At 44.7% G+C, this 57,671-nt stretch carries 52 protein-coding genes and 1 tRNA gene (2 of these 53 cut by a window edge); 22 read left to right on the top strand and 31 right to left on the bottom strand.

The features are described 5' to 3' along the window. Nucleotides 1-621, bottom strand: partial view of a 16S rRNA (cytidine(1402)-2'-O)-methyltransferase gene (rsmI, locus tag OCT63_RS09840; RefSeq protein WP_161678799.1) — the 5' portion only. Its footprint begins 246 nt before the window's first position; the window shows 621 of its 867 coding nt (coding positions 1-621); the start codon lies at nucleotides 619-621; its stop codon lies beyond the left edge, outside the window. A 61-nt stretch (nucleotides 622-682) separates the two neighbouring features. Here rsmI and OCT63_RS09835 point away from each other — a divergent pair, with 61 nt between their 5' ends. From OCT63_RS09835 to OCT63_RS09820, 4 genes are read left to right on the top strand one after another with little or no spacing between them, the layout of a single operon-like run. Further along, nucleotides 683-2,500 (top strand): penicillin-binding protein activator, encoded by a 1,818-nt coding sequence (locus tag OCT63_RS09835; protein ID WP_269983659.1) that lies wholly within the window; start codon nucleotides 683-685, stop codon nucleotides 2,498-2,500. Beyond that, nucleotides 2,487-2,885 (top strand): YraN family protein, encoded by a 399-nt coding sequence (locus OCT63_RS09830; RefSeq protein ID WP_017056036.1) that lies wholly within the window; start codon nucleotides 2,487-2,489, stop codon nucleotides 2,883-2,885. Before OCT63_RS09835 ends, OCT63_RS09830 begins: the two co-directional genes overlap by 14 nt. A gap of 2 nt (nucleotides 2,886-2,887) precedes the next feature. Then, on the top strand, nucleotides 2,888-3,478 hold the full coding sequence (locus tag OCT63_RS09825; protein ID WP_010434705.1) for a phosphoheptose isomerase: 591 nt from the start codon (nucleotides 2,888-2,890) through the stop codon (nucleotides 3,476-3,478). A gap of 16 nt (nucleotides 3,479-3,494) precedes the next feature. Beyond that, on the top strand, nucleotides 3,495-4,100 hold the full coding sequence (locus tag OCT63_RS09820) for a BON domain-containing protein (protein ID WP_060467156.1): 606 nt from the start codon (nucleotides 3,495-3,497) through the stop codon (nucleotides 4,098-4,100). 151 nt (nucleotides 4,101-4,251) lie between these two features. Here OCT63_RS09820 and sspB read toward each other — a convergent pair whose 3' ends face one another. The 8 genes from sspB to zapE all read right to left on the bottom strand — a co-directional run bounded on the left by sspB (nucleotide 4,252) and on the right by zapE (nucleotide 10,590). Continuing rightward, nucleotides 4,252-4,746 (bottom strand): ClpXP protease specificity-enhancing factor, encoded by a 495-nt coding sequence (gene sspB / locus OCT63_RS09815; RefSeq protein WP_060467155.1) that lies wholly within the window; start codon nucleotides 4,744-4,746, stop codon nucleotides 4,252-4,254. A gap of 4 nt (nucleotides 4,747-4,750) precedes the next feature. Beyond that, entirely contained in the window at nucleotides 4,751-5,386 is a 636-nt protein-coding gene (sspA, locus tag OCT63_RS09810; protein WP_017056033.1) for a stringent starvation protein SspA, read from the bottom strand. A 97-nt stretch (nucleotides 5,387-5,483) separates the two neighbouring features. Next, nucleotides 5,484-6,221, bottom strand: a complete 738-nt coding sequence (locus tag OCT63_RS09805) for a cytochrome c1 (protein ID WP_017056032.1) — start codon at nucleotides 6,219-6,221, stop codon at nucleotides 5,484-5,486. Then, on the bottom strand, nucleotides 6,218-7,483 hold the full coding sequence (locus OCT63_RS09800) for a cytochrome b (RefSeq protein ID WP_017056031.1): 1,266 nt from the start codon (nucleotides 7,481-7,483) through the stop codon (nucleotides 6,218-6,220). The genes OCT63_RS09805 and OCT63_RS09800 overlap by 4 nt, the downstream gene beginning before the upstream one ends. After that, the gene (gene petA / locus OCT63_RS09795) at nucleotides 7,483-8,073 is read right to left on the bottom strand and encodes a ubiquinol-cytochrome c reductase iron-sulfur subunit (RefSeq protein WP_017056030.1); all 591 of its coding nucleotides are present in this window, start codon (nucleotides 8,071-8,073) and stop codon (nucleotides 7,483-7,485) included. The genes OCT63_RS09800 and petA overlap by 1 nt, the downstream gene beginning before the upstream one ends. Before the next feature lie 331 nt (nucleotides 8,074-8,404). Next, nucleotides 8,405-8,797 (bottom strand): 30S ribosomal protein S9, encoded by a 393-nt coding sequence (gene rpsI / locus OCT63_RS09790; protein ID WP_004740758.1) that lies wholly within the window; start codon nucleotides 8,795-8,797, stop codon nucleotides 8,405-8,407. A 13-nt stretch (nucleotides 8,798-8,810) separates the two neighbouring features. Continuing rightward, nucleotides 8,811-9,239 carry a 50S ribosomal protein L13 gene (gene rplM, locus OCT63_RS09785; protein WP_017056029.1) on the bottom strand — a complete coding sequence of 143 codons (429 nt, stop codon included), beginning with the start codon at nucleotides 9,237-9,239 and terminating at the stop codon, nucleotides 8,811-8,813. Nucleotides 9,240-9,486: 247 nt separating this feature from the next. Continuing rightward, nucleotides 9,487-10,590: a cell division protein ZapE gene (gene zapE / locus OCT63_RS09780; protein ID WP_269983658.1), complete on the bottom strand. Its 1,104-nt coding sequence runs from the start codon at nucleotides 10,588-10,590 to the stop codon at nucleotides 9,487-9,489. Between the two features lie 219 nt (nucleotides 10,591-10,809). Here zapE and zapG point away from each other — a divergent pair, with 219 nt between their 5' ends. The 3 genes from zapG (at nucleotide 10,810) to degS (ending at nucleotide 14,023) form a co-directional block, all read left to right on the top strand. Beyond that, nucleotides 10,810-11,265 carry a Z-ring associated protein ZapG gene (gene zapG, locus OCT63_RS09775; RefSeq protein WP_060467154.1) on the top strand — a complete coding sequence of 152 codons (456 nt, stop codon included), beginning with the start codon at nucleotides 10,810-10,812 and terminating at the stop codon, nucleotides 11,263-11,265. A 126-nt stretch (nucleotides 11,266-11,391) separates the two neighbouring features. Then, entirely contained in the window at nucleotides 11,392-12,747 is a 1,356-nt protein-coding gene (locus OCT63_RS09770; RefSeq protein WP_060467153.1) for a DegQ family serine endoprotease, read from the top strand. A gap of 211 nt (nucleotides 12,748-12,958) precedes the next feature. Continuing rightward, nucleotides 12,959-14,023 carry an outer membrane-stress sensor serine endopeptidase DegS gene (degS, locus tag OCT63_RS09765; protein ID WP_060467152.1) on the top strand — a complete coding sequence of 355 codons (1,065 nt, stop codon included), beginning with the start codon at nucleotides 12,959-12,961 and terminating at the stop codon, nucleotides 14,021-14,023. A gap of 130 nt (nucleotides 14,024-14,153) precedes the next feature. Here degS and parC read toward each other — a convergent pair whose 3' ends face one another. The 6 genes from parC to nudF all read right to left on the bottom strand — a co-directional run bounded on the left by parC (nucleotide 14,154) and on the right by nudF (nucleotide 21,155). Further along, on the bottom strand, nucleotides 14,154-16,436 hold the full coding sequence (gene parC, locus OCT63_RS09760; protein WP_269983657.1) for a DNA topoisomerase IV subunit A: 2,283 nt from the start codon (nucleotides 16,434-16,436) through the stop codon (nucleotides 14,154-14,156). A 3-nt stretch (nucleotides 16,437-16,439) separates the two neighbouring features. After that, nucleotides 16,440-18,320, bottom strand: a complete 1,881-nt coding sequence (gene parE / locus OCT63_RS09755; protein ID WP_060467150.1) for a DNA topoisomerase IV subunit B — start codon at nucleotides 18,318-18,320, stop codon at nucleotides 16,440-16,442. Nucleotides 18,321-18,559: 239 nt separating this feature from the next. Next, nucleotides 18,560-19,165, bottom strand: a complete 606-nt coding sequence (gene yqiA / locus OCT63_RS09750; protein ID WP_269983656.1) for an esterase YqiA — start codon at nucleotides 19,163-19,165, stop codon at nucleotides 18,560-18,562. 31 nt (nucleotides 19,166-19,196) lie between these two features. After that, nucleotides 19,197-20,021: a 3',5'-cyclic-AMP phosphodiesterase gene (gene cpdA, locus OCT63_RS09745; RefSeq protein WP_161678793.1), complete on the bottom strand. Its 825-nt coding sequence runs from the start codon at nucleotides 20,019-20,021 to the stop codon at nucleotides 19,197-19,199. Between the two features lie 59 nt (nucleotides 20,022-20,080). Continuing rightward, on the bottom strand, nucleotides 20,081-20,521 hold the full coding sequence (locus OCT63_RS09740; RefSeq protein ID WP_060467147.1) for a DUF1249 family protein: 441 nt from the start codon (nucleotides 20,519-20,521) through the stop codon (nucleotides 20,081-20,083). Between the two features lie 4 nt (nucleotides 20,522-20,525). Further along, nucleotides 20,526-21,155, bottom strand: a complete 630-nt coding sequence (gene nudF, locus OCT63_RS09735; protein ID WP_161678792.1) for an ADP-ribose diphosphatase — start codon at nucleotides 21,153-21,155, stop codon at nucleotides 20,526-20,528. A gap of 226 nt (nucleotides 21,156-21,381) precedes the next feature. Here nudF and tolC point away from each other — a divergent pair, with 226 nt between their 5' ends. Further along, complete coding sequence (gene tolC, locus OCT63_RS09730) at nucleotides 21,382-22,707, top strand: outer membrane channel protein TolC (protein WP_060467145.1); 1,326 nt, start codon at nucleotides 21,382-21,384, stop codon at nucleotides 22,705-22,707. Between the two features lie 94 nt (nucleotides 22,708-22,801). Here tolC and hldE read toward each other — a convergent pair whose 3' ends face one another. The 3 genes from hldE to OCT63_RS09715 form a co-directional block, all read right to left on the bottom strand. Beyond that, the gene (gene hldE, locus OCT63_RS09725) at nucleotides 22,802-24,232 is read right to left on the bottom strand and encodes a bifunctional D-glycero-beta-D-manno-heptose-7-phosphate kinase/D-glycero-beta-D-manno-heptose 1-phosphate adenylyltransferase HldE (protein WP_060467144.1); all 1,431 of its coding nucleotides are present in this window, start codon (nucleotides 24,230-24,232) and stop codon (nucleotides 22,802-22,804) included. Between the two features lie 120 nt (nucleotides 24,233-24,352). Further along, the gene (glnE, locus tag OCT63_RS09720) at nucleotides 24,353-27,202 is read right to left on the bottom strand and encodes a bifunctional [glutamate--ammonia ligase]-adenylyl-L-tyrosine phosphorylase/[glutamate--ammonia-ligase] adenylyltransferase (RefSeq protein WP_269983655.1); all 2,850 of its coding nucleotides are present in this window, start codon (nucleotides 27,200-27,202) and stop codon (nucleotides 24,353-24,355) included. A 203-nt stretch (nucleotides 27,203-27,405) separates the two neighbouring features. Beyond that, complete coding sequence (locus tag OCT63_RS09715) at nucleotides 27,406-28,662, bottom strand: methyl-accepting chemotaxis protein (RefSeq protein ID WP_060467142.1); 1,257 nt, start codon at nucleotides 28,660-28,662, stop codon at nucleotides 27,406-27,408. 97 nt (nucleotides 28,663-28,759) lie between these two features. On the opposite strand from OCT63_RS09715, the gene OCT63_RS09710 reads away from it, so the two are divergent. Further along, on the top strand, nucleotides 28,760-29,509 hold the full coding sequence (locus OCT63_RS09710; RefSeq protein WP_060467141.1) for a potassium channel family protein: 750 nt from the start codon (nucleotides 28,760-28,762) through the stop codon (nucleotides 29,507-29,509). A gap of 39 nt (nucleotides 29,510-29,548) precedes the next feature. On the opposite strand, the gene OCT63_RS09705 is transcribed toward OCT63_RS09710, so the two are convergent. Further along, complete coding sequence (locus OCT63_RS09705) at nucleotides 29,549-31,066, bottom strand: CYTH and CHAD domain-containing protein (RefSeq protein ID WP_161672807.1); 1,518 nt, start codon at nucleotides 31,064-31,066, stop codon at nucleotides 29,549-29,551. 207 nt (nucleotides 31,067-31,273) lie between these two features. Here OCT63_RS09705 and OCT63_RS09700 point away from each other — a divergent pair, with 207 nt between their 5' ends. The 3 genes from OCT63_RS09700 to OCT63_RS09690 all read left to right on the top strand — a co-directional run bounded on the left by OCT63_RS09700 (nucleotide 31,274) and on the right by OCT63_RS09690 (nucleotide 34,163). Beyond that, nucleotides 31,274-31,954, top strand: coding sequence for a TIGR00153 family protein (locus OCT63_RS09700; RefSeq protein WP_017056012.1), 681 nt, complete (start codon nucleotides 31,274-31,276; stop codon nucleotides 31,952-31,954). Nucleotides 31,955-32,083: 129 nt separating this feature from the next. Continuing rightward, nucleotides 32,084-33,346, top strand: a complete 1,263-nt coding sequence (locus OCT63_RS09695) for an inorganic phosphate transporter (protein ID WP_017077661.1) — start codon at nucleotides 32,084-32,086, stop codon at nucleotides 33,344-33,346. 205 nt (nucleotides 33,347-33,551) lie between these two features. Continuing rightward, nucleotides 33,552-34,163 (top strand): TIGR04211 family SH3 domain-containing protein, encoded by a 612-nt coding sequence (locus OCT63_RS09690; protein WP_017056010.1) that lies wholly within the window; start codon nucleotides 33,552-33,554, stop codon nucleotides 34,161-34,163. Nucleotides 34,164-34,283: 120 nt separating this feature from the next. Here OCT63_RS09690 and OCT63_RS09685 read toward each other — a convergent pair whose 3' ends face one another. Together OCT63_RS09685 and OCT63_RS09680 are read right to left on the bottom strand one after the other, a co-directional pair. Then, a complete protein-coding gene (locus OCT63_RS09685; RefSeq protein ID WP_161678788.1) occupies nucleotides 34,284-35,234 on the bottom strand; it encodes a general secretion pathway protein GspB in 951 nt (316 codons plus the stop codon). Continuing rightward, nucleotides 35,234-36,904, bottom strand: a complete 1,671-nt coding sequence (locus OCT63_RS09680) for an ExeA family protein (protein WP_269983654.1) — start codon at nucleotides 36,902-36,904, stop codon at nucleotides 35,234-35,236. Before OCT63_RS09680 ends, OCT63_RS09685 begins: the two co-directional genes overlap by 1 nt. 36 nt (nucleotides 36,905-36,940) lie before the next feature. Here OCT63_RS09680 and OCT63_RS09675 point away from each other — a divergent pair, with 36 nt between their 5' ends. Continuing rightward, nucleotides 36,941-38,257 (top strand): multifunctional CCA addition/repair protein, encoded by a 1,317-nt coding sequence (locus OCT63_RS09675; protein WP_161678787.1) that lies wholly within the window; start codon nucleotides 36,941-36,943, stop codon nucleotides 38,255-38,257. Between the two features lie 100 nt (nucleotides 38,258-38,357). Here the strand turns inward: OCT63_RS09675 and OCT63_RS09670 are convergent, their stop codons facing one another. Genes OCT63_RS09670 through folB form a run of 3 tightly spaced genes read right to left on the bottom strand, consistent with a single transcriptional unit; the run spans nucleotide 38,358 to nucleotide 40,014 of the window. Further along, on the bottom strand, nucleotides 38,358-39,161 hold the full coding sequence (locus tag OCT63_RS09670) for an undecaprenyl-diphosphate phosphatase (RefSeq protein ID WP_017056006.1): 804 nt from the start codon (nucleotides 39,159-39,161) through the stop codon (nucleotides 38,358-38,360). A 14-nt stretch (nucleotides 39,162-39,175) separates the two neighbouring features. Then, the gene (gene folK / locus OCT63_RS09665) at nucleotides 39,176-39,658 is read right to left on the bottom strand and encodes a 2-amino-4-hydroxy-6-hydroxymethyldihydropteridine diphosphokinase (protein WP_161678786.1); all 483 of its coding nucleotides are present in this window, start codon (nucleotides 39,656-39,658) and stop codon (nucleotides 39,176-39,178) included. After that, a complete protein-coding gene (gene folB, locus OCT63_RS09660; RefSeq protein ID WP_060467133.1) occupies nucleotides 39,655-40,014 on the bottom strand; it encodes a dihydroneopterin aldolase in 360 nt (119 codons plus the stop codon). The genes folK and folB overlap by 4 nt, the downstream gene beginning before the upstream one ends. A gap of 138 nt (nucleotides 40,015-40,152) precedes the next feature. Between folB and plsY the strand changes: the two genes are divergently transcribed. After that, nucleotides 40,153-40,749 carry a glycerol-3-phosphate 1-O-acyltransferase PlsY gene (gene plsY / locus OCT63_RS09655; protein WP_060467132.1) on the top strand — a complete coding sequence of 199 codons (597 nt, stop codon included), beginning with the start codon at nucleotides 40,153-40,155 and terminating at the stop codon, nucleotides 40,747-40,749. A 93-nt stretch (nucleotides 40,750-40,842) separates the two neighbouring features. Here the strand turns inward: plsY and OCT63_RS09650 are convergent, their stop codons facing one another. Next, nucleotides 40,843-41,658, bottom strand: a complete 816-nt coding sequence (locus tag OCT63_RS09650; RefSeq protein ID WP_161678785.1) for an alpha/beta fold hydrolase — start codon at nucleotides 41,656-41,658, stop codon at nucleotides 40,843-40,845. Between the two features lie 98 nt (nucleotides 41,659-41,756). Continuing rightward, on the bottom strand, nucleotides 41,757-42,776 hold the full coding sequence (tsaD, locus tag OCT63_RS09645) for a tRNA (adenosine(37)-N6)-threonylcarbamoyltransferase complex transferase subunit TsaD (protein WP_046223858.1): 1,020 nt from the start codon (nucleotides 42,774-42,776) through the stop codon (nucleotides 41,757-41,759). Nucleotides 42,777-43,034: 258 nt separating this feature from the next. On the opposite strand from tsaD, the gene rpsU reads away from it, so the two are divergent. The 5 genes from rpsU to OCT63_RS09620 all read left to right on the top strand — a co-directional run bounded on the left by rpsU (nucleotide 43,035) and on the right by OCT63_RS09620 (nucleotide 47,772). Further along, nucleotides 43,035-43,250, top strand: coding sequence for a 30S ribosomal protein S21 (rpsU, locus tag OCT63_RS09640; RefSeq protein WP_004396009.1), 216 nt, complete (start codon nucleotides 43,035-43,037; stop codon nucleotides 43,248-43,250). Nucleotides 43,251-43,275: 25 nt separating this feature from the next. Continuing rightward, nucleotides 43,276-43,719 (top strand): GatB/YqeY domain-containing protein, encoded by a 444-nt coding sequence (locus OCT63_RS09635; protein WP_017056000.1) that lies wholly within the window; start codon nucleotides 43,276-43,278, stop codon nucleotides 43,717-43,719. Between the two features lie 119 nt (nucleotides 43,720-43,838). Continuing rightward, the gene (gene dnaG / locus OCT63_RS09630) at nucleotides 43,839-45,590 is read left to right on the top strand and encodes a DNA primase (protein WP_269983653.1); all 1,752 of its coding nucleotides are present in this window, start codon (nucleotides 43,839-43,841) and stop codon (nucleotides 45,588-45,590) included. 99 nt (nucleotides 45,591-45,689) lie between these two features. Further along, nucleotides 45,690-47,531 (top strand): RNA polymerase sigma factor RpoD, encoded by a 1,842-nt coding sequence (rpoD, locus tag OCT63_RS09625; protein WP_017055998.1) that lies wholly within the window; start codon nucleotides 45,690-45,692, stop codon nucleotides 47,529-47,531. Between the two features lie 165 nt (nucleotides 47,532-47,696). Further along, nucleotides 47,697-47,772 (top strand) — tRNA-Ile (locus OCT63_RS09620). Nucleotides 47,773-48,636: 864 nt separating this feature from the next. Here OCT63_RS09620 and OCT63_RS09615 read toward each other — a convergent pair. The 3 genes from OCT63_RS09615 to OCT63_RS09605 form a co-directional block, all read right to left on the bottom strand. Continuing rightward, nucleotides 48,637-49,047, bottom strand: coding sequence for a hypothetical protein (locus OCT63_RS09615; protein ID WP_269983652.1), 411 nt, complete (start codon nucleotides 49,045-49,047; stop codon nucleotides 48,637-48,639). 292 nt (nucleotides 49,048-49,339) lie between these two features. After that, on the bottom strand, nucleotides 49,340-50,524 hold the full coding sequence (locus tag OCT63_RS09610) for a tyrosine-type recombinase/integrase (RefSeq protein ID WP_269983651.1): 1,185 nt from the start codon (nucleotides 50,522-50,524) through the stop codon (nucleotides 49,340-49,342). A gap of 9 nt (nucleotides 50,525-50,533) precedes the next feature. Then, the gene (locus OCT63_RS09605; RefSeq protein ID WP_269983650.1) at nucleotides 50,534-50,896 is read right to left on the bottom strand and encodes a hypothetical protein; all 363 of its coding nucleotides are present in this window, start codon (nucleotides 50,894-50,896) and stop codon (nucleotides 50,534-50,536) included. Nucleotides 50,897-50,988: 92 nt separating this feature from the next. Between OCT63_RS09605 and OCT63_RS09600 the strand changes: the two genes are divergently transcribed. Both OCT63_RS09600 and OCT63_RS09595 read left to right on the top strand, forming a co-directional pair. Continuing rightward, the gene (locus OCT63_RS09600; protein ID WP_269983649.1) at nucleotides 50,989-51,513 is read left to right on the top strand and encodes a hypothetical protein; all 525 of its coding nucleotides are present in this window, start codon (nucleotides 50,989-50,991) and stop codon (nucleotides 51,511-51,513) included. 318 nt (nucleotides 51,514-51,831) lie between these two features. Next, complete coding sequence (locus OCT63_RS09595) at nucleotides 51,832-53,100, top strand: O-acetylhomoserine aminocarboxypropyltransferase/cysteine synthase family protein (RefSeq protein WP_102507090.1); 1,269 nt, start codon at nucleotides 51,832-51,834, stop codon at nucleotides 53,098-53,100. A 116-nt stretch (nucleotides 53,101-53,216) separates the two neighbouring features. Here OCT63_RS09595 and glmS read toward each other — a convergent pair whose 3' ends face one another. Both glmS and OCT63_RS09585 read right to left on the bottom strand, forming a co-directional pair. Next, nucleotides 53,217-55,049: a glutamine--fructose-6-phosphate transaminase (isomerizing) gene (gene glmS / locus OCT63_RS09590; protein WP_161672786.1), complete on the bottom strand. Its 1,833-nt coding sequence runs from the start codon at nucleotides 55,047-55,049 to the stop codon at nucleotides 53,217-53,219. Nucleotides 55,050-55,150: 101 nt separating this feature from the next. After that, nucleotides 55,151-55,921, bottom strand: coding sequence for a DeoR/GlpR family DNA-binding transcription regulator (locus OCT63_RS09585; protein WP_060467126.1), 771 nt, complete (start codon nucleotides 55,919-55,921; stop codon nucleotides 55,151-55,153). Between the two features lie 429 nt (nucleotides 55,922-56,350). On the opposite strand from OCT63_RS09585, the gene pykF reads away from it, so the two are divergent. Beyond that, nucleotides 56,351-57,671, top strand: partial view of a pyruvate kinase PykF gene (gene pykF / locus OCT63_RS09580; RefSeq protein ID WP_161672782.1) — the 5' portion only. It continues 92 nt past the right edge of the window; the window shows 1,321 of its 1,413 coding nt (coding positions 1-1,321); the start codon lies at nucleotides 56,351-56,353; its stop codon lies off the right edge, out of view.

Genomic DNA, 57,671 nt, shown 5'->3' with positions numbered 1-57,671 from the left:
ACCTTGAATCGTTTCAAAGGTCTTAGTCAACTCACGCGCCAACACAACCTCACGGTCAGGCCCTAGAATCTCTAGCATGTCTTGCAGAGAGTCGGAAATACGATGCGGTGATTCATAGAAGATACACGTGCGCTCTGCCTTGGCAATTTCTAAGAATTTGTCTTTACGGCCTTTGCTCTTTGGTGGCAAGAAGCCTTCAAAACTGAAACGATCAGACGGCAAACCAGAAGCACTGAGCGCCGTAATCACAGCACAAGCACCAGGAAGTGGCACAACTCTCACACCCGCTTGACGACATTGCGATACAAGATGGTAACCTGGGTCACTGATTAAAGGGGTTCCCGCATCAGAGACTAATGCGATAGACTGACCTTCTAATAACTTTTCAACTAGAACTTGCGCTTTGGTTTGTTCATTATGATCATGTAGAGCAAACGTTCTGGTCGGTATATTGAAGTGAGCGAGAAGCTTACCCGTGTGACGTGTGTCTTCGGCTGCAATAACATCGACACTTGATAAAATTTCAATTGCTCTTTGAGTGATATCTCCCAAATTTCCGATGGGGGTTGGCACAATATAGAGAGTTGGGCTCTCTGTGAGCAAGGTTTTGTTATCTGTCATTTGTTTACCATCACTTCAACGATTAATATAGATACAAATTGATACGGAATTTAAAGAACTCATGGCAACGATGAACCATAAGAGACTCAGTGTACCACGCTTACTCACTCCAATTGCATTAGCAATTACATTGGCGGCTTGTTCTTCAGGTCCTCAAGCACCAACGCGTGTTGATATCACACTCGATCCCGCGCAATCAACTGAAAGTTACATGATCCAGGCGGATAGTAGCAAAGGTAGTCTACAAAACGACTGGTTAATCATGGCGCTTAAAGCTTCTGTGCAAGCAGGAAAAACCGATCAAGCGACTCTGCTTATCAAACGCTTAGCGAGACAAGAGCTGAGTGAAGTCCAGCAAGCCGAATGGCAACTAGCTCGAGCGCAGCTGTTGGTTAATAACTCGCAACCAGGTCAAGCCTATAAACAACTGAACTTTCAGCCTTGGTGGAAGCTTCCCGACGAGCAATGGAAAGATTATCACGAGCTACGCGCGAATCTTTTAGAGATGAAAAGCGAATATTTCGAATCGGCTCGTGAGCTAGTCCTTTACTCTGAATACGCTGACAGCGACGACGAAAGCCAACAGCAAACCGCTGACCGTATTTGGCAAAACCTGAATAGCTACTCTCAATACGAGATTCTTGAACTCAAAACGTCGCCAACAGAAGACGTTCTTGCTGGTTGGTTACAACTGTCTATTTATACTAAAACACTGAATGCTAACCTTCCTGAACTACAGAAAACACTGTCTGATTGGTTGGCAGAGAACCCGCGTCATCCTGCCGCAACCTACACACCCCAAGCAATCAATGACATTGTCGCTTTAGAGATCAGTAAACCAACCAGTACCGCGCTATTACTACCATTAACGGGTAAGTATGGTAAGCAAGCACAACTCGTCCGTGATGGCTTCATTTTCGCTATGATGAATGACAAAGAGCGTGAAAAAGACGCAACGCTAACGGTGTTGGACACCAACGCCCAAAGCATCGCTGAAATAAAAGCAACGTTGGAAGAAAACAACGTAGATTTTATTGTTGGCCCGCTCATTAAGAACAACATTGTCAAGCTTCAAGAAACACAACAAGATCATGAAAATGCAATTCCAGCACTTGCGCTAAACATCCCAACTCAACTAGAACCGCATAGCAATATTTGCTATCTCGCCTTGTCGCCAGAGCAAGAAGTCGCTCAAGCCGCGAAACACCTTTTTTCTCAAGGCTATAAGTACCCGCTAATCCTAGCTCCGAAAGGGCGCCTAGGTGACAGAGTTGAGCAAGCGTTTAAGAAAGAGTGGAAAAAATACAGTAACAACGATGTCGCCATGAGCTTTTTCTCTGACAAACGCCAATTACAACGCAATGTGAATCAGGTATTCGGATTACAAGAAAGCCAGCAGCGTATCGCTCAAATGGATGGACTACTGAACCTAGACCTAGAAACCGAGCCTCGCAGTCGTCGCGATATAGATTCCGTCTACATTGTGGCTAAAAACTCAGAACTCACGCTAATCAAACCTTTCATCGAGGTTGCAATTAATCCTGATGCAGACCAACCCGCATTGTTCTCAAACTCACGTAGTAATAGCGGTGATAGGCAGTATGAAGATCTAACAGGTGTTTTTTACAGCGACATTCCTCTGTTAGTTGACAACAAAAACGAACTGAACAAAGAGCTAAATGACCTATGGCCAGCCAACTCAAACGGCCAAAAGCGTCTACAAGCGCTAGGGATGGATGCTTACTACCTGATGGGTGCACTGCCATTGATGAAAGCCGTTCAGGGGCACAGTATTCCTGGTGAAACCGGTGTATTGACCATCGATAACAACTGCGTTGTACAACGTGAAATCAGTTGGGCAGAACATGGGGCTTTTTAGCCGAAAATGTTTAACTAAACCAACAATCACCCACAAACAAGTGGGTGATAAATACGAGGCTATGGCAAAATCTTATCTGATAAACCACGGTTTATCGTTAGTTCAAGAAAACTTCATAGCAAAATGTGGTGAGATTGATCTTATAATGCGCCATAACAACACGGTTGTGTTTGCTGAGGTAAAATACCGCAAGCAGACCCGCTACGGACATGCCGCTGAAATGGTAACAGCCAAAAAGTCACAGAAGCTGCTCAAAACAGCTAATATCTGGCTGATGAAGCAAGGCCTGTCGGTGCACTCTACAGATTTCAGGTTTGATATCGTTGCCATTGAAGGGCCGAATGACAATATCAACTGGATTCAAAACGCGATTACCCAAGGATAAACATGCTAGACAGCATTAAAGAAAGTTTTACAGAAAGTATTCAAATCCAAATTGCGGCAGCAGAAGCTCTGCCAGACGCAATCACGCATGCCGCTCAAGCCATGGTTGCGACCTTGCTGAACGGGAACAAAATTCTTTGTTGTGGTAATGGTGGTTCGGCGTCGAATGCTCAGCAATTTGTATCGTGCTTGCTCAATCGCTTTGAAACCGAGCGCCCTAGCCTTCCAGCGATGGCACTAATGGCAGACAACACTACGCTAACAGCTGTGGCCAACGACTACCACTATGAAGAGATCTTCTCTAAGCAGGTACGCGCGTTTGGTCAAACCGGTGATATTTTACTGGCAATCTCGACCAGCGGTAACAGCAAGAACATCATTAAGGCAATGGAAGCGGCGGTTACTCGTGACATGACAATCATCGCCTTTACGGGAAAAGATGGTGGCGAGATGGCTGGCCTGCTTGGTGAACACGATGTCGAGATTCGTATCCCTTCACACCGTACCGCGCGCATTCATGAAGTACACATGGTGACACTACACTGCCTATGTGACCTAATCGATCAAGTACTCTTCCCAGCTCACGAAGAGTGATATACGGAGCATCACAATGAAATCATTAACCTCTATGAAGCTATTTAAGCTGATTAGTGTTTCGCTACTTACACTATCCCTATCTGGTTGTGCTGGCCTTTTCATTGCTGGTGCAGCAACCACTGCGAACTTAGTCACTGATACTCGAACAACCAAAGAGATTTGGAACGACAACAATATCGAATTTGAAGTAGCAGCTATTACCAATAAACAACCCTACCGTGGCAATGTTCGCATCACCGCGAGCTCTTACCGAGGTTCAGTGGTATTGATGGGACAAGCGACCACAGACGCTGAGCGTCGTGCTTTTGAAAACCAAGCCAAAGATGTAGCTGGTGTAGAGAGCATCCACAATCAGGTTCGCGTTAAGCAGCCATTGTCTATCAGTGCCATCAGTAACGACAGTTGGATTACCACTAAGGTGAAATCAGCGTTGTTAGCTAAATCAGAGCTAAACGGTATAAAAGTGAAGGTAATTACTGAAGATTCAGAAGTATTTCTGCTTGGATTGGTTTCTCGAGAGCATGCAGATATCGCGACAGAAGTCGCACGCAATATCTCAGGGGTAAAACAGGTAATACGCGCCTTTGAATATGGTGACGAAGAAGCTTCTGTTAATTAACTAGCTCATATGCTCAATATTGGAAGACATTAGTGTTAGAACGTCGCTAAGCTAAAACAGTCAAATTTATTGGCGACAGAATCAGAAAGCAAAAAAAAGAAAAGCAGCGACGAGTCGCTGCTTTTTTATTTGGTCGCTATTTTAACTAACGCTATTTGATAACACGAAGGCTTGGACGGCCTTTCGCTGGGCGAGGTGGCTCAGAATCTGAGTCAGGCTCTTCAGCATCGACGTCTGCCGTTGCTACGCTCAAAGATGGTCCTTTTTCTGCCTCTTCAAAAGGAGCTTCTTCAATCCCTTCTTCAAACGTTTCCATGTAGGCCTCTTCAGGTTCAAACATGGTACCAGCACCATTCTCACGAGCATAAATTGCTTGTACTGCGTAAAGTGGCACAATCACAGAGTGTGGACGACCGCTAAAGCGAGCACTAAATGTCACAGCTTCGTTACCCAGTTCGAGTTGTCCAATCGCACGAGGCGCAATGTTCAGAATGATCTGACCATCTTGAACAAACTCTTCTGGAACTCGTACACCCGGCAAGGTTGCTTCAACAACAAGGTGTGGAGTCAGTTCGTTATCAACCAGCCAGTCGTAAAATGCACGAAGCATATATGGTCGGCGTGGTGTCATATTTGAAATATCCATAACGCTAGCGAACCAGTCGCATCTCACGCTCAGCTTCAGTTAAAGAAGCTAGGAATGAGTCACGTTCAAAGACGCGGTTCATGTACACTTTAAGCTCTTTAGAACCAGGGCCAATCAGTTCGATACCAAGCTCGGGTAAACGCCATAGTAGCGGAGCTAGGTAACAATCAATTAAGCTAAACTCTTCGCTCATGAAATACTCATATTCAGCAAAGATAGGAGCAAGAGTCAGTAAGTCGTTGCGCAGTTTAACGCGAGCTGCTTCAGATTCTTCAGCATTGCCTTTAACTACCTTCTCTGCAACTGAATACCAGTTACGCTCAATTCGGTACATCATTAGACGGCTATTACCACGAGCAACCGGGTATACAGGCATCAATGGCGGATGAGGAAAACGCTCATCAAGATATTCCATAATGATCTTTGAGTCATATAGAGCAAGCTCACGATCAATAAGAGTAGGTACTGATTTGTACGGGTTCAATTCAACAAGCTCTGCTGGGAGATTTTTCTCATCAACCAACTCAACTTCAACACTTACGCCTTTTTCAGCAAGAACAATGCGCACCTGATGGCTATACATATCAGAGGCACTTGAGAAAAGAGTCATCACAGAACGTTTATTGGCAGCTACAGCCATGGAGCCCTCCAGTACACTTTAAATAAAAACAATGGAGGCCTAAAGCCTCCATTGAACATTAACATAATTTGGAAATTAGCGAGGCATTATAGCACAATTAGTGCACATCACGCCAATACTCTTTCTTCAGCAGAATCACGATGATAGTGAAGATTACTAAGAAGGCCATTACCCACCAACCCATAGCGTGACGCTCAAGTTGAACAGGGTCACCCGAGTAAACCAAGAAGTTAACAAGGTCACGAACCGCTTCGTCGTATTCACCAGTACTGAGTTCGCCAGAGCCGTCAGTTTCAGTACCAACAACCACTGTTACCTCTTCGCCATCGACCATATGAGTATCGTAGATTGGCGTTGGAATACCTTGCAGCTCTTCAAGAACATGCGGCATACCAACACTTGGGAAAACAATGTTGTTCACACCAAATGGACGAGACGGATCTTCATAGAAAGTACGAAGGTACGTGTATAGCCAATCAGCACCACGCACACGAGCCACTAAGGTTAGGTCAGGTGGCGGAGCACCAAACCAACTTGCCGCTTGTTCTGATGGCATAGCGTTAATCATTAAGCTACCGACTTTCGCTTCCGGATCGAAAATCAAGTTTTCCTTCATTAGATCGACAGGGATCTCTAAATCATTCGCAACACGCTCATAGCGTTGGTACTGCGTTGAGTGACAAGCGAAACAGTAATTCATAAACAGCTTAGCGCCGTTTTGCAATGAAGCTTTGTCAGTTAAATCATTGTTCGCTTTGTCTAATGGTACGTTTGCACCCGCTGCCATCGCCAGTGACGGCAACATAGCAAATAAAATTACAATCCACTTTTTCATTTGAATGTCACCCTTTCTGGTAATGGTTTCGTCACTTCATTTTTACTGTAGAACCACAGTAGAACGAAGAACATGAAGTAACCTAAGCTAAATATTTGAGCCAGCAGCGTATACGTTGGCGTTGCTGGAAGCGCACCAAGTATACCAAGGGCAATAAAGCTTATTGTGAATTGGATGATATTAATTAAATGCAGTTTGCTACGGTAACGGTAAGAACGCACTTTACAACGGTCAAACCATGGCAGTAGGAATAGCACCACAATAGATGCGCCCATTGCTAAGACACCTATCAGCTTATCAGGAACAGCACGAAGTACAGCATAGAACGGTGTGAAGTACCAAACTGGAGCAATATGCTCTGGTGTTTTCAGTGGGTTTGCAGCTTCAAAGTTAGGCGGCTCAAGGAAGTATCCACCCATCTCTGGGTTAAAGAACAATACATAACAGAACAAGAATAAGAAACCAGCAACACCAACCATATCTTTCACAGTCCCGTATGGGTGGAAAGGAATAGAATCGATGATGTCGTATTTCTTCGTATAATCCTTGTGGAATGGGAACTGAGTTTTATAGTCGTCGCCCATTGTACCTTTAGGAAGCTTAGTTTCGATACCGTCAGGGTTATTCGAACCCACTTCGTGCAGCGCTAATACGTGAAGTACGATAAGCAGCAATAGTACGATTGGTAGAGCGATAACGTGCAGTGCGAAGAAACGGTTCAGCGTTGCACCAGAGATGATGTAGTCACCACGGATCCACAGCGTTAGGTCATCACCAATAACAGGGATTGCACCAAATAGAGATATGATTACCTGAGCACCCCAGTAAGACATTTGACCCCATGGTAGTAAGTAACCCATGAAAGCTTCAGCCATAAGTACTAAGAAGATCAACATACCGAAGATCCAAAGTAACTCACGAGGTTTTTGGTAAGAACCGTAGATTAGACCACGGAACATATGCAGGTAGATAACGACGAAGAATGCCGAAGCGCCCGTCGAGTGCATGTAACGTAGTAACCAACCGTATTCCACATCACGCATGATGTATTCAACAGATGCAAATGCGCCATCGCCAGATGGTACGTAGTTCATTGTTAGCCAAATACCGGTAAGGATTTGGTTAACCAGTACCAACATTGCTAAAGAACCAAAAAGGTACCAAAAGTTAAAGTTCTTAGGCATTGGGTATTCAGATAAGTGCTTTTTATAAGCATTCATCGCGGGTAGACGTTTCTCTACCCAATCAAGAAGTCCTTGCATTATGCGTCTCCCTCGTCCACACCGATCATGATCTTAGTGTCACTCAAATACATATGCTTTGGCACCACAAGGTTCAACGGTGCCGGTACACCTTGGAATACTCGACCTGCCATATCAAACTTTGAACCATGACAAGGACAAAAGAAACCAGACTTAACACCCTGAACTTGCTCTGCGAAAGAATCAGGCAAATAAGTAGGAGAACAACCTAAGTGTGTACAGAAACCAACAGCAACGAAGAATTCCGGCTTAATCGAACGGAACTCGTTCTGTGCGTATTCTGGTTGTTGTTCAGTTTCAGATTGAGGGTCACGAAGTTGACCACCGATCGATTTTAGGTTCTCAAGTACCGATTCAGCTCGGCGTACAACCCATACAGGCTTACCTTGCCACTCGACACGAACCATTTGTCCCGGTTCTAACTTACTGACTTCCACTTCCACCGGTGCACCTGCAGCTTTCGCCTTGGCACTCGGGTTCCATGATTTTATAAAAGGCACGGCTACAGCAGCTGCTCCTAAACCACCAACAACGGCTGTTGTTGCGGTTAAGAAACGCCTGCGACCGTTATTTAAAGGCGCGTTGCTCATCCAAACATTCTCCCATTTGCTCTTTATGGATTGAAATCATTCCGATTAAAGAGCATGGCTAACAAAATATGTATTTAGTTCTATTTATTGACGGCAAATGATAAATAAAACCCTACTTTTTGACAAGATAAAGCTACCTTTTTGTAACAATCATGAGGCAAAGCGCACATTGGGTTACAAAAGCTTTCAAAATATAAGAATTTGGAAATAAAACGAGGGTTGGAAAGCATTTAGAGGAGGGTATAAAAACAAAAAGCTCGGCATATAGCCGAGCTTTGAACCACAATTCCAGTAATAAAACTGAGAGCGTGTACTTTTTCGTAAAGAAAAATTAACGCTTAGAGAATTGAGGTTTACGACGTGCTTTACGTAGACCAACTTTCTTACGTTCAACGCAACGAGCGTCACGCGTAACATAGCCAGCTGCACGTAGAGCAGGACGTAGAGTTTCATCGTACTCCATAAGAGCGCGAGTGATACCGTGGCGGATTGCGCCAGCTTGACCAGAAATACCACCACCAGAAACGGTGATGTAAAGGTCAAGTTTCTCAGTTAGTTCAACTAGCTCAAGAGGTTGTTTAACAACCATACGAGAAGTTGGACGACCGAAGTAAACATCAAGGCTACGCTTGTTGATTACGATCTCACCAGAGCCTGGTTTGATGAAAACACGAGCTGCTGAGCTTTTGCGACGACCAGTGCCGTAGTATTGATTCTCTGCCATTGTCTTAATCCCCTTAGATGTCTAGTACTTGTGGCTGTTGAGCAACATGGTTGTGCTCAGCACCAGCGTATACTTTTAGCTTACGGTACATTGCGCGGCCTAGAGGACCACGTGGTAACATACCTTTAACAGCTAGTTCGATAACCATCTCTGGCTTCTTGTCGATCAGCTTTTCGAAAGTGATAGACTTAAGACCACCTGGGAACTCAGAGTGACGGTAGTAAACCTTACCCTTAGCTTTGTTACCAGTTACAGCAACTTTCTCAGCGTTAACAACGATGATGTAATCACCTGTGTCTACGTGAGGAGTGTATTCTGCTTTATGCTTACCACGAAGGCGAGAAGCGATTTCACTTGCTAGACGGCCAAGAGTTTTGCCTTCAGCGTCTACAACATACCAGTCGCGTTTTACAGTTTCTGGTTTAGCAACGAAAGTTTTCATGCTAATAATTACCTATTTAAAAAATTTACACTTAAGGAATACTCGCGTATTCCCACTGTCTAAGAGTTACCATTCATCACCCCTTCGAGTGTTGGAAAACTCTTGGCATAACGTGATTTTACTCATCGCTAGAGGCCCGCAGTAACGGTAGGTCGCAGGATTATAGAGAAGAGCGAAGAAAAAATCACCTCTTTTTGAACAAAATCACGATTTTTTTAATTCTATTTCTTATTCGAGATAATCAGAGCTAACTTAAGTGTTCTTTTGCCAAATATTCATGGCTCTGCATTTCGATTAAACGAGACTGACAACGTTTAAATTCAAACTCTAGCTGGCCATGGGTATACAATTTTTCTAGCTCAACTTCCGCTGAAATAATCAATTTCACGTTGCGCTCATAGAACTCATCCACTAACGCAATAAAGCGTCTTGCTGCATCATCTGAAGTTGCGCCCATTTGCACAACATCCGCCAACAGAACGGTATGATAAACCCGAGATAGCTCTATATAGTCATTTTGGCTACGCGCCGACTGACAAAGCTGAGCGAAAGTGCCGTGTAAAACGCCATCACTCACTTTAATGACATCCAGCTGACGGTGATTAACCTCAATCTGTGTGAACTTTTCTTTATCGTCACCAACTAACTGGGCGTAATATTTTTCGAGATTGATATTCGCTTGGCTATCCAGCGGGTAATGATAAATCTCAGCCTGCTCTAAAGTACGTAGACGATAATCAATGCCACTATCGACATTAAGGATATGACAGTTGTCTTGAATAAGCTTAATGGCCGGTAAGAAACGCGCTCGCTGTAACCCATTGCGATACAGATCCGCAGGTGGAATATTAGAGGTCGCCACCAAGATAACGTTTCGAGCGAATAACTCTTGGAACAAGGTGCCTAGGATCATCGCATCGGTGATGTCTGAAACGAAGAATTCGTCGAAACAGACAATATCCGCTTCTTGCTTAAACTTATCCGCAACTAAAGGCAATGGATCACTGACATTCCCGAGCGCTTTTAACTCGTCATGTACGCGATACATAAAACGGTGGAAGTGGACTCGCATTTTTTTAGTGGTTGGTAGTGCGTCGTAAAACGTATCCATTAGATAAGTTTTCCCACGCCCGACACCGCCCCAAAAATAGAGACCTTTAGGTGGCTGTGATAATTCTGTTTTTTTGCCCAGTAATTTCTGAAATCGAGTCAGTTGAGGAATGGGCGTATTCATGTAATCTTGGAATTGATGAAAAAGTTCATCTAAAGATTTAACAGCTTGCTCTTGTGCTGGATCTCTTTGAAATCCATGTTCTTTTATATCTTGTTCGTATTTTTTAACGGGATTCATGACGATATTTCCACAATGAAAGCGACATCAGACAGCGAAGAAAAATGCACCTAAACAGTATGAGAGACCATGACATGCGGCGAATAAATCAGCATCAAACTGCTAGGTAGCGCACACGCATTTCTCTTTATACTGCGGCTTTCTCATAGTACCATGGAGCAGTATCACGTGTAACCAAGCAGTAATAAACATGTTAAAAAACAATAATAAGGAGCTGTTATGTCTTGGATGTATGCCGTTGCCGGTTTACTAGTAGGAGTTATTTTAGGAGTCGCTATTTCTCGTTTTATGACACCTGAATACAAAAAACAAAAGAACGTACAGAAAGAATTAGATAGCGCAAAGTTTGCCCTTGAACAGCAACGACAAGAGCTTGCAGATCACTTTGCGAAATCAGCAGAAATGTTAGATACCTTAGGTAAGGACTACACGAAACTGTATCAACACATGGAGAAAACAAGCTCAGAGCTAATCCCAAACATGCCCGAGCAAGACAACCCGTTTGTAAAAACAGCTGCTGCCCATTCAGATAAGCCGCAAGAGAAATCGACATCTAAAAAGGAAACGCTTGAAGAGCAACCTAAAGATTACGCCAATGGTGCAACGGGTTTATTTAAAGAACAAAAGAAAGAAATCATTGATACTCCAGATGTTGTCACAGCAAAAGCATCGTAAACATTTAACAATTCAGTGAACTTTACAAAGGTTTTTGAGTCATAACTTTCACTCAGGTCACTTGAAACTTCTCATACTTATACCAAATATGAGAGATGTAAGACCTTAACTAGAGAGGAGTTTATGATGAAAAAACCTTTGCTTGCTTTATCAGTACTGACCTTAAGCTTAAGTTCAATCATCACCCCAATTCAAGCGACAGCTGCACTTCCCCTAAATGTCGGTAATGAACAGTTACCGAGTTTGGCCCCTATGCTTGAACAAGTTACCCCCGCTGTAGTGAGTATTGCCGTCAAAGGCAAACAGGTACAACGTCAGCGAATTCCTGAACAATTTCAATTCTTTTTTGGTCCAGAACAAACACGAGAGCGGCCGTTCCGTGGGTTAGGTTCTGGTGTCATCATTGATGCCAAGAAAGGCCATATCGTGACCAATTACCATGTAATTAATGGTGCCGACGATATCAAAGTAAAACTTCATGATGGCCGAGAGTACGATGCCGAGCTCATCGGTGGCGACCAGATGTCTGATATCGCATTACTCAAATTGGAAAAAGCCAAGAATCTCACCCAAATAACAGTCGCAGACTCAGACAAGTTGAGAGTCGGTGACTTTAGTGTGGCGATCGGTAACCCATTTGGACTTGGGCAAACGGTGACATCCGGTATTGTTTCTGCACTAGGTCGTAGCGGTCTAAACCTAGAAAACTTTGAAAACTTCATCCAAACGGATGCCGCGATAAACAGTGGTAATTCTGGTGGTGCACTGGTGAATCTTAACGGTGAACTGATTGGTATTAACACCGCCATCCTTGGTCCGAATGGAGGTAATGTCGGTATCGGTTTTGCTATTCCATCCAATATGATGAAAAACCTGACAGAACAGATTCTCAATTTCGGTGAAGTAAAACGCGGCATGCTTGGTGTTCAAGGCGGAGAAATCACCTCTGAGTTAGCAGAGGCGCTGGGATATGAATCCAGTAAAGGTGCTTTTGTCAGCCAAATTGTCCCCGATAGCGCCGCAGACAAAGCAGGTCTCGAAGCGGGCGACATTATTGTTTCTATCAATGGCAAGCGTATTGATACCTTTAGTGAGCTAAGAGCTAAGGTGGCAACCTTAGGTGCAGGCAAACAGATTGAGCTTGGTGTGGTTCGTGACGGAAAGCGTAAGAGCTTTGACGTAACTCTTGGTGAATCGACCAATAGTAAAACACAAGCAGAAAAGCTTCATGAAGGACTTGCCGGTGCCGAGCTTACTAACACAACCGAAAGTGACTCAGTAACGGGCGTTAAAATATCGAGTGTAGCTCAGGGCTCACCAGCAGAAGCGTACCAACTGATCAAAGGCGACATCATCATTGGCGTAAACCGTCAACCAATTAAGAATCTTGCTGAATTTAGAGCACTCCTTGAGAAACAACCAGGCATATTGGCGCTTAACATCCAGCGAGGCGATAGGACTATTTACCTCGTTATTCGATAGCTATACGTCAACGTAATAACAGGGAGGCTCAGTAAGTTTGCTTTAAACTTACTCAGTCTCCCTTTTCTTTAGATGAATCAAAATGCTATGCTTCATTAGGACGTGTTGACCTTGCGAGCTAATTTTGACAGCGAAAGACCGACACGCCCTAGTAATCAAGTCAGTCATCCATTTACGGATGCTTCATACCTTACTTGTTGAAGAGGGAAACATGCTGTCCTTTCTATTTCGTTCTATTTCCCTTGGACTCGTTTCAGCGGTGCTTATTCTTCTCGTATTTCCAAGCTTAAGGCCAGCGATTGTTTCAGATGTGACAAGCCCTAAAGTCGATAATATTACCTCGCTTCAGATTTCGTTTAACCAAGCTGTACGCCGTGCAGCACCTGCGGTGGTAAATATTTATAGCCGTAAGTACGCAGAAAGCGATCGCAGTAAGCTGCTCACTCAAGGTTTGGGTTCTGGGGTTATTGTCAGCGAAAAAGGTTACATCATTACCAACTTCCACGTTGTTGCTCAGGCTGACCAAATTGTAGTCGCACTTCAAGATGGACGCGTAGCCGCCGCGCAACTTGTCGGCTCAGACAAGCGTACCGATATCGCGATACTTAGAGTCAGCGGTGATAACCTACCGGTGATTCCACTTAACCCCAATTACAAAGCCAATGTCGGGGATGTAGTACTGGCTATCGGCAATCCGTACAACCTAGGTCAAACGACAACCTTTGGTATCATCTCGGCAACAGGCCGATCGTCAATCAGTGCAGACGGTCACCAAGCCTTTATTCAAACCGATGCGGCAATTAACGAAGGTAACTCAGGCGGGGCATTGGTGAACTCACAAGGTGAACTAGTCGGCATTAATACAGCTTCGTTCCAACAAGCCACCGATATGGAAACCTACGGAATCTCTTTTGCGATCCCCTATCCACTTGCCAATAAAATCATGGAGAAGATCATCGCTGATGGTCGTGTCATTCGTGGTTATATCGGCATCGATGGGCAAGACATCAATTCAGTCACATCGCGTTTGCTTGGAACTAAGAACATTGGCGGGATTGTTGTTTTAGGCATAGATCCGAACGGCCCAGCGGCCGATGCGGGGTTTGAAGCACAAGATATTATTGTCAGTATCAATAATACTCAAGTTAATGGCCGTCAGAGTGTTATGGACATCGTGACTGATCTGCGACCGGGCACAGTCATCGATGTCGGCGTATTACGACAAGGTGAAAGCAAGACACTTAAGGTCACCATAGCCGAAGACACGCGCCTGTAAATCAAGTATCCACTTAACCGCTATCTACACGGTTTGTCTTATCTATACAGTTTGTTTTATCTACACGGCTTAACAAGCTAGAACACATAGACAAAAAACCCAGCTTTCAAGCTGGGTTTTCTTTTATCAATCATGACATCACGCGACTCTTTTTTCTATGACTCGCTGGGTCATCGATATCGACGCGAGTCACTCGCTGTAATCCTCTCGGCAATAAGCCACCACGACGACCACGCTCACCTCGGAAGTTTTCAAGATCCGCTGGTTTTAAGCCAAGCTTACGTTTACCCGCGTAGATTGTCAGCGTTGCATTCTCTGGGATAGCCATCAAATGCGACACAAACTCTTCACGTTCTTTTGCTTTCGCAGAAGGAATGTTGATGATCTTGTTACCCTTACCTTTAGTCAGTTGAGGTAGGTCTTTAATCGGGAACAGCAACATACGCCCTTGGTTCGTAATCGCTAAGATCTGGTTACTGTCCAAGTCAGCAATCGGACTTGGCATCATCACTTCAGAAGCTTGTGGCAAGTTCACCAACGCTTTACCGCTCTTGTTCTTAGAAAGCAAATCGCCCCCCTTACAAACAAAACCGTATCCGGCATCTGAACCGACTAACCAGAGCTGATCATCCTCACCCATCACTACTTGACGGATAGAGGTACCAGGGCTAACGTTCAAGCGACCGGTAATAGGCTCACCTTGGCTCCGCGCCGACGGTAGCGAGTGTGATTCAAGGGAGTAACTTCGACCGTCACTACCCAAGAACACCGCTTGTTGGTTACTCTTACCCTTAGCACTTGCTAAGAATTTGTCACCAGACTTATAGTTTAAGCCTTCAGCATCAACCTCATGCCCTTTAGCATGACGAATCCAGCCTTTCTCAGAAAGCACAACCGTGATCGGTTCACTCGGAACTAAATCACGTTCTGTGAGTGCTTTGGCTTCAGCACGCTCAATCAATGGTGAGCGACGGTCATCGCCATACTTTTCAGCATCCGCTTGAATTTCTTTCTTGATCAGCGTGTTTAAACGACGCTCAGAGCCCAATAGCTTTTCAAGCTTATCACGCTCTGCTTCTAGCTCTTCTTGCTCAGCACGAATCTTAAACTCTTCTAACTTGGCTAAGTTACGAAGTTTTATATCTAAGATAGCATTCGCTTGTGTTTCTGTAATATTGAAGCGGCTCATCAATACAGGACATGGTTCGTCTTCTGTACGGATGATCTCAATCACTTCATCAATATTCAGGTAAGCCACCAGCAAACCTTCTAAGATGTGCAAACGTGCCAGTACTTTATCTAAACGGTACTGCAAACGACGACGAACCGTTGTACGACGGAATTCAATCCACTCTTTTAGAATTTGAACCAGACCTTTAACTTGAGGGCGACTGTCTAAACCAATCATGTTTAAGTTAACGCGGAAGTTTTTCTCTAGGTCCGTCGAAGCAAACAGGTGACTCATCAACTGATCACAATCGATACGATTCGAGCGTGGAACCACAACGATACGCGTTGGGTTCTCGTGATCCGACTCATCACGCAGATCGTCAACCATTGGTAGCTTTTTAGCGCGCATCTGGTTAGCGATTTGCTCAAGTAGCTTAGCACCTGACACTTGATGAGGCAGAGCGGTGATAACAATATCAGAGCCTTCTTTGTGCCAAACAGCGCGCATCTTGATACTGCCACGGCCAGTACGGTAGATCTTTTCAATATCCGATTTCGGCGAGATGATCTCTGCTTCCGTTGGATAGTCAGGACCTTGCACGCTTTCCATAATGTCCGATAGCTCAGATTTAGGGCTATCGATCAACTTAATGGTTGCCTCGGCAATTTCACGCACGTTATGCGGTGGAATATCCGTCGCCATACCAACCGCAATACCAGTGATACCGTTCAGTAGGATATGGGGCAGACGAGCTGGCAGCATTTGTGGCTCTTTCATCGTGCCATCAAAGTTTGGTTGCCATTCAACCGTACCTTGACCTAGTTCACTCAGCAAAACTTCAGCAAACTTAGACAGTTTCGCTTCGGTATAACGCATTGCGGCAAATGATTTCGGATCATCCGGAGCACCCCAGTTACCTTGACCGTCTACCAATGGGTAGCGGTAAGAGAACGGCTGTGCCATCAATACCATCGCTTCGTAACAAGCAGAGTCACCGTGTGGGTGATACTTACCTAGTACATCACCAACGGTACGTGCCGATTTCTTATATTTCGATGCGGCCGATAGACCAAGTTCAGACATCGCGTAGATAATACGGCGTTGAACGGGCTTCAAGCCATCGCCGATATAAGGCAATGCACGATCCATGATCACGTACATTGAGTAGTTTAAGTAAGCGTCTTCGGTGAACTTGCGCATAGGCAATTGTTCAACGCCATCAAATGTAATTTCGTTAGACATCCATTATACCTCGGCCATATCACCGTTAGTTTGTAGCCATGTACGGCGATCATCTGCACGTTTCTTACCAAGCAGCATGTCCATCATCTCATTGGTCGCTTCGCTGTCATCAATCGTTAATTGAACAAGGCGACGAGTATTTGGATCCATGGTGGTTTCGCGCAACTGAAGTGGATTCATTTCACCCAGACCTTTGAATCGTTGCACGTTAATTTTGGCTTTCTTCTGCGATAGTCGCTCAAGCACACCATCTTTCTCTGCATCATCGAGTGCGTAGAACACTTCTTTACCGCAATCGATACGATACAGAGGAGGCATTGCCACATAGATGTGCCCTTCTTCAACCAAAGCCGGGAAATGGCGAGTAAACAGTGCACAGAGCAATGTCGCGATATGAAGACCATCCGAGTCTGCATCGGCAAGGATACAGATTTTACCGTAACGCAGGCCTGACAAATCATCGTTATCAGGGTCGATACCCAAAGCAACCGAGATGTCGTGTACTTCTTGTGAAGCCAATACTTGGTCAGCAGATACTTCCCATGTATTTAAGATCTTACCGCGAAGTGGCATCACTGCTTGGAACTCACGGTCACGCGCTTGTTTCGCAGAGCCACCCGCCGAGTCCCCTTCCACGAAGAAGATCTCAGTGCGGCTTAAATCTTGAACCGAACAGTCAGTTAGCTTACCCGGTAGTGCTGGGCCTGATGCGATTTTCTTACGCACAACCTTTTTGCTCGCGCGCATACGTCGGTGAGCGTTAGCAATACAAGCTTCAGCCAGTTGCTCTGCCAGTTGCGGTTTCTCATTCAACCAAAGGCTGAAGGCATCTTTTACAACACCAGAAACAAACGCTGCGGTTTGACGAGAAGATAAACGCTCTTTTGTTTGACCAGCAAACTGCGGATCTTGCATCTTCACCGACAGTACGTATGAACAACGATCGAAGATATCGTCACCGGTTAGCTTCACGCCACGAGGCAGAAGATTACGGAATTCACAGAACTCACGCATGGCATCAAGCAGACCTTGGCGAAGACCGTTTACGTGTGTGCCCCCTTGTTTGGTCGGTACTAAGTTCACGTAACTCTCGGTGATCATTTCACCGCCTTCTGGCTGCCAGATGATCGCCCAATTCGCCATTTCCGTTTCAGCAACAAACTCACCGACATACGGATCTTCAGGCAGTAAAGTGTAACCTTTCACGCCCTCTGCAAGGTAATCTTTTAAACCATCTTCATAGAACCATTTGTGTTCTTCACCACCCACTTTGTCGACAAAGGTGATTTCTAAACCAGGGCAAAGTACTGCTTTCGCTCGTAGGTTGTTGATAAGGCGAAGTGTCGAAAACTTATGGCTATCGAAGTATTTTGGATCAGGCCAGAAATGTACGGATGTACCACTGTTACGATTGCCGCAAGTACCTGTTACGGTCAGTTCTGTTACAGCATGACCCCCTTCAAGTGCGATCTCGTGAACCTGGCCTTCTCGGCGCACTGTCACTTCAACGCGTTTTGAAAGTGCGTTTACAACCGAGATACCGACACCGTGTAAACCACCAGAAAACTTGTAGTTATTGTTTGAGAATTTACCGCCGGAGTGGAGCTTAGTTAGGATCAACTCAACACCAGAAATCCCTTTTTCAGGGTGAATATCAACGGGCATACCACGGCCGTCATCAGTAACTTCTAGCGATTGGTCTGCATGAAGCACAACTTTAATTTTCTTAGCGTGTCCCGCTAGTGCTTCATCGACCGAGTTATCAATGACTTCTTGGGCAAGGTGGTTCGGCCTTTCTGTCTCGGTATACATTCCCGGGCGGTGTCGCACAGGATCGAGACCTTCAAGTACCTCGAGGTCTTTTGCATTATATTGTTCAGTCATAATACGGAGTTTACTCAAAAAGTTTGCGTCAGTTCACTGGCTCTAGTTTCACTAAAGCAGAATCATTACTATGAACCGTCATAGTAGAGCGAACGAGCGAAGTATTGGGGAATATAGTCTGGAAGCTGAGTAATGATGTCAAGCTAGTTCAAAAACTAAGACATCAAACTATGATATTTCACCATTGATAGATGAAATAACAGGCAAACAAGAGAGAATCGATCAACCAGTAAAGCAGATTATAGCTTTAGAAAGGTGATGATTTGTTGTGGGTAACGCTCAAAGTCAACAAAGCTATGATCCCCACCTTCTTCTACTGTTTGTGTTGCACCTTGGTACTTCTCTACCGCTTGTCGGTAATCCAGAACTTCGTCTTCCGTTTGTTGAAGTAACCAGAAGTCACTCGGTTTTTCGAGAGCCTGAACCTCTAACGCCTTCAATTCCTCGATATGTTTTGCTTCCAGTACATATCGTTCATTTGTGTAAGGATTTACTTGCTCACCCAAATAATCAGCAAGAAGCTCATAAGGTCTCACCGCAGGGTTAACAACCACCGCTTTAAAACCATAGTGACTATTAAGCCATGTTGAAAGGTAGCCCCCCAACGAACTGCCGACTAATGCTATCTGGTATTGATCTTTATACTGTTCCACCAACTGCTGCAAATGAAGTGCTGCTTGCTGAGGGAAACTCGGCAGCTGAGGCGTAATCACCTTAATATCAGCACGATGCTCTGCACAGTAGTCAGCCATCACTGTCGCCTTGTGAGAACGTGATGAGCTGTTGAAACCGTGAATATAGAGAAGCAGCGGTGGCTTAGCAGTTTGCTGATTAGAATCAGACATTAATAGCCTCCTACATCGTTCTTCACTGGCATCAATAACCAGCCGCATCAAAATCAGGTAAGAATTGTCCATGAGGTAAACGGCGAACTTGCGTGCTTACCGTGCCATCTTGATGTAATTCAATCTCTCTCCAGCCTGGAGACAAGGTATCCACCGCAAAGTCATTCGAGTTGGGTTTAAATTGCACACAAGTCGACGGGGTTGCCATGACTTGTACACCATGATGATCTCGATTCATGTCTTGATGAACGTGTCCACAAAGTACGGCTTTTACATTGGTATGCTGTTGGACCACACCCCAAAATTGCTCTGCATCTTTCAGGTTATGTTGATCCAGCCATGCACTGCCAACCAAGAGCGGGTGGTGGTGTAAAAGAACCAAAGTATTACGCTCAGGGAATTCCGACAATTTTTGCTCTAGCAGATCAAGTTGCTGATCGCTGAGGCGGCCGTGCGGCACACCAACCACTTGTGAGTCCAGCATAACCATCTGCCAGTTATCGCCTAGCAAGACATGCTCAACACACTGTATTTGTGGTGATGGTAAAACACTGCCCATATTAGGCTTGAAGTCATGGTTTCCTGGCAGCCAATAACATGGCTTTTCCAAAGGCTGAATTCCTGACTCGAATTTCTGGTACGATTCAGCACTGTGATCTTGAGAGATATCACCGGTTGCCAGAATCGCTTGATAGTCAAAGCCTTGACTAACAATGCCATCGACTACAGCACGAAAGCTATCTTGAGTGTTGATGCTTAATAAGCTGCCATTGCTCGGCGCAAACAAATGCGTGTCCGTTAGCTGAACAAGCTTAATACTGCTCTCATCAAATTTTGAAGTGTGTGATAATTCCAAAATAACAAATCCAGATACGTTACTGTTTAGACTTTAAAGTGTTCTTTAAATAGGCTCAATTAAAAAGCAATTGGGGCTCGGCTGATACCGGTTTTTAAACAAAACGTTAACCATTCCCCAAGAAATTTATTCAATTGAAACTTCTCATCCTTTTGCAGAAGCTTAGCGTTGGGGTAGTCATACTTCGCTTTGACTCGTGAAAAGTCCCCACTAGCGCACACTTCTGCAACTCGAGCGTCGTGATATAGCCTGACAGACATTTTTGGCAAAGGAAACACTGGCATCGCGTCACTCTGACATATGTCTATTAATGTGGTGTATTTTGTGACCTCATTCACTGTCAACTGATAAACCATATTAACGGCTTGATAGCAGCGAACATCGCCAACCTCATGCCCAACCGGTAACAGAGCGTTGAGTTTGGCGTAGTTCGTCTCATAAACTCGCATCAACTCAGCAAGATCAACATGATACGGTTTTTTGACCGCTATATTTGGCATGACGTTAATCTACCCACTCTGATTGTAATTCTTGGTGGTTCAATTGCAGCCACTGTAGCGCAATGATCGTGGCTCCATTTTCAAAAACACCGTCTTTTACTAACTGATAAGCGGCCTCGCGACTCATCACTTGTACACGAATGTCTTCACCTTCGTAATCCAACCCGTGTACCCCTTTTGCTGTGGTTGCATCAACACAGCCAACAAAAACATCGAGCTTTTCTGAGCAGCCACCAGATGAAGGGTAATACGAAGTAATAGGTAGTACAGATCCGACTTCAACTCCCGCCTCTTCCATCGCTTCTCGACGAGCAACGTCTTGCGGAGGCTCATCCGTATCAATAATTCCAGCAACAATTTCGTATTGCCATGGGTTCTCATGCTCTAAAGCGCCAACGCGAATCTGCTCAACGATCACGACTTCATCGCGCACAGGATCATAAGGTAACAAAGCGGCAGCATGACCACGCTCAAACATCTCACGTTCTATTGGTTGGCTCCAGCCTCCCTCAAACAGTCTATGTTTAAATGTATATTTAACCATTTTGAAAAAACCACGAAACAGCGTCTCTTTTGAGACTATTTCCACATCTTGCGGAGTAAACTCATGTCGTTGCTTGTCATACTGTTGCATTTGGTACCTCGCTAAGTGATCTTTACAGTTTACTCATTGTCCGAGTTAACTACCAAGGATAAGGTTCAACTTTTTGTATAAAATTTATAATTAAAGTTAAGTTTTAAAAAATAAATATTGCACAAGTGGACAGTTAACTGTAAAAAGTGCAAAGTTTCGAGTAAATCACCACCAAACTGGGTTAAACTCTTTTAAAGAAAATTCTATGAAAGGCAGGAATGGGAAAATGAAAAAACTGCTTCCACTATTTATCAGTGCAGCAATTGGCAGCCTGAGTTCGTCAGCTTTCGCTGATACGCTAGCTGAAGTTTACGACCAAGCAAAACAGAACGATCCACAACTTCTTCGTTCAGCAGCGCAGCGCGATGCCGCTTTTGAAGCAGTAACGTCAAGCCGTAGTGATTTGTTACCACAAATTAATCTAACAGCAAACTACGACATTAACCGTGGTGATAGAGATATCTCTGGTACAGGTAGCTCAAGTATTGATAACAACACTTGGGGAGCAGCGATCGGCTTCACTCAAGAGCTTTACCAACGTTCTTCATGGATCACGCTAGATACAGCAGAAAAAACGGCTCGTCAATTTGATTCAGCTTACGCGGCTGAACAACAAGCTTTGATTCTTCGTGTTTCGACAGCATACTTCGAAGTACTTCGAGCTCAAGATAACCTAGAGTTTGTTCGTGCAGAAAAAGCAGCGGTTGCTCGTCAACTAGAACAAACTAAGCAGCGTTTTGAAGTGGGGCTTTCAGCAATTACCGATGTACATGATGCGCAAGCTCAATACGATGGTGTTTTAGCTGATGAAGTGCTTGCAGAAAACGACTTAACGAATAGTTACGAAGGTCTACGTGAGATTACAGGTCAAGAACACGCTAACCTAAGCATCCTAGATACGGATCGCTTCTCAGCAAGCAAATCTTCTGAGTCTGCAGTGGCACTTGTAGAACAAGCGGAACAAAAGAACCTTAGCCTACTCGCTGCACGTATCTCTCAAGACGTAGCAAAAGATAACATTTCTCTAGCAAGCTCAGGTCACTTACCAAGCTTAACGTTAGATGGTAGCTACTCCCTGTCAGATCAATCAAACAGCTCTCAAAATTATGATCAAGACAACCTAAACCTAGGCTTAAACTTAGTTGTGCCTCTATACACGGGTGGTAACACAACTTCTTTGACTAAACAGGCTGAATACAACTACGTTGCAGCAAGTGAAGACCTAGAAGCAACTTACCGTAGCGTTGTAAAAGACGTACGTGCATTCAACAACAACATCAGTGCTTCAATTGGTGCTCTACGCGCTTACGAACAATCTGTGGTTTCTGCTCAGTCTGCTCTAGAAGCAACAGAAGCCGGTTTTGACGTTGGTACTCGTACTATCGTTGACGTACTGGATTCGACTCGTCGTCTATACGATGCGAACAAAAACCTTTCAGATGCTCGTTACAATTACATCCTAAGTGTACTTCAGCTTCGCCAAGCAGTTGGTACGCTAAGCGAACAAGACATTGTTGATGTAAATGCCGGTCTAAAAGTAGCAAGTAAGTAATTCTTAATAAGTTACCGTTACAAAAATGCCGCTCATTGAGCGGCATTTTTATTATCTATTAAAAACTATAGCTTAGAAGCGAAAAGACAGAACGTTAGCCTCGACCACCTTTGATCGCTTTGATGATTTCAGTCGTAGAACAACCATCTTCAAAGTTAAGCACTTTCACTTCACCACCAGCCGCAATCACTTCAGCACCACCCGCGATCTCTTCAGGTTTGTAATCGCCACCTTTCACTAGAATGCTTGGCAGTACCTCAGAAATCAAACGTTGCGGTGTATCTTCAGAAAACGGAACCACCCAATCAACTGCGCCTAAGCCAGCCAATACCGCCATACGACGATCGGTGGGATTGACAGGGCGACCTGGCCCTTTTAAGCGTTTCACTGACTCATCAGTATTCACTGCAACGATCAAACGATCGCCCAATTCAGCAGCATGGTTCATGTAAGAAACATGGCCGGCATGCAGAATATCAAAGCAACCATTGGTCATAACCACTTTCTCGCCTTTCGCACGAGCACGTTTCACCGCTTCAACCAATGCAGCTTCAGAAATCACACCGTAGTCTGTATCTTGGCTACCGTGAATCGCTTCCGCTAACTCAATCGTAGACAGCGTCGATGTACCTAGCTTACCAACAACCACTCCAGCTGCCGCATTCGCTAGTGCACACGCTTCATCCAGTGGTTTGCCCGCAGCAACGGAAGCCGCCAATACCGAGATAACGGTATCGCCAGCACCCGTCACGTCATACACTTCTTTCGCTTGAGTCGGCAAGTGGAATGGTGCCTGACCTTTACGCAGCAGTGTCATACCGTGCTCACTACGAGTCACCAACAAGGCTTCAAAGTCATACTTCTCAATCAAGGCTATACCCTTCTCGATGAGATCTTCTTCTGACTTAACCTTTCCTGCCACCAGCTCGAATTCTGCCATATTTGGCGTAAGCAGAGTCGCACCACGGTAGCGTTCTAAATCGGCACCTTTGGGATCGATAAAAACCGGAACGTTCGCAGCACGTGCTTTTTGAATAAAGCTCTGCACATGCTCCAAAGCGCCTTTTGCGTAGTCAGATAGGATTACCGAACGTACATTAGGAAGTGCTTGTTCCATGCGAGACAAAATAAGTTCAGGATCCGTGTTCTCAAATTTCTCTTCAAAATCAAGACGAATCAACTGCTGACCACGGCTCATCACGCGCAGTTTGGTAATCGTTGGGTAATCTTTCAACTCAACAAAATCACACTTAACCTTTAAAGCCGCCAAGGTATCTTTTAACACCTCGGCTGGTTCATCTTTACCCGTTAAGCCAACAACATGAGCATGGCCACCAAGAGAAGCAATATTCATTGCAACGTTGGCAGCACCACCTGGACGCTCTTCGTTATTTTCTACTTTTACAACAGGGACAGGTGCTTCTGGTGAAATACGGCCTGTTGGGCCATACCAGTAACGATCAAGCATGACGTCACCGACAATAAGAACACCTGATTGGCTGTAGTCAGGTAGAATTGGTTTCATTGTTGAACTCCAAAAATCGAATCTGGCTAGAGTCTAGCACACCGATTACAGTGGCTAAAACATATAAAAATCAGTAAAGCCTATCTCGATAGGCACTGCGAAAGATAAGCAAAAGACAACTTATACTTCCATCCATTGCTTCCAAGCTTGAACCACATGTTCTCTTTCCATTTCGAACTTATCAATCGCTACGTCTGCATCCAGATTAAGTAAGTTTCGATGATGAATTTCATCACGCAACGTCGTATAGGCATTGGTCAATGCCATACCTTGTTGCTCGTCCATAATCCCTTGCGACAGCAAACTTTCAAAGATTCTCACATTGTCGCACCAGCGAGTAAGTTTCGGCTTTTCATTACTGTATCGCAGCACTAAGTATTGCGCTAAAAACTCAACATCAGTAATCCCACCCGCATCTTGCTTAAGCATGAAACGACCGGCTTTTTTTCCACCTAGATGACCACGCATTTTTTCACGCATATCAACAACCGACTTTTTTAAAGTGGCTTCGTCACGTGGAAGACACAACACCTCATGACGCGTTTTATTGAACGCTGTAGCCAACCGTTCATCTCCGAAAATCATACGGGCGCGAGTCAAAGCTTGATGCTCCCAGGTCCAAGCGTCTTTGTGTTGGTACTCATCAAAGGCATCGGTTGGGCTAACCATTAGACCAGAGGCACCCGAAGGACGCAGACGAGTATCCACTTCGTATAAAATCCCAGAAGCGGTTCTGGTTGAGAAAATATGAATAATACGCTGTGCCAACCTGAGGTAAAACTGACGTCCATCGATCTCTTTCTTACCATCAGTATAGATATCGACAGGGCAGTCGTGCATGAATACGATATCGAGATCGGAATTATAGCCAAGTTCCCAGCCTCCCACCTTGCCATAGCCAATAACCGCAAACCCACGACCTTCGCGGTCTTTCAGATGAGTAGGTTCACCAAACTTCGCTGACACCTGTAACCAAGCTTGATTGACACCCGCCTCAACAATCGCTTCAGCTAAATACGTCAAGTGATCACTCACTTTCATCACCGGAAGTACGCCTGCAATATCAGCGGCGGCGATTCGGAGAATACAAGTCTGTTTAAATTGACGTAGACCTTCCATCTGCTGCTCCATATCATCTTCAGGAATACGAGCAAGATAATCACGCAACTCTGTTTTGTAGGACTCTAATGGCACAGGATGATAGAGCTGTTGAGGGTCGATAAGTTCATCTAAAAGAATAGGGTAACGACCAAGTTGTTCCGAGATCATCGGGCTGGCAGTACACAATCGAACTAACTGAGTCAATGCAGCAGGGTGTTCATCTAATAGCTCGAGATAAGTGGTACGCGTGACTATTTTGTGCAATAGATGCAATACCCGAGACAAACCAAACTCTGCATACTTATTGGTATACAGAGCTTGAAAGACTTTAGGCATTAAACGATTTAAGACCTCCCTCCCACGTGGACCAAGGGTTTTCTTAGCAAGGTCAGCTTTAAACTGAATGATCGTTTTCGCCGCTTCTGGCGGGCTAACTACTGCGATGTCGTGTTCTAATACATGCTCAATCACATCAGGTTTATGAGCCATATCCCACAACTCATTGAAATAACTCGCGACGGGGTTCGCATCCTCTTCTTCCATCCCAATAAGATCTTCAAATACGGTATGTACATTCGCCATATGTGCACGAGTTGCAGTAATCAAGCTATCCCAATCAGGAAATTGCATCGCAACAGCAAGCTGCAGTTGTTCGTGCTCACTATCTGGTAAGGTTTGAGTTTGCTTGTCAGCCATGGCTTGTAATAGGTTTTCAAGTCGACGCAAGAACATATAAGCATTGCGTAAATGGTCAACTTCTTCGGCCTCTAATAACTGGAGAGATTCAATAGCACTTAACGTTTTCAACAAGCCTCGACTACGAAGACTCGGTTCGCGACCACCACGAATTAACTGAAAGACCTGAGCAATGAACTCAACTTCACGAATACCACCAGAACCAAGTTTAATATTGTTTGATAAACCACGACGGCGTACTTCACTGCTGATCATCGACTTCATGCGGCGAAGCGACTGAATCGCACTAAAGTCAATATAGCGACGGAACACAAATGGCCGCAACATCTGGCGTAATTCTTGGTATTCGGGGTACATTTCACTCCCCATCACTCGCGACTTAACCATCGCATAACGTTCCCAATCACGGCCTTGTTCCTGATAATAATCCTCAAGAGCGGCATAGCTCATCACCAATGGGCCACTCTCACCAAACGGGCGCAAACGCATGTCAACTCGATAACAGAATCCATCAAAGGTTTGCTGATCAAGCGCCTTGATAATACGCTGACCTAAACGAGTAAAAAACTGCGCATTGGCGATACTACGTCTTGCGCCTTGCGTTTCACCATTTTCAGGATAAGTAAAAATCAGGTCGATATCAGAAGAGAAGTTGAGCTCACCGCCACCTAGCTTGCCCATACCAATGATCAGCATCGGCTGTGCTTCACCTTGTTCGTTGCAAGGCGTCCCCCATTCCTTACAGCAAATATCGTACTGCCATTGATAGGTTTCGAAGATCATCGCCTCAGCCAACATCGATAAATGATTTAAGCTCTGCTCTAGCTCCCAAGAGCCCATGAAGTCACGCCAGGCGATATAAGTCATTTCTCGATTACGGAATTGACGCAACACATGCTGACCACTCATTTCATCAGCACAACCAGACAGCAATTCGGCCAATCGCTCACGATAACCTTCAGCTCGCTCTTCACATGCCAACATGGTCGGCAAGGTGTTAGATAAAATCGCATCACGTTGTAAGCTATCACCAATAAAACAGCTCAAACCTAATGCATACTTAAGGTCGTCAATCAATGGCTCGGGCCAATGACTAATGGCTTCACTTTGATGTTCTAACAATTGCTCAAAAGCAGACTGCGAATGAGTGACGAGTTGAGAAGGCAATAGCATGTTTCTTCCTTGTGTTAGCTGCGCGCTGAACAGTCAGTTCTGCTCTTAAGTAAATAGTATTAATAACTAAAGATAAGTTATACCAAAGTTACGCCAATAAAAAACGCCCACATGAGTAATGTGGGCGTTTTATCGGTGAACTTATCGAGTAAGGCCTTTGCCTCTAAGCCTAATTCTTAGAGACAAAGATTAGGCTTTAAAGGTTAAACCTTAAACAGCTTGATCTTACCGTCGAGCTCTTGCGCGTTGCTTTCCATAAGCTGGGAAGTCTCAAGAAGCTCGCCAACCACCACTACAGATGCTTCAACAAGTTCACGAACATTGGTCAGGTTAACGCTCATCTCTTCAGCAACACTGCTTTGTTGGCCCGCAGCGGTTGCGATCTGGAAGTTCATATCATTGATTTGGTTGACTTGGCTGACGATACCATCAAGCTCAGAGCCTGCATTCGTCACTAGGTCAACGCCTTCGGCCGCCTCCACAACACTTTTCTCCATGAGCTCAACCGCGGAGTTAGCACTGCTTTGTAGGTGGCTGATCATGTCTTGGATTTCTACTGTCGCTTGCTGAGTTCGCTGTGCAAGATTACGAACCTCATCGGCAACGACTGCAAAACCGCGACCCGCTTCACCAGCACGCGCCGCTTCAATCGCTGCGTTTAACGCCAGTAAGTTGGTTTGTTCTGAAATACCTTGGATAGTACCAACCACGCTGCCGATTGAATCAACGCGCTCTTCAACTTGGTTTACCGCCGCTGCTGATGCTGCGATGTCGGAAGACAGTTCACTCATCTTAGAAACCGATCCCTGAACGAACTTCTGACCAGTAAGAGCTTGACCTGATGCCTGCTCTGTTAGAGAAGAGGCACTTTGTGCATGTTCGGCTACGGTTTGTACCGTTGACGTCATCTCACTCATTGCTGTCGCAAGCTGATCGATCTCATTGAACTCTTCTTGAGCCGAATCTTTGGTTTCCGACATACTGATGGTCATCACTTCTGTCAAAGCAAATAACTCATTAGAAGAGGCTACCTGAGTTTTGATCATGTCGTTCAATTGAACTCGCGTTTTTTCGAGTTCGCGTGCCACATCGCCGTATTCATCCTTACAATCCATATGAATTGGCACTGACAAATTCTTGTCTGCCATCGTTTTGATTGCATCATTCAGGTATTGTGTTTGACGGAGCATCACGCGAGCCGCTGCTAATAGAAGAACCACAAATACGATGATCATTAAGGCGGTTTGCCAAGCGACTTGAACGAGGTAAGTTTCATAATGCTGCTGGGCAACTTGGGTATTGTTTGTTGCGGCAAGCAATGAATCGTAAAACGTACTGGCGTCCCATAACTGCTTTGAAATGATCAAAATCGTGCTGAATACCATCAGCATGATCATTTTCGGAACGAGACGAACGTCAGAGATTACCCTTTCCCACGGCTTGAATGACACTTTAGTCATTGTCAGTTCTCCATTAACTCTTATATATTGATGGCTTCTATATCCGCGAGATGGCTATGTCAGTCAAAATTCGCAATTTATTTTGAGCCTCGTATGAATGTTAAATAGTATCAAAGACACAACCAAGCCGATGAGCTTATTATCACTGATTCTCTCTTTCTTAGCGTTATTTGTGATCTCAAGCTTATTGTTTGCACCTATTGATAAAGAATCGAAACAAGTCCTTATCGGCCTCGATTTTATAATCTGTAGTGTTTTTCTTTTTCAGCTCACAATAGACCTATTCAGATCACAAAACAAAACCGAATTCTTAAAAGTTCATTGGATCGACTTTTTGGCGAGCATCCCAATGATCGAACCGCTTCGTTTCGCTCGTATATTTCAGATATTGCGTGTCATCTTGGTATTACGCTCCAGTAAGCGCATTTTCAGAGAACTATTTCGCAACCGCAGAGAGACCACACTCGCTTCAATCATTCTGTTATTGGTAATTTTGCTTACTATCGGCGCCGGTACCATTCTTTTGTTAGAACACAAAGATCCTAACGCGAACATTACTACCGGCTATGATGCGCTGTGGTGGGCTTTCGTAACGATCAGTACCGTAGGGTACGGCGATCACTTTCCGGTGACCAATTCAGGAAAATTGGTGGCTTCTCTAGTTATCGTTTGTGGGGTAGGTGTTTTTGGTATGATTTCAGGTTTGATAACCTCACTCATTACTTCTCCAACCGATTTACAAAATCAGCAATTGGAGAATAAAGAACGTAAGCTGGATATGATTGTAGAGCAGCAACAATTGATACTCGAACGACTAGAAAGGCTTGAGCAACAAACAAAAAAATAGGACCGAAGCCCTATTTTATCATTCATATTGGTGTGGGATTTAGTCTTGCCAGTACGGCTCAACCTCTACACTGATTTGGCGCGTCTGCTCCATTGCATGCAAGATGGAAACTTCTTGGCGAGCTAACCAACGTTCCAGCTGAACTTTCTCATCGCCTTCCAACTTTTCAGTCAGCGGCTCTAGCGTTCTTAGCATCAGCAAATCATCAATCCCTTGTACCATGTCGGCCCACGGTAAGCGGAAACTGTTACGTTCATCATCGTCGTATAAGCTCGCAAAACCGACACCAGTATATAGACTGCGCATCAAACGGTATTGCTGGTCAATATACGCTTGGCTGGTCATCACTCGTTCTGGTGGAAAAACCTCCATGAGATCGGCCCATGTACGATCAAGCTGTTGCACCGAAAACCATTCAATGCCACGAGCCATTTGCTCACGAGCTTTATCGTCTAAAAATGGCTGCCAACCACGAGATAAAATCCAACGGCTTAGGTCTAATAATAGCCCTGTGTAGCGAGAAGAGCTCAGTAAGGTAAGTAGCTCTTCGCGGTCTGGAAGTTGCTCTTGCATCTCTTTCAGCTCAGTCACTAAAAACTTACGGGCATCTAACTTACGCAGGACATGGCCTTTATCTTCCAGCAAATCTTCAAAGTGGTCATAGGTTTTTAGCCAGTCGAGTTCTTGCTCAAGCCACTTAAGCTCTTGGCGTAAAATAGCACTTGCACGTCTTGGTACAATACCGCCATAAATGGTGAAGGTTTGACGAATAAAACTCAGCGAATGACTGATCTCATGCAGTGCTTCTATTGATTGGCGTTCTGTGAAAATCTGCTCATGGTAATGCCAATGAGCGAGAGCATGCTCTAACGATTGAATAAAACACGATTCAACGGTGTCAGTTTTGTCGGTATCAACTAAGGTTAAAGGAGTCACTTCATCTCCTTGATAACCTTGAGCAAGACGATACCCTTTGGCTGCCTTACTGAGGTTACCGAGGCGCATGCCACCATGCTCAGAGAATTGACGAGATAGAGTAAACAGAGCGTCCGTTTGACCTGATTTAAGTTCTAACTCAACTTCACAAATAGGCTCTTGCAGTTCACCAGACTCAACAAAGCCTTGGTCAAACGCAACCTCAACCTGGCTACCATCAGGCATGCCAATCAACCATTGTTCACGAGTGAAGTTAGTAGAGAAAAGAGGCGTAAGCTCAGCTTGCAGCGTGTCGATATCTTTCCCCTCTGGCCAAATGTCCTCAGGGTGCAAAGATAACTTAGGTTCGTTATTGTCGTGTTCGGCATTGTATTCAGGCCTTTGATGCAAGCCAGCAACGACACGTCCTGCAGTCTTTACGGTTTGTACAAATACGTCATCAAAGCGTCGAATGCGCAAGCCGATATCGTGCTTACGTAACCAGTTGTCAGGGGTGTCAAAGTAGATGTTACCTAGCTCACGACAACTGTGCTGAAGTACTTTAGTTTCAGAAATTTTATTGCGTAAAGTCTCTGAAAAATCAGGCGAAACAAAAAACTTCAGTTCTATCTCGGTTTCCATAGTTATACCTTTCTGTGAAGATAGGGACAGGATATTGCCAATTTGAACACTCGGCAAGTCAGAAATATCGCCCTTATGATGATCTAAAACAGTTTTAATGAGAGATTGATTAGGTTAACATGCGCGACTTTGTAGCCATCGCTTAACATTTCACCGTGAATATGGTGTATGTTGTTTTAAGGTTATTATTTATTAGGTTGGATGACCATGCCAGTAAATACAATTATGGGGTTATTTGCAAAGTCCCCAATTAAACCTTTGCAGCGTCACGTGGTATGCGTGAACGAATGTTGTTCTCACCTGATTAATTTCTTTGAAGTATCTTCAAAAGGTGATTGGGAAAAAGCATCAGAAATTCGAGCTCAAATTTCTCACCTTGAGAAAGAAGCTGACGTACTAAAACGTGAAATTCGCCTGAAACTTCCTCGCGGTTTGTTTATGCCAGTTGATCGCACCGATATGTTGGAGCTATTAACTCAACAAGACAAACTTGCAAACCTAGCGAAAGACATTGCTGGCCGTGTATATGGTCGCCAACTTGTCATTCCAGCTCCAATGCAACAGAACTTCATCGCTTACGTTAAACGTTGCCTAGATGCAGCGAACCAAGCACAAAAAGTAATCAATGAACTAGACGAATTACTTGAAACTGGCTTTAAAGGCCGTGAAGTAACACTCGTTGCTGAAATGATTCATCAATTAGATGTTATTGAAGATGATACCGACGCGATGCAGATCGAACTACGCCAGCAGCTAATGGCGATTGAAGGCGATCTGAATCCAGTTGACATCATGTTCTTATACAAGATTCTTGAATGGGTTGGTGGTATTGCAGATCAAGCACAGCGTGTTGGCGCTCGTCTTGAAGTAATGCTTTCTCGATCTTAAATCATACGTTAACCATATAACGAAGAGCACTTTTTCAACCAAACCACTTATGCGCTGAGTATTTCTCTCGCTGAGCGGTTTTTTGCGTCTAAATTTGCTCCGCTTGTTATCAAACAACTAGGTATTACGATGGATATCCTTGCTAACTACGGCACTGTCCTGATTATTGTTGCAGCAGCTTTCGGTTTCTTGATGGCTATTGGTATTGGTGCAAATGACGTTGCGAACGCAATGGGCACCTCAGTAGGCTCTAAAGCTCTAACCGTAAAACAAGCGATCATTATCGCAATGATCTTTGAGTTCGCAGGTGCTTACCTTGCGGGTGGCGAAGTCACTGACACTATCCGTAAAGGTGTTATCGAAACATCTCTCTTCGCTCATCAACCGGATGTACTTGTGTACGGTATGATGTCTGCGCTACTGGCTGCTGGTACATGGTTGCTTCTAGCATCATACATGGGCTGGCCAGTATCAACGACTCACTCTATCATCGGTGCAATCATCGGTTTTGCTTGTGTGTCTGTAGGTACTGAAGCTGTAGACTGGAACAGCGTCCAAGGTATTGTGGGGAGTTGGATTGTCACACCGTTAATTTCCGGTATCTTCGCCTATCTCATTTTTGTCAGTGCTCAGCGACTGATATTCGATACAGAAAACCCGCTGTTTAACGCTAAGCGTTTTGTACCTGTGTACATGTTCATTACGACAATGGTTATTGCACTTGTAACGATCAAGAAAGGTCTTAAACACGTTGGTCTTCACCTAAGCGGCACTGAAGCCTGGTTATGGGCAGCTGGTGTTTCTGCTCTAGTCATGGTTGGCGGTTACTTATACATTCAAAAGAAATTTGCTAATCGCGAAGAAGACCATGGCTTTGCTGGCGTTGAAGGCATCTTCAGCGTACTTATGGTTATCACAGCTTGTGCAATGGCATTCGCACACGGTTCAAACGACGTAGCTAACGCGATTGGTCCTCTATCTGCGGTTGTTTCAACCGTTGAACACATGGGTGAAATCTCAGGCAAGAGCACTATCGCATGGTGGATTCTTCCACTCGGTGGTATTGGTATCGTTGTGGGTCTTGCAACAATGGGTCATAAAGTTATGGCAACGGTGGGTACTGGTATTACAGAACTAACACCTAGCCGTGGCTTTGCCGCTCAGTTAGCTACAGCATGTACGGTTGTACTGGCTTCTGGTACTGGCCTTCCAATCTCTACCACACAAACATTGGTGGGTGCGGTATTAGGTGTAGGCTTTGCTCGTGGTATCGCAGCGTTAAACCTAGGCGTTGTGCGTAACATCGTAGCTTCTTGGATTGTAACACTGCCAGCAGGTGCTCTACTTGCTGTTGTATTCTTTTATGCAATTCAGGCTATGTTTACCATGTAATAGCCCTTGCGCTAGTAAGCACTAGCGTCAGAAAACGGTAAGTTTCAGTAATGATATGTAAATGTCATGTCATTATTGACTCAAACGCACAGAAAGGGAGGCTTTGCCTCCCTTCTTTGTTGCACCACATAAAAAAACTAAATATCATTTGCTGATTGAGGCAGACTCATACGCCTACCCAATTTGAATCGTTAAGGGATTTACTGTGAAAAAACTGATTAGCTTAGTTTTGTTCGCAATGCTTGCGGCTCCAGCTGCCTTTGCACAAGACCGTTATATTGCTGACAAACTGTTTACTTATATGCATTCTGGCCCAAACAATACCTACCGTATTATCGGCAGTGTTGACGCTGGTGAAAAGATTACATATCTACAAACCAACAAGAGCACGGGTTACACTCAGATCCAAGACAACCGTGGCCGTAAAGGTTGGGTTGAGAGTAAGTTTGTAAGCACTCAAGAAAGTATGGCACTGCGCATGCCGAAACTAGAGAAAGAGTTAACAGAGGTAAAGGGTAAACTAGCCAATGCACGCCAAAGTGCTGACAGTGAAAAAGCTGGTCTAGCCAGCTCTCTAGAGTCTCGTAACAAGCAAATTGCTGAACTTGAGCAAAACTACAGCGAGATTAGCCAACAGCTCACGAGCTCTCAAACAGAAAACCGTGAACTGCGTGCTAAACTCGATACTCAGAAAGATGACCTATTATTGAAGTACTTCATGTACGGTGGTGGTGTTGCTGGTGTTGGTTTACTTCTTGGCCTTATCCTGCCACACATTATGCCTCGTCGCAGAAAGTCGCCAAACGGTTGGGCGTAAGCTTATCGTTTTGTGTCAGGTACAGTGAACTCAGTATCGAATATCAAAAAGGAGCACCGCGGTGCTCCTTTTTATTTGCCTGTCACTTTGGTCATCAACTCAAACAACCTCGCTTTTCCACTAGCCTTGCCATTCGTACAGGGCTGGGATCTCTATCTTCTGCTGGTTGAACTCAATGATCACCGATTGAGGCTTAACCTCTAACAGCTGAATGTCTTGTCCTATCCAATCTCCTTGAGCCACTTCTTGGCCATTCACTTTGACCCAGCGTTTGGTTTCACTACTAGAATACATATGAGTTTGTAGGTTTAACTTAGGTAACACCCCAGACAAACTGTTGCGATGATACTCTAACTCAATGACTTGAGATCCCACCTGTTTTACTGGTCGTGAATCCATCGGCTCAGGCGCACTTTGTTGCTCGCCCATGATGGATTCAAGCTTCAATGCCAACTCTGGTGGTAACTCACTAAAGTCTAACCCTTTCAGCAAGTCACTATCCGATTGCAATTCATTACTCTCACCGATCATACTTGACTGAACCGTTGGTTGAGCACGACCTGACTCAGCACTGGCTGTTGTTTGCATTGTGCTATTAGTATTAGCCATCACTACTGATGTGTCGGCTGCGACATTGGTACTTTCAAGATCAACGTGCGCATACACTTCTTGGCGAGGTAATGCTTTTAACGTCTTACTTGTCGGCGCTACACGAACAGCAAACAACGCTTCATCCGCTTCCACCGCTGTAGCTTCAGTCTGTGTTCTGGTTTCAATCGTTTGAGTTTCAAGCTCAGGCTGAGTCTTTGACTCTGGTTGCACGAGACTGACGGGTTGATTGGCCGAGAACACCTGTTGTTGGCTATACGATTGATAAGCCAGAAAGCCACCCACCAACAAAGAAGGAACCAAGATTAAGAGCAACCCCATCGCTAACGATGAACCTCGTTTGTTGCTAACCCCTTTTGCAGAATTAGGAACATGATGATTCTGGTAGCCTTTGAAGGCGGGTTTATTAATAGAAGACTGTTTGTGAGACGACTGTTTGAGCTCGTGCATAATACGTGACATTAGCTTTCGCCCCCTTCTAGTGACATCAACTTGGGAGAATCAAGTTGAGCTAATCTTTGTAATCTTGTTAACGTCTGTTTTCCAGCGATGCCGTCTACAGATATCCCCTGCCAAGCCTGAAAAGCTTCAACTTTCATTTTTAACTCATCGTCGAACACATCACTGCCAGAGACACCTTCACCCAAGACTTCAGACAGTAACAGATCAAGCAATGCAATCGCCTCGCCTTGATGCCCTTGTTTAAGTATCTCTCTTAGCGGCTGTTTCCAAATCACGACATACTCGCCTTGCCAAATTTTCTTTAAGGATTGCTTCGGCATCACCAATAGCTTTTCATTAACGAGTAGTTCCACTGAATCCTCAGACGCGCCATAAAGTACCGCAAACACGGACTCTTTATCTACCTTGAGGTGAAGTACTACAGGTACCGCAAGCGCTATCAACGACTCTAAATTGGATTGATATTGCTCACACACAAAGACGCTTTGTGGCTGACTTAAACACAAGCCATCTCGCAGAGAAGATTGATACCCCCACAGGGTATAAAGATCCTGAATCGCAAGAGATCGGTTAGTTCCCAGCATCAAGTGCTGCTGAATATGTTTGGGTAACTCAAACTTAGAAGGTTCAGACTCAACGACTAATTTGGGAGCCTCTGCTACCAAAGAGCGCTGAGCTTTTGCAGATACTGGAGCTGGTGCTTCGCCTGAACTTTTAGGCGGTAACCATGAATCTATGTATGCTGGGGCGAAGTTAAACGTCGCTACCGCGAGGCCAACACTTAACGTGGCAATTCCTACGTATTGAAATAATGTAGTTGCTACGTGGGTAACTCGAGGGCTTTCAACGTGATACACCTCAGCTTGAAAAGCCATAATCTGCTGACAAGCTCGGTTAACCGTCTCATTTGAAGGCGTTTGCTCACCATCATGGAAAGCTAGCTGCAGTGCTTTATCACACACCAAGTTAATCAATCTTGGAATACCATGAGTGTATTGAGCGATCAGCTTGATAGAACGGTTGGAAAACAACATCTGCTCGCCACCCGCGGTTTCCAAACGAAACGCGATGTACTTCCCCGTCTCTTCAGTATTAAGAGGCAGTAAGTGATAACGACCAGTAATGCGCTGTGCGAGCTGACGTAGCTGCGTGGTCTGTAGATGTTGCTGTAATTCTGGTTGGCCAACCAGCAGCACTTTTAACAGTTTACGACTATCAGTTTCCAAATTGGTTAGAAGGCGTAACTGCTCCAACACATCGGCAGCGAGGTGCTGAGCTTCATCAATGACCAATAAGGTTTGAATACCGTCGGCATGGCTATCAAGCAGAAAGTGATGAATCGCCTGACTCAACTGCTTGAGCGATGCTTGTTCAGGGTAGTCGACCTCAAACTCATCACAGATAGCTTCAAGCAAATCGGTGTTGGAAAACGTAGGGTTGAGTATAAGGCCAGCTTGAGTCTGATTATCGAGTGAAGACAACATCGCCTTAGCGACCGTTGTTTTACCTGTACCTACCTCACCAGTAAGCATTGCAAAGCCCCCACCCTCGCCTAAACCGGCTTGTAGGTTCTGCATTGCCTCTTGGTGGCGCTGACTCAAAAACAAATAGCGAGAATTTGGTACAATCGAAAATGGCATCTCAACGAAGCCAAAATATTCCTTATACATGTGCTGCCCTATAATTACGATTAATGGAAAGTACCATTGCTTGCCGTAAAGTCCAGCAGTGATAAAACATTTCGAGGTGATAAGTTGCAAATATACGATAGCCTACCAAAAGGTCATGGCCTACAACGCTATCTTGTCGGTGGAGCAGTGCGCGATAAACTGCTTAATATTGACAGTTATGATAGAGATTGGGTCGTGGTAGGAAGTACCCCTCAAGAGATGGAAAGCCTTGGTTTCTCGGCTGTAGGTAAAGACTTCCCCGTATTCCTGCATCCAAAAACTAAGGAAGAACACGCACTGGCTCGTACCGAAAGAAAGTCAGGTTCTGGTTACACTGGCTTCGAATGTTACTTTGCCCCAGACGTAAGCCTAGAAGAAGATCTGATGCGTCGAGATCTGACGATCAATGCCATCGCTCAAGATTACAAAGGCCAGCTTTACGATCCGTACCACGGCCAACAAGATCTCTCAAATCGCATTTTAAGACATGTTTCCGATGCTTTTGTTGAAGACCCGCTTCGTGTGCTGCGTGTTGCGCGCTTCGCTGCCAAACTTCACCACCTCAACTTTACAGTCGCACCTGAAACCATGGTGATGATGAGTGAGATCGTGCAATCAGGTGAACTGGCACACCTTACCGCAGAGCGTGTGTGGCAAGAGTGGCACAAATCACTCAGTACACCACACCCTGAAGTGTTCCTCTCGGTTTTAAGAGAGTGCGGGGCATTAGCGGTCGTTCTTCCAGAAATTGATGCCTTGTTTGGTGTACCTCAACCTGAAAAGTGGCACCCTGAGATCGACACGGGGATTCACACTCTGATGGTGGCCCAGCAAGCTGCGCTATTAAGCCCATCGTTACCCGTACGTTTTGCCGCTCAAGTGCATGATTTAGGTAAAGGTATTACGCCAGAAAGCGAGTGGCCAAGCCACAAAATGCACTGTCATACTGGCTTGAAGATCATTAAGAAGCTATGTGACAGAGTAAGAGTGCCTAATGAATTTAGAGATCTCGCACTGTTAGTCTGTGAGCAACACTCTAATATTCACCGTGCAGGAGAGCTCAAACCTACAACCTTCCTCAAGGTTTTGAACAAGTTTGATGTTTGGCGCAAGCCTGAGAGGCTCAACGACATATTGCTTTGCTGCCAAGCCGACCATGCTGGTCGTAAAGGATTAGAAGATCAGCCTTATCCTCAGAAAGCACGTTTTGAGGCAGCTTATCAAGCCGCGTTACAAGTCGAAGTTAAAGCGATTATTGCCGATGGTTTTCAAGGTAAAGATATTCGAGAAGAGCAAGAGAAGCGCAGAGCTACCGCGATTGAAAACGCCCTATCAGAACTTGCAGATCATTGATCTTCATAACGCTGATTACTATGCATTAAAAAACCCGCGACTAAGCGGGTTTTTTCGTTTCAATCTTTAAGACGCAACATTTGTCTACGTAAGTCGAGTGCTACTGCATCATTAAGAAAGCAAACAGACCAAAACCGAGAATCAAGCGGTAGATAACAAACGGTGTCATGCCCATCCGCGAAATAAGCTTCAAGAAAAAGTAAATGCAGATATAAGCACTAATAAAAGAAACCGCGATACCCGTAAGCAAAGTGCCTACATGGATTGGATCACCACTCGTCACGAGCTTTAGACCTAAGTAACCACCAGCCAAAGTGATGATTGGAATAGACATTAAGAATGAGAATCGAGCCGCGGCTTCACGAGTAAAACCAAGATAAAGTGCCGCGGTAATGGTCGCACCAGAACGCGATGTCCCCGGAATGATCGCCATTGCCTGAGCGAGGCCAATAAACAACGCTTTTTTCCAACCGGCTTGATATTCATCATCACGCAGACTTGAGTTTTTATCGACCCACCATAGCAACAGACCAAAGACAATTGTGGTCGTGGCAATGACCCACGCACTGCGTAAATAAAGCTCGACAATATCTTTCATCAGCAGACCAAAGATACAGGCTGGAATCGTCGCAAGAATGATCATCCACGCCAGCTTCGCTTCTTTGCTGCGATCGCCCTTAAATACCGAGCCAAAGAAAGCACTCAAAAGAGACACAACTTCTTTGCGGAAATAGATCACCACAGCCGCCAAAGTACCGACATGGACAGCGACATCAAAAGCCAAGCCTTGATCTTCCCAGCCTAATACAGCGGAAGGAAGAATTAAGTGTGCAGAACTGGAAATAGGTAGAAATTCAGTAAAGCCTTGTACCAACGCCAACATAAACGCTTCAAAATAACTCATTACTTACCTTAAAATTATAATTTTATATCTACGACAGAGAGCGAGTCTAATTGCTGCATCTTCTGCCATATTTCACGGACAGTTCTTCCGTCTTGCGGGATCACTCTCGCAGGACAGAGATCATAAAGTGGTTGTGTTACAAAAGGGTATTTATAGATATCACTGCGTGGTAATTCTGGATCACTCTCAGAAACCACCTCTCCAAACAGCACAATATCAAGGTCGAGCTTTCGATCTTGAAGTTTATGCGCATCTTGAGAACGACCCCATTTAAACTCAATTTTACGCAGTTGCTGTGAAAATTCAGTCAATGAGAGTGATGTGTCGAGTTCTATCACAAAGTTATAAAACGAGTGGCTATTAAAACCGACAGGCTCACAGTGATAGATTTTAGAGCATTTAAGGTTAGTCCCTAACGATTGAAGCTCCGTCCATGCCACCCTTGCATGCTTGTCGCGGTCTATGTTCGTGCCAACACCAACATAGGCTATTGTCATGCCTGACCTCTTTCGATGATCACGCCAACGGCTTTTGCTTGTGGTACCGCGCCCGGTTTCGCTAAACGGATCTTAACCCAAGGCACTGAAAATTGAGTCATGATTAATTCAGCGACTTCTTCTGCCACACGTTCAACCAATAGGAATCGGCCATTAGCAATATGTTCAAGTACAGCCGTGCTCACTGTCGAGTAGTCCAAAGCATCAACCACATCATCACTCTTGCCAGCTGGGCGGTTGTCATGAGCCATTTCAATATCGAGCACAAGTTTTTGTTTAATCTCTTGCTCCCAATCGTAAACACCGATCGTTGTAATTACTTCTAGCTGTTCAATGAAAACTTTATCCAGTGCCATGACTTGTCCTTTTAGAGGTCGGATACCCATATTGGGGAAAAAAACGTATTATTAGCGTAATTCCAGATATGATACCAATTACTCTTAGATTGAGCATTATTTTCCCACCGTTAAGCTTATAACCGTTTAAGGACAGACATGACCCCATTGGCTCTTATCATGATCATTGCTGCCTATTTACTAGGTTCAATCTCTAGCGCGGTCTTGATATGCCGAGTCTTAAGGCTCCCAGATCCAAGAACGGTGGGCTCGAATAACCCCGGAGCAACCAATGTGTTACGTGTCGGAGGCAAAGGTGCCGCGGCATCAGTACTACTCTGTGACATGCTAAAAGGCACTATTCCCGTCTGGCTTGGCTATTATCTCAATATCGATCCAATCATCTTAGGTGTTGTCGCAATAGCCGCATGCCTTGGTCATATGTACCCAATATTTTTCCATTTCAAAGGTGGAAAAGGCGTCGCAACGGCACTTGGCGCCATCGCCCCAATTGGATTCGATCTAACGGGAATGATCATGGCGACTTGGTTAGTGATGGCGTTTTTGTTTCGCTACTCTTCTTTAGCAGCAATAGTCACTGTGCTACTTGCCCCGTTTTACGCTTGGTTAGTCAAACCTCAATATACGCTGCCAGTCGCCATGCTATGTTGCTTGATCGTGCTGCGTCATCATCAGAATATCCGTCGCCTACTCGATGGCAGTGAACCAAAAATTGGACAAAAAAAATCGACTTAAACCGCTCTATATGTCTATGCCGAAGCAAGTAGAAAAAGCAAGTTTAAGTCGAATAAAGCTACAGCCAAGTAATGATACTCGACTCTGAATAGCTTAAAGTAGGTGCTTGTCTAAAAAGCCTTTCAACATCTTATTCACAAACTCTGGTTGCTCTAGCGAGCTAATATGGCCAGCGTCAGGAATCACCACCAGTTCACTGCCAGTAATGCAATCGTGCATTAAGTAAGACTCAAGTACCGGACGCGGTTTATCTTCTTGTCCAACGGCAATCAAAACCGGCAGAGCAAAATTCTCTACTGCTTCAATCATATCTCGGCGACCAAACACCATGCGACCAACTCGTGCGACTTCTTCAGCTTGCTCACCCTCAAGAGCCGATAGCTGCTGAGTAAAGCCTGCAACCAAATCGGGGGTGTTTGTTTGAGCATCGTTAGCAAAGAACAATGGCACAACCGCTTCTACAATCGGTTGAGGCACCATCTTTGTTTGGGTGATGGTATCTAACATGTGGAAATATTTCGTGTGAGCCACTTCTGGTTCTAGACCAACGAAAGTATCCATTAGAACCAAAGACTTGATTCGCGCCGGTGCTAGCTCCGCTAACTCGGCTCCCCACATGCCACCAACCGATAAGCCAACAACAGAGAACTCTTCGATGTCCAAATGATCCAGCAATGACAACACATGCTGAGCGTAGTCCTTCAAGTTACGCATCGAGTTCGGTGCAGCTTGAGACTCACCATGAGACCAAAGATCTGGCACAATACAACGGTACTGAGTTTTCAACGCCTCAATCTGTGGCTTCCACATCGCGCTATCCCAAAGGTAGCTATGACCCAATACAACAACCGGGCCCTCACCTTCATCTAGGTACGCCATCGATTGATTGTCTACAATGAACTGTTTCATTTTCTTCCCTAATATCTACTACGCATATCGTTCAAGTATATAAATCGACGATACATAAAAACGGCCGCACAAGGCGACCGCATGTCAAACACTCTGCTTTATTCAGCAATTGGCTCGAGTTGATCAATCGGCCAACGCGGTGTGGCGTGAACGGATAAATCGGCTGTTTCACCATTTTTCAGGCGTTGCATACCTGCGTAAGCAATCATGGCGCCGTTATCAGTGCAGAACTCAGTGCGTGGGTAGTACACCTCACCACCAACTTTTTTGGCCAGTGCTTCAAGCTCAACACGCAGTTGTTTGTTGGCACTTACACCACCAGCAATCACTATACGTTTCATGCCCGTCTCTACCAAGGCACGCTTACATTTGATGACCAAGGTCGCACAAACCGCTTCTTGGAACGCGTAAGCAATATCCGCACGAGTCTGATCATCATTGTCGTTGTCACGAATCGTATTCGCTGCAAAGGTTTTCAGACCAGAAAAACTCATGTCTAGGCCCGGGCGGTCTGTCATTGGACGAGGGAACTTAAAGCGACCTGGTGTGCCTTTTTCTGCGAGTCGAGATAACAACGGGCCACCAGGGTAATCTAAACCCATCAACTTCGCCGTTTTATCAAACGCTTCACCAGCGGCATCATCAATCGATTCACCAAGAATTCGATACTCACCGATGCCTTTCACTTCTACCATCATGGTATGACCGCCAGAAACCAGCAGAGCCACAAATGGGAATGGTGGCGGGTTATCTTCTAGCATTGGCGCAAGAAGGTGACCTTCCATGTGGTGAACAGGCACCGCAGGCACACCCCAAGCGTAAGCAATACTGCGGCCAATGGTTGCACCTACAAGCAGTGCGCCAACCAAACCAGGGCCAGCCGTGTAAGCCACACCATCAATATCTTTCGACGTTAGGTTCGCTTCCGCTAATGCTGCTTTAATCAGTGGAATGGTCTTTTTCACGTGGTCACGCGAAGCTAGCTCAGGCACCACACCACCATAATCGGCGTGCAGTTTTACTTGGCTGTATAATTGATGAGAAAGCAGCCCTTGCTCATCATCATAAATCGCGATTCCTGTTTCATCACAAGAGGTTTCAATACCAATAATGCGCATAATTTTCTCGGCACGCTTTCGTCTAAAATGGGAAATTAGCGCAATATTACCCTGCCTAAGCGCTTCAAACAAATATTGTACAGACTATAATCGACAAAGTGCTTTACAAAGCCACTGTGATCGGATTAAAATTCCGCACCATTTTTGATCAAGCTGGTTAATGGCCAAACGCGAATAGAGAGTTAGCTCGATGGGTAACTTCTCTGATTTGGTACTGAGTGGCCAGCGATAATGAATAACCCCTGAGGTGAAAGGCATATGCCAATAGTTAAAGTACGTGAAAACGAACCGTTCGACGTTGCACTACGTCGTTTCAAGCGCTCTTGTGAAAAAGCAGGTATCCTTTCTGAAGTTCGCCGTCGCGAGCATTACGAAAAGCCAACTACAGTTCGCAAACGCGCTAAAGCAGCAGCTCAAAAGCGTCACGCTAAGAAGCTAGCTCGCGAAAACGCACGTCGCGTTCGCCTGTACTAATAACTTAATCCATAAGGACTGAGTTATGGCTCTTATTGAACAACTCAAAGAAGAGCAAAAATTAGCGATGAAAGCCAAGGACAAACCGCGCCTTGGTACTATCCGCTTAGCTCTTTCAGCAATCAAGCAACGTGAAGTTGACGAACGGATCACTCTGAACGACGACGACATCCTTGCTGTATTAGTTAAAATGGTTAAGCAACGTCGCGATTCTGTTGCTCAATATGAATTAGCAAATCGTCAAGATCTTGCTGACGTGGAACAAGCAGAAATTGCTGTACTTGAAGGCTTTATGCCTCAACCGTTAACAGAAGAAGAAGTTATTGCACTACTAGATAGCGCAATCGCTGAAGCTCAACCAGCGGGCATGCAAGACATGGGTAAAGTAATGGCTATCTTGAAACCACAAATTCAAGGGCGTGCAGATATGGGTAAAGTGAGTGGTTTAGTTCGCTCTAAACTCGCTTAATCCCAAATCAAATTGCAACAAGCCGTGCAATCCTTCGGAACGCACGGCTTGTTTGTATCTATAACCTATTCACACTATTATGACCCACACTCTCAGTTAGTGCATTTTTCTAAGGTTTTATGGCAGGACACATCCCGCGTAGTTTCATCGATGACCTCCTAGCGCGTCTCGACATTGTCGACATTGTGGACGCACGCGTGAAACTTAAGAAAAAAGGCAAAAACTATGGTGCTTGTTGCCCATTTCACAACGAAAAGACTCCCTCTTTCAGCGTAAGCCAAGAAAAACAGTTTTATCACTGCTTTGGTTGTGGCGTGCATGGTAATGCCATCGACTTCATGATGGAGTTCGAACGCCTCGACTTTGTAGAGGCGATTGAAGAGCTTGCTTCATTTCTAGGCCTAGATGTTCCAAGGGAGCAACGCAGCGGCGAAATATCAACAACACCAAGAGCCAACAGCGAACAAAAACGTAACCTGTATGATTTGATGGGCGGCATCAGCCAGTTCTATCGCTCACAACTCAAAATATCAGCCAACAAACCTGCGATTGAATACCTAAAAAATCGTGGTCTGTCTGGCGAAATCGTCCAGAAGTTTGGCATTGGTTATGTGGCCGACGAGTGGGACTTGGTTCGTAAAAATTTTGGGCAGCAAAAAGAAGCCCAAGACATGCTCGTCACTGGCGGCATGTTAATAGAGAACGATAAAGGCAATCGATACGACCGATTCCGTGGACGCGTGATGTTCCCGATTCGCGATCGTCGCGGCCGAGTAATCGGGTTTGGTGGTCGTGTTTTAGAAGATGGCACACCGAAATACCTAAACTCACCAGAAACGCCGATCTTCCATAAAGGTAAAGAGCTTTACGGCCTTTATGAAGTGTTACAAGCCTACCGTGAACCGCCGCAAATACTTGTGGTTGAAGGTTACATGGATGTCGTCGCACTGGCGCAATATGGTGTTGATTACTCAGTCGCATCACTGGGCACCTCTACAACGGGTGATCACGTTCAGATGTTGTTCCGACAAACCAGTACCGTGGTTTGTTGTTACGATGGTGACCGAGCAGGCAAAGAAGCGGCGTGGCGTGCATTAGAAAACGCATTAGAGTATCTAAAAACAGGTAACACGCTGAAGTTTCTGTTTTTACCCGATGGTGAAGATCCAGACAGCTATATACGAGAACACGGCAAAGACGCTTTTGAACAACTGGTACAAAATGCGACACCACTCTCGACTTATTTGTTCGATAACCTTATCGAAATACATAAGCTAAACTTAGGAACGACAGAAGGAAAATCAGCACTGCGTGCACACGCTAGCGCCTTGATTAATAAAATTCCTGACAGTTACTTCCAAGAATTGCTCGAGAAATTGCTAGACGAGCGAACTGGATTTGATAATCAATTGAGGCGTGCTCGCGTTCATAACAAGAACCCGACACCTCAACCGCATAAAGAGCTCAAGCGCACTCCGATGCGTGAAGTTATCGCTTTGCTTATCCAAAATCCGAACTATGCTGATATGGTACCGGATTTATCAAGTGTCAAAGGCTTACAACTGCCGGGACTAAGTTTATTCGTCGAAGTACTTGATATCTGCCAAGTGAACCCCCATATCAGCACAGGCCAATTATTAGAAAATTGGCGAGAAAGCAAACATGAGGCTCTTCTGTCTCGTCTTGCGAGTTGGGAAATCCCCCTCGTTGAAGACAACCAAGAAGACATATTTTTAGATTCATTGGACAACATCCTTGCCCAGTGCGTTGAAAAACAAATTGAAAACCTGCAGGCCAAAGCAAGAAGTGTCGGTTTATCAGCCGAAGAAAAAAGGGAGCTGCTAGCTTTAATGCTAGATCTAAAAGCGTAACCCTGTTTGATTAGTCAGCATTTAATAAATTTGTTAACATAATTGGTTTGCATTTGAGAATGCAACGTCCTTCACCAGACCTGAAGTTGGATATCATCTATGGATCAAAATCCGCAGTCACAGCTTAAATTACTTGTTATTAAAGGCAAGGAACAAGGCTATCTGACCTACGCCGAAGTAAACGACCACCTACCTGCAGAAATCGTGGATTCTGAACAGGTAGAAGACATCATTCAAATGATTAACGACATGGGTATTAAGGTAGTAGAAACTGCACCTGATGCTGATGATCTAGCACTGAATGATGACGATGCCAATATAGATGAAGATGCAGCTGAAGCTGCTGCTGCTGCGCTTTCAAGCGTAGAAAGCGAGATTGGCCGTACTACAGACCCAGTTCGTATGTACATGCGTGAAATGGGTACCGTTGAACTACTGACTCGTGAAGGCGAAATCGACATTGCGAAACGTATTGAAGATGGTATCAATACGGTTCAACTATCTGTTGCTGAGTACCCAGGCACCATTCCATACATCTTGGAACAGTTTGACCGCGTACAAGCAGAAGAGATTCGCTTAACAGACCTGATCAATGGCTTTGTTGACCCTGATGACGATGGCACTGCAGCGCCAACGGCAACACACATCGGTTCAGAGCTAGCTAAAACAGATCTGGAAGACGAAGACAAAGAAGACGCTGAAGACGACGAGGAAGAGGAAGAAGATACAGGTATCGATCCTGAACTTGCTCTTGAGAAGTTTACAGCACTTCGTACTAGCTATCAAAACCGTCAGCTAGCGATCAATGAATACGGCCACGAGAGCCCGAAAGCAACACTTGCAACAACAATGATGCAAGACGTATTCAAAGAATTCCGCCTGACGCCAAAACAGTTTGACTACCTAGTAAATGAACTTCGCACGTCAATGGATCGAGTACGTACTCAAGAACGCCTAATCATGCGTCAAACCGTTGAGTACGGCAAAATGCCGAAGAAATCTTTCATTGCTCTATTTACTGGTAATGAATCTAGCGAAGCATGGTTGGATGAAGTTCTTGCTTCAGACAAGCCATACGCTGAAAAGATCAAACGTAACGAGCACGACATCCGTCGTTCTATCCAAAAACTGGATATGATCGAGCGTGAAACGTCTCTAACGGTTCAAAGCATTAAAGATATCAGCCGTCGTATGTCTATCGGTGAAGCGAAAGCTCGTCGTGCGAAAAAAGAGATGGTTGAAGCAAACTTACGTCTAGTAATCTCGATTGCTAAGAAGTACACAAACCGTGGTCTACAATTCTTGGATCTAATCCAAGAAGGTAACATCGGCCTAATGAAAGCCGTAGATAAGTTTGAATACCGTCGTGGTTACAAGTTCTCTACTTACGCTACGTGGTGGATCCGTCAAGCAATCACTCGTTCGATTGCTGACCAAGCTCGTACTATCCGTATTCCGGTTCACATGATCGAAACGATCAACAAACTAAACCGTATCTCTCGTCAAATGCTACAAGAGATGGGTCGTGAACCACTACCGGAAGAACTGGCTGAGCGCATGCAAATGCCTGAAGATAAGATTCGCAAAGTACTGAAAATCGCTAAAGAGCCAATCTCAATGGAGACACCAATCGGTGACGACGAAGATTCGCACCTAGGTGATTTCATCGAGGATACGACTCTTGAGCTACCTTTAGACTCTGCAACGGCAACAAGCCTACGCGGTGCAACGAAAGACGTTCTTGCGGGCCTAACTCCTCGTGAAGCAAAAGTACTGCGTATGCGTTTCGGTATCGACATGAACACTGACCACACTCTAGAAGAAGTGGGTAAACAGTTCGACGTTACTCGTGAACGTATCCGTCAGATCGAAGCAAAAGCACTGCGTAAACTTCGTCACCCAAGCCGCTCAGAAACTCTGCGTAGCTTCCTAGACGAGTAATTACACGCTTTAGTGTGGTTAGCTTTTAAGCATAAAATAGAAAAGGTGAGCGTTGGCTCACCTTTTTTGTGCCTGCGTGATTTAAGTGGCTAAGATGTAAGCGGAATTGGCCCCTATAGTGTCTAGACACCATTGAGCGCTTCCCCTATAATCTATGCCCTATACGGCCCCTTAGCTCAGTGGTTAGAGCGCACGACTCATAATCGTTCGGTCCCCAGTTCAAATCTGGGAGGGGCCACCAAATTCCGATAAGGCTCATGAAGAAATTCATGGGCCTTTATCTTTTCTAGTCCTTTCCATATCCGGTCTTCGATTACTTCCTGTAAGCACGATTCCATTAGCACCACTAAAACACTCCACCTAATCACCACAGAACCCGTAAATCTATCTCAGGCTGATATCAACCATCAGTAAGCTCTCTCATCTGTACGACACGATTCTTCGCTAGATACATACCACTTAACATCAGATTGAGAGCCTCAGAAAAACTTCCCGACTAAACCAACAAAAATATAACCAACATCCTGTTTCATTCCATTAGGTTCAGTAATTTATATAGATATAAATGAGATACCTAAATGGAGTTCTAGCTGAGATCAGTCAGGAGACTCAGCACCGAAGATTAGAACCAGATGACTGTTGAACAATGATGACCGATTACCCTCAGGGGTAATCGGTCTGATATCTCTTAAGTGATTTAGGTTAGTAGTCAGCAGCAGTGAACCTCAGAGCTAGAAACGAATGCTAATCACTGGACTGGTATTTATACTGGAATCGGTAATCTCAAGGCTAGGAGTGGTTCTAGGGCGAACCTGCTATGCGTTAGGGCGAGAACTTGGGGTAGCGAATGGGTTGAGGGAATCAGATGGAAATCTACCGTGGGAATCCCGTCGACGACGACGGCAATAGACCTAAAATCAGGGTGAAAGACCGGACTAGGACCGGACCGACGACGCCGTCAACGAAACCTAGGGAAAGTAATTACTGAAGAAGTCAGGTAGAGCAAGGGCTAGAGAGAAATTACAGGGCCAGTCTAGAGAGACCGACCCAGCGACTTAGGATTTTAGGTTGGGGAGGAAATGGAGATAAAAAAATGTCTTGGGAGTTATAGATCATTGACCCGTTCAATATTGCCTTTTGAAGTTTGAATGATTCCAAAATTATCTCTAAAGCTAGGTATGTAGTATCCCGTATCTTTTTCTCGGTAGAGGAACTCAGTGCCGCGAACATATCCGCCATAACTATTTTTTGCCTGATAAGTAGCAGTAACGCACCACGAAGCTGAATTATCAACATATTGCACAAAGTAATCAGTCAAGAAGCACTTTTCTGGCACTACTACTAAGTTTTTCAAACTATCAGGGTCTTTTAATCCTGCTTGGATGAATGACTTAACCCTTGGGGTTTCTAACTCTAAGTCAAACTGCTCACCGTGACTCATATTTCGGTCATATCCACTATTACTAGCACAACCAAAAAGTAATACAGCGGAGCCCAAAACTATTTTTTTTACCATATGACGCTCTTCTAACATAATTTTGTAAGTTCAAATGTTACAATATAGACACCATGTGCAACAATGTAAATATCAAAATTTATAGTTTAACGCTAACTTATTCTTTCTACGAGTTTAGACTTCTAATAGTAAAATACAGTGAAGATCGCGGTCGTTGCCCATAACTAGCTTTCTGTGATCTGTAGATACCTCAGGGACTTGCTATTACAATTTCATGCGGAGTTGGCCTGAGTATTTTTCGCCCTAAATTGGTTTAGTAACAGTCAGCTAAATACAACTGACTGTACTTAAACTAAGTCACATTCCCCACCAACTCTGACACATTAGCACTTACCTCCCTCAACCTAGAGCTAGCCAAGTGTGCATACCTAGTCGAAGTTTGAGGGCTCTGATGCCCTAACAAGTGCTGAACATCATAGAGCGTAGCGTTACCGCTGTTTATGAGAATCGAAGCGAATGAGTGCCTAAGGTCATGAATGCGGAAGTCATCATATATACCTGCTGCTTTCTTGATTCGAGCGAATGCCTTCTTTGGATGTGCGATAGGTCTACCGGGTGCATCTCCGGCAAAGATATAGGGGTTCTTACGTATCTGAAATCGTCGTTGGTCATGTATTACCTCCTTAGCTAAATTATTGAGCAGAACCGTCCTTGATAACCCCGATTTTGTGTGGGGAAGAAATAGGCTCCAATTGCCGTCGTCGTCGACGGAAAGACAGTCCCACTTAGAGTTAGTAATCTCACCTATGCGCATTCCGGTAAGCAGGGCGAATTTTAAAGCATTGCCTTGGGTGCGATTGGGTTCCTCGTTACATGCCTTTATGAAGGATGAAACCTCTTTGCGGTTCAGGAATCTGTTTCTTAAATTATTCTCCTTTAGCTTTCTTATGTACTGCCCCGGATTGCTATCTACATACCCCCATTCCATGGCTAACCTGAACATTCTAAGGGCTAAGGAACGTAATCTATTCACTGTTGATGGTTTCCTTGTTTCTAGGACTCCATCGAGTAGCTTTTGAATGTCTTGTTGGCTGATATCGGTGATGCTTTTCTTGCCCCATTTAGGGTAGAAATGCAGCATTAAGTTACCGACATCATTCTTAGCTGTGAGTTTGTTCATTCGGGCGTAGGGTAAGTAGTGTTCTTCCGCAAACTCGAAGAAGGTTAGTACATTGGATTTTTCATCCCTTATTGCCTTGGGATCATTACCTAGAGCTATCTCTCGCTTGTGGTCATTGGCTATCTGTCTAGCAGTGTTGATATCTAGCGCTGGATACTCACCTAGTTGAATTGATTTTTTCTTGCCGAAATAGGTGTACCTAAACAAGAAGCGCTTCCTCCCTTGTCTGTTGATAATCATTTTTAAGCCACTACAGAGCTCATCCGTATACTCAGTTTCTTTACTTCGACTTACCGACGGCGTCGGCGGTAATGAATCGAGTTGGCGCTTATTGAATTTGAACTTACGTGATTGCATCAGTCCCCCTTACTCATCAAAAGTTGAGAAATGCAGGTGTAATTCAGTGCGGAGTGTCTTAGACATCAGTAGGTAGATACCCTTACCACTGTCCTCGACAATGCTTAGGGATATAGAAGCTCCGTAATCTAGATCATCTTCGAATTCGGTATAGGTTAAAGCTCGTTTCAGTAGTTCGATATCGTCGACGACGACACTGTTTAGGTCAGTAATTGAGGTGAGGAACCAGAGTTCACATTGCAGTTCATCCCATGCCTGTTGGGTTTCAGCGTCATCGTGGAATGGTTCGGTGAGTATGGATTTGATTTGTTCTTGCAGAGTTATAGTGGTTGGTAAGGTTGAGAGTGATTCTAAAGATGCCGTTTTGATCATATTAAACTCCTTGATTATCGATATCACAAAGTTAATATGTGTTTGAAAAATAAAATGATTCGATATTTTGTAATTTGATACTTAGGATGTCTATGTCTAATTTAGAAACACAAAAAGAAAGAAAAGATGCATTGTTGGAGTTTAGAAAGGAGCTTGCCAAAGCAGCTAAAGAAGCGGTGACTATTTTTATTGTAATCTTTGTGTCAGCTTTATTTGTTGATAAATGTAATATTGTAAGCTTTACATTAGAGGATGTTGTTGGAGAGAACTATGGCTACAATACGATTAGAACGGGTACAATTGCTTTAGTCATAAGTCTTTTATCTTTAATTCTTTTTTCTCCTACAAGTAAAAAAAAGTGGAAGTTAGCTGCAAATAGCACTCTTTATAAAGTTAGCGATAGTCTTCAAGCTCTTATTTTAAGCTTGGGTGTTTTTATCATCTATGGTGCGTTGTTGTATGGTGAAAAGTTTGAGCCAATGCTAGCTGTTATTCTTATTTTTACTTTAGTAACTCGCCCATTTTTTATTGCTGTAGATAAATTGATGACAAGAAATGAACGATGGTTAATACCTGTTGTAGCGTTATTGTATATTGGTGGTTTGATTTTACTTTAGTTAGCACTAACCAACCTAAAATCCTAAGTCGCTGGGTCGGTTTATCTAGACAGACCCTGTAATCTCTCTCTAGCCCTTGCTCTACCTGACTTCTTCAGCAATTACTTTTCCTAGGTTTCGTTGACGGCGTCGTCGGTCCGGTCCTAGTCCGGTCTTTCACCCTGATTTTAGGTCTATTGCCATCATCGTCCCCTTTTTTAAACTCAATAAGTCAACATCTAAGGCCAATTGACTCTCTGTGACTAAGCTTACTTTTCTTTTATAAAAAAATCGGCAATATGAGCGTACACAAATCGTTCACTCGTTCAGGGAAGACTCATGAAAGACGAAACTCTCTCGATTCACTTCGGCTACGAAACCGATCCAACAACTAAATCAGTTGCGACTCCTATTTATCAAACCGTCGCGTATGAGTTCGATGATGCACAACACGGTGCCGACCTATTCAACCTTGCAGTGCCAGGTAATATCTACACTCGTATAATGAACCCGACCAATGATGTGCTGGAAAAACGCATGGCGGCCTTAGAAGGTGGGATTGCAGGCTTAGTCGTGAGTGCAGGCAGCGCGGCGATCAACTACGCGATTCAGACGTTAGCACAGATCGGTGACAACATTGTCTCAACGCCTCAGCTTTACGGCGGTACGTACACCCTGTTTGCACACATGCTACCAAACCAAGGCATAGAAGTTCGCTTTGCCAAAGACGACAAACCAGAAAGCTTAGCGGCACTGATCGATGAAAAAACCAAAGCAGTTTACTGTGAGAGTATCGGTAACCCAGCTGGTAATATCATCGACTTAGAACGTGTGGCAGAGCTTGCTCACGCACAGGGCGTGCCAGTGATTGTTGATAATACAGTAGCTACTCCAGTGCTATGCAAGCCTATCGACTTTGGCGCTGATATCGTGGTGCACTCACTAACAAAGTACGTTGGTGGCCATGGCACAACGTTAGGTGGTGTGATTGTCGACTCGGGTAAATTCCCATGGGCAGATCACAAAGATCGTTTCCCTGTGTTTAACCAGCCTGAGCCTTCTTACCACGGTGTAGTGTATACCGAAGCCTTTGGTGAGGCCGCCTTTATTGGTCGCGCTCGAACCGTACCATTGCGTAATACAGGTTCAGCACTGTCACCAATGAATGCTTTCATGTTAATGCAAGGCTTGGAGACGTTGTCGTTACGTATGGAGCGACACACAGAGAACGCATTGAAAGTAGCGGAATATCTCAAGCAACATGAAAAAGTAAGTTGGGTAAGCTATGCCGGCCTGCCTAGTTCGGAATTCTATCCGCTTGCTGAAAAATACATGCAGGGTAAGCCATCGGCTATTTTATCTTTTGGCTTGAAAGACGGTTATGAAGCGGGAGTTCGCTTCTATGATGCGCTGCAAATCTTCAAGCGCCTAGTGAACATTGGCGATGCCAAGTCTCTTGCTTGCCACCCAGCTTCCACAACACACCGTCAACTAAGCGAAGCGGAACAAAAGCAAGCCGGTGTATCACCAGAGATGATTCGTCTTTCAGTAGGCATTGAGCACATCGAAGATATCTTGGCTGACCTAGAGCAAGCTCTTAACGCTTAATCAAGGTAGCGACACCAAGAGATTAAAGTGCCATGTTGCATGAAAAAGTAACAGACACAAAAAAGCCCATCACAGGATGGGCTTCTTATTATCTATGTTTCTAGCTAAGCTGTCGATTACTCAACCGTTACCGCTTTCGCTAGGTTACGAGGTTGGTCAACATCGGTACCTTTGATTAGCGCTACGTGGTAAGACAACAACTGCATCGGTACTGTGTAGTAGATAGGTGCTGTTACTTCATTTACGTGAGGCATCTTGATGATCTTCATGTTCTCATCGCTTTCAAAGCCAGCGTCTTGGTCTGCGAATACGTAAAGTAGACCGCCACGAGCACGTACTTCTTCAACGTTTGATTTCAGCTTCTCTAGCAAGTCGTTGCTTGGTGCAATGACCACTACTGGCATGTCTGCATCAATAAGCGCTAGAGGGCCGTGTTTAAGTTCACCTGCCGCGTAGGCTTCTGCGTGAATGTAAGAGATCTCTTTCAACTTAAGAGACGCTTCCATTGCGATTGGGTAAAACTCGCCACGACCTAGGAACAATGTGTGGTGCTTATCAGCAAAGTCAGGGGCTAGCGCCTCAATCTCTTTATCAAACGCCAATGCTTTCTCGATATCCGCAGGCAGTTGGTGCAGTGCTTGGACGATTTCCGCTTCTTTCTCTTGATTGATGCGACCTTGTAAACGACCAATTGAAGTGACCATCATCAGCATCGCTGCTAGTTGGGTAGTGAAAGCTTTAGTAGAAGCAACACCGATCTCCGTTCCTGCGCGAGTCATGAAAGCAAAGTCAGACTCACGAACCAGCGAAGAACCCGCAACGTTACAGATAGTCATTGCCGACATGTAGCCTTTCTCTTTTGCAAGACGAAGTGCAGCAAGCGTATCAGCCGTTTCACCTGACTGAGACAGAGTGACGAGTAGGCTGTTTGGACGCACAACGAAATCACGGTAACGGAATTCAGAAGCGATCTCTACATCACAGCTTACGCCCGCTAGAGACTCAAACCAGTAACGAGCAGCCATACCTGAGTTGTAAGACGTACCACATGCGATGATCTGCACGTGTTCAACCTTGCTTAGGATCTCTTCAGCTTTAACACCGATTGCGTTAGTGGTAACCGAAGTTTCAGAGATACGACCTTCCATTGTGTTGATCAGCGCGGTTGGCTGTTCGAAGATCTCTTTTTGCATGAAGTGACGGTATTGACCTTTATCACCAGCGTCATGTTCAGCGTTTGATTCAACGATATCACGCTCAACACGCTCGCCCGCCACATCAAATACCGTGACATCACGACGAGTCACCTCAGCAACATCACCTTCTTCTAGGTACATGAAACGGCGAGTGACGCTTAGTAGCGCCAGTTGATCAGAGGCTAGGAAGTTCTCACCGACACCAAAACCGATAACGATCGGGCTACCTGAACGAGCAACAACGATACGGCTAGGATCTTTACGATCAACCGCTACCGTGCCGTATGCCCCCTCTAACTGCTTTGCTGTTTTTTGCAACGCTTCAACAAGAGAAGCCGATGTACGAAGTTCCCACTCAACTAGGTGAGCGATAACTTCAGTATCGGTTTGTGAAGTAAATTCGTAACCACGTTCTTGTAGCATAGCGCGTAGGGCTTGATGGTTTTCGATAATGCCATTGTGCACAACAGCAATATCACCAGACATGTGTGGGTGAGCATTCGCTTCAGATGGTTCACCATGTGTCGCCCAACGTGTATGAGCGATCCCCGTACCACCCGTCACGTGTTGCTCTTCTACTGCATCGGCTAACTCTTGTACTTTACCAAGGCGGCGTACACGAGTTAAGTTGGATTCATTATCAACCACAGCCACACCCGCGGAGTCATAACCTCGGTATTCTAGGCGACGTAAGCCTTCCACTAAAATCTCAGCTACATCACGCTGTGCTACTGCACCAACAATTCCACACATATTTTTACTCCATCAATTTTGTTTTATTCCTATTGGCAGCAAGCAAAGGCCATATCTTTATTAAGATCAATAATAGGAAGGTAAATACTTAAAATTTGTTTTTAAGCTGGATCGGTCAAGATCACTCGAACGTCATGTGATTCAATACATGCTTGGGATTCTTCGCCTAAGTCTGTATCGGTAATCAGAATGTCGATGTGTTCCCATGCCAGTTCTAAATTCGGGATCTTTCGCCCCACCTTTTCCGACTCAACCATCACAATGACTTCTCGTGACACTTCAGCCATAACTTTACTCAGGCCAACCAGTTCATTGAACGTAGTTGTGCCTCTATCTAGGTCAATACCATCAGCCCCGATAAACAGCTGGTCAAAATCGTAAGCTCGAAGTACAGACTCCGCGACTTTTCCTTGGAAAGAGTCCGAATGGGTATCCCAAGTACCACCCGTCATTAATAATGTCGGTTCACTTTCAAGTTCATTAAGCGCATTAGCAACGTGCAATGAATTGGTCATCACCACTAAACCACGCTTGCTATTGAGTTGCTGAATTAGGGCGCCAGTAGTGCTTCCGCTATCGATCACGATGCGGTTATGGTCGCGAATTAAATCTGCAGCGGCTTTTGCTAATAAAACCTTTCGAGTCGAAACTTGTTGACCCAACTCTTCGTTGACAACTTCTTTCGGAAGAGAAATCGCACCACCATAACGGCGTAAAAGCTGACCGTTTTTCTCTAAAGACGCAAGGTCCTTTCTAATAGTGACTTCTGAGGTTTCGAACTTAGCGGATAATTCATCAACACTAACCTCGCCTTTTTCGCTCACTAGGTTAGAAATCGCATGTCTTCTGAGCTGAGTGTTTCGTTTCGACATTAAATAAAAGCCACAAAGTTTCGATATGAAACATATTATAATTACAACGAAACCATTTAGTCCATTTATTTTGATCTAAAAAATTAATAAATAGAGATAAAACCTTGTCCTAAGACAATTGTTAAGCAGTGATATTGAACTCATTAGGTGGTAGAATCCGCACCCGAAAAGAAAAAAAATTACAGAACTGACCGTTATTTTTTTGCAACTTACCCCTGATATATTGGCGTAAGTCACAGAAACCCGATGTTGAATCAAAATCTTTTGGTCATAAAATGACTAAAATAGATGAAAGACTTACAACTCTGAAGACAATAGTGATAGTCCGAAACTTTTACTCAACAGGCACAAAATGTTGAGGTAGCGGACCAATCTTCAGAACTTAAATAAATTTCAAATTGTAACAATACTTACCGGAGAGTACCTTCCATGAAAAAGACCAAAATCGTATGTACGATTGGCCCTAAAACTGAATCTGTAGAGAAGCTAACTGAACTAGTAGATGCTGGCATGAACGTTATGCGTCTTAACTTCTCTCACGGTGATTTCGCAGAGCACGGCACTCGTATCGCGAACTTCCGTAAAGTAATGGAAAACAAAGGTGAGCAACTTGCTATCCTTCTAGATACTAAAGGTCCTGAAATCCGTACTATCAAACTTGAAGATGGTAACGACGTAGATCTAGTAGCTGGTCAAGAGTTCACTTTCACAACTGACGCAACAGTTGTTGGTAATAAAAACGTAGTAGCTGTAACTTACCTAGGTTTTGCTAAAGACCTAACTGCAGGTAACACTATCCTTGTTGATGACGGCCTAATCGAAATGGAAGTTATCGCAACAACAGAAACTGAAGTTAAGTGTAAAGTTCTTAACAACGGTGCTCTGGGCGAAAACAAAGGTGTTAACCTTCCAGGCGTTTCTGTTCAACTTCCTGCTCTTTCTGAGAAAGACAAAGCTGACCTTAAGTTTGGTTGTGAGCAAGGCGTAGATTTCGTTGCTGCTTCTTTCATCCGTAAAGAAGAAGACGTTAAAGAAATCCGTGAGCTGCTAAATGCTAACGGCGGCGAGAACATCCACATCATTTCTAAGATTGAAAACCAAGAAGGTGTCGATAACTTCGATTCAATCCTTGAAGCTTCTGACGGCATCATGGTTGCTCGTGGTGACCTAGGTGTTGAAATCCCAGCTGAAGAAGTCATCTTCGCTCAGAAGATGATGATCGAGAAGTGTAACCGCGCACGTAAGATGGTTATCACTGCAACTCAAATGCTTGATTCTATGATCAGCAACCCACGTCCAACTCGTGCAGAAGCGGGTGACGTTGCGAACGCAATCATGGATGGTACTGATGCAGTAATGCTTTCTGGTGAAACGGCTAAAGGTAAGTACCCAGTTGAAGCTGTTACTATCATGGCTCAAATCGCGAACCGCACTGATTCAGCGCTTAAAGCTGAGCTTGGTTCTCGTCTAGACAGCCCACGTCTACGCATCACTGAAGCAGTATGTAAAGGCGCGGTAGACACAGCAGAGAAGCTAGCTGCTCCTCTAATCGTTGTTGCAACTGAAGGCGGTAAGTCTGCACGTTCAGTACGTAAGTACTTCCCAACGGCAAACATCCTTGCTCTAACAACGAACGAAAAGACAGCTGCACAGCTAGTTCTTACTAAAGGTGTTAAGCCAGTTCTTGTTGACTCTATCGAGAACACAGACGCGTTCTACATCAACGGTAAAGAAATCGCTCTACAATCTG

It is taken from the genome of Vibrio sp. RW, from assembly GCF_027587105.1.
GTDB lineage: Bacteria > Pseudomonadota > Gammaproteobacteria > Enterobacterales > Vibrionaceae > Vibrio > Vibrio toranzoniae.
This window is presented reverse-complemented; position numbering and strand designations above follow the sequence as displayed.

Coding starts and splice junctions, on each gene's coding strand:
- nudF (WP_161678792.1), bottom strand. CDS start 21,155: ATGCAACAGTATGACAAGCAACGACATGAGTTTACTCCGCAAGATGTG.
- OCT63_RS09615 (WP_269983652.1), bottom strand. CDS start 49,047: ATGGTAAAAAAAATAGTTTTGGGCTCCGCTGTATTACTTTTTGGTTGT.
- folB (WP_060467133.1), bottom strand. CDS start 40,014: ATGGCACTGGATAAAGTTTTCATTGAACAGCTAGAAGTAATTACAACG.
- OCT63_RS09830 (WP_017056036.1), top strand. CDS start 2,487: ATGGGGCTTTTTAGCCGAAAATGTTTAACTAAACCAACAATCACCCAC.
- rplM (WP_017056029.1), bottom strand. CDS start 9,239: ATGAAAACTTTCGTTGCTAAACCAGAAACTGTAAAACGCGACTGGTAT.
- rpoD (WP_017055998.1), top strand. CDS start 45,690: ATGGATCAAAATCCGCAGTCACAGCTTAAATTACTTGTTATTAAAGGC.
- OCT63_RS09610 (WP_269983651.1), bottom strand. CDS start 50,524: ATGCAATCACGTAAGTTCAAATTCAATAAGCGCCAACTCGATTCATTA.
- OCT63_RS09605 (WP_269983650.1), bottom strand. CDS start 50,896: ATGATCAAAACGGCATCTTTAGAATCACTCTCAACCTTACCAACCACT.
- zapG (WP_060467154.1), top strand. CDS start 10,810: ATGTCTTGGATGTATGCCGTTGCCGGTTTACTAGTAGGAGTTATTTTA.
- dnaG (WP_269983653.1), top strand. CDS start 43,839: ATGGCAGGACACATCCCGCGTAGTTTCATCGATGACCTCCTAGCGCGT.
- glmS (WP_161672786.1), bottom strand. CDS start 55,049: ATGTGTGGAATTGTTGGTGCAGTAGCACAGCGTGATGTAGCTGAGATT.
- sspA (WP_017056033.1), bottom strand. CDS start 5,386: ATGGCTGTAGCTGCCAATAAACGTTCTGTGATGACTCTTTTCTCAAGT.
- tolC (WP_060467145.1), top strand. CDS start 21,382: ATGAAAAAACTGCTTCCACTATTTATCAGTGCAGCAATTGGCAGCCTG.
- zapE (WP_269983658.1), bottom strand. CDS start 10,590: ATGAATCCCGTTAAAAAATACGAACAAGATATAAAAGAACATGGATTT.
- OCT63_RS09585 (WP_060467126.1), bottom strand. CDS start 55,921: ATGTCGAAACGAAACACTCAGCTCAGAAGACATGCGATTTCTAACCTA.
- OCT63_RS09825 (WP_010434705.1), top strand. CDS start 2,888: ATGCTAGACAGCATTAAAGAAAGTTTTACAGAAAGTATTCAAATCCAA.
- folK (WP_161678786.1), bottom strand. CDS start 39,658: ATGACAATAGCCTATGTTGGTGTTGGCACGAACATAGACCGCGACAAG.
- OCT63_RS09800 (WP_017056031.1), bottom strand. CDS start 7,483: ATGCAAGGACTTCTTGATTGGGTAGAGAAACGTCTACCCGCGATGAAT.
- OCT63_RS09715 (WP_060467142.1), bottom strand. CDS start 28,662: ATGACTAAAGTGTCATTCAAGCCGTGGGAAAGGGTAATCTCTGACGTT.
- OCT63_RS09595 (WP_102507090.1), top strand. CDS start 51,832: ATGAAAGACGAAACTCTCTCGATTCACTTCGGCTACGAAACCGATCCA.
- OCT63_RS09820 (WP_060467156.1), top strand. CDS start 3,495: ATGAAATCATTAACCTCTATGAAGCTATTTAAGCTGATTAGTGTTTCG.
- parE (WP_060467150.1), bottom strand. CDS start 18,320: ATGACTGAACAATATAATGCAAAAGACCTCGAGGTACTTGAAGGTCTC.
- OCT63_RS09710 (WP_060467141.1), top strand. CDS start 28,760: ATGTTAAATAGTATCAAAGACACAACCAAGCCGATGAGCTTATTATCA.
- degS (WP_060467152.1), top strand. CDS start 12,959: ATGCTGTCCTTTCTATTTCGTTCTATTTCCCTTGGACTCGTTTCAGCG.
- rpsU (WP_004396009.1), top strand. CDS start 43,035: ATGCCAATAGTTAAAGTACGTGAAAACGAACCGTTCGACGTTGCACTA.
- OCT63_RS09805 (WP_017056032.1), bottom strand. CDS start 6,221: ATGAAAAAGTGGATTGTAATTTTATTTGCTATGTTGCCGTCACTGGCG.
- OCT63_RS09695 (WP_017077661.1), top strand. CDS start 32,084: ATGGATATCCTTGCTAACTACGGCACTGTCCTGATTATTGTTGCAGCA.
- yqiA (WP_269983656.1), bottom strand. CDS start 19,165: ATGTCTGATTCTAATCAGCAAACTGCTAAGCCACCGCTGCTTCTCTAT.
- tsaD (WP_046223858.1), bottom strand. CDS start 42,776: ATGCGCATTATTGGTATTGAAACCTCTTGTGATGAAACAGGAATCGCG.
- glnE (WP_269983655.1), bottom strand. CDS start 27,202: ATGCTATTGCCTTCTCAACTCGTCACTCATTCGCAGTCTGCTTTTGAG.
- parC (WP_269983657.1), bottom strand. CDS start 16,436: ATGTCTAACGAAATTACATTTGATGGCGTTGAACAATTGCCTATGCGC.
- OCT63_RS09835 (WP_269983659.1), top strand. CDS start 683: ATGGCAACGATGAACCATAAGAGACTCAGTGTACCACGCTTACTCACT.
- OCT63_RS09685 (WP_161678788.1), bottom strand. CDS start 35,234: ATGTCACGTATTATGCACGAGCTCAAACAGTCGTCTCACAAACAGTCT.
- OCT63_RS09670 (WP_017056006.1), bottom strand. CDS start 39,161: ATGAGTTATTTTGAAGCGTTTATGTTGGCGTTGGTACAAGGCTTTACT.
- OCT63_RS09700 (WP_017056012.1), top strand. CDS start 31,274: ATGCCAGTAAATACAATTATGGGGTTATTTGCAAAGTCCCCAATTAAA.
- OCT63_RS09740 (WP_060467147.1), bottom strand. CDS start 20,521: ATGCCAAATATAGCGGTCAAAAAACCGTATCATGTTGATCTTGCTGAG.
- OCT63_RS09705 (WP_161672807.1), bottom strand. CDS start 31,066: ATGGAAACCGAGATAGAACTGAAGTTTTTTGTTTCGCCTGATTTTTCA.
- OCT63_RS09680 (WP_269983654.1), bottom strand. CDS start 36,904: ATGTATAAGGAATATTTTGGCTTCGTTGAGATGCCATTTTCGATTGTA.
- rpsI (WP_004740758.1), bottom strand. CDS start 8,797: ATGGCAGAGAATCAATACTACGGCACTGGTCGTCGCAAAAGCTCAGCA.
- OCT63_RS09600 (WP_269983649.1), top strand. CDS start 50,989: ATGTCTAATTTAGAAACACAAAAAGAAAGAAAAGATGCATTGTTGGAG.
- OCT63_RS09650 (WP_161678785.1), bottom strand. CDS start 41,658: ATGAAACAGTTCATTGTAGACAATCAATCGATGGCGTACCTAGATGAA.
- hldE (WP_060467144.1), bottom strand. CDS start 24,232: ATGAAACCAATTCTACCTGACTACAGCCAATCAGGTGTTCTTATTGTC.
- sspB (WP_060467155.1), bottom strand. CDS start 4,746: ATGGATATTTCAAATATGACACCACGCCGACCATATATGCTTCGTGCA.
- petA (WP_017056030.1), bottom strand. CDS start 8,073: ATGAGCAACGCGCCTTTAAATAACGGTCGCAGGCGTTTCTTAACCGCA.
- OCT63_RS09635 (WP_017056000.1), top strand. CDS start 43,276: ATGGCTCTTATTGAACAACTCAAAGAAGAGCAAAAATTAGCGATGAAA.
- OCT63_RS09770 (WP_060467153.1), top strand. CDS start 11,392: ATGAAAAAACCTTTGCTTGCTTTATCAGTACTGACCTTAAGCTTAAGT.
- plsY (WP_060467132.1), top strand. CDS start 40,153: ATGACCCCATTGGCTCTTATCATGATCATTGCTGCCTATTTACTAGGT.